49 protein-coding genes (1 of these 49 running past the window's edge) are annotated in these 57,671 nt (G+C 72.7%); 27 read left to right on the top strand and 22 right to left on the bottom strand.

What is annotated here, in order from left to right:
* From Sfr03f_RS29235 to Sfr03f_RS29245, 3 genes are all read right to left on the bottom strand, one after another.
* On the bottom strand, positions 1–968 hold a 968-nt coding region (locus Sfr03f_RS29235), incomplete at its 3' end, for a PP2C family protein-serine/threonine phosphatase (protein ID WP_159105757.1).
* A complete protein-coding gene (locus Sfr03f_RS29240; RefSeq protein WP_108957238.1) occupies positions 965–1,768 on the bottom strand; it encodes an alpha/beta fold hydrolase in 804 nt (267 codons plus the stop codon). The genes Sfr03f_RS29235 and Sfr03f_RS29240, both read right to left, overlap by 4 nt.
* A gap of 114 nt (positions 1,769–1,882) precedes the next feature.
* Positions 1,883–2,536, bottom strand: coding sequence for a LysE/ArgO family amino acid transporter (locus tag Sfr03f_RS29245; RefSeq protein WP_290429674.1), 654 nt, complete (start codon positions 2,534–2,536; stop codon positions 1,883–1,885).
* 40 nt (positions 2,537–2,576) lie between these two features.
* On the opposite strand from Sfr03f_RS29245, the gene Sfr03f_RS29250 reads away from it, so the two are divergent.
* Complete coding sequence (locus Sfr03f_RS29250) at positions 2,577–3,530, top strand: LysR family transcriptional regulator ArgP (RefSeq protein WP_108957240.1); 954 nt, start codon at positions 2,577–2,579, stop codon at positions 3,528–3,530.
* Here the strand turns inward: Sfr03f_RS29250 and Sfr03f_RS29255 are convergent.
* A complete protein-coding gene (locus Sfr03f_RS29255) occupies positions 3,509–4,021 on the bottom strand; it encodes a hypothetical protein (RefSeq protein ID WP_108957241.1) in 513 nt (170 codons plus the stop codon). The genes Sfr03f_RS29250 and Sfr03f_RS29255 overlap by 22 nt on opposite strands.
* A gap of 219 nt (positions 4,022–4,240) precedes the next feature.
* Entirely contained in the window at positions 4,241–4,879 is a 639-nt protein-coding gene (locus tag Sfr03f_RS29260; RefSeq protein WP_108957242.1) for a VanZ family protein, read from the bottom strand.
* A gap of 123 nt (positions 4,880–5,002) precedes the next feature.
* On the opposite strand from Sfr03f_RS29260, the gene Sfr03f_RS29265 reads away from it, so the two are divergent.
* The 5 genes from Sfr03f_RS29265 (at position 5,003) to Sfr03f_RS29285 (ending at position 11,096) form a co-directional block, all read left to right on the top strand.
* On the top strand, positions 5,003–6,202 hold the full coding sequence (locus Sfr03f_RS29265; RefSeq protein ID WP_245967832.1) for a sensor histidine kinase: 1,200 nt from the start codon (positions 5,003–5,005) through the stop codon (positions 6,200–6,202).
* Complete coding sequence (locus tag Sfr03f_RS29270; RefSeq protein WP_108957244.1) at positions 6,199–6,852, top strand: response regulator; 654 nt, start codon at positions 6,199–6,201, stop codon at positions 6,850–6,852. The genes Sfr03f_RS29265 and Sfr03f_RS29270 overlap by 4 nt, the downstream gene beginning before the upstream one ends.
* Before the next feature lie 121 nt (positions 6,853–6,973).
* On the top strand, positions 6,974–7,774 hold the full coding sequence (locus tag Sfr03f_RS29275; protein ID WP_108957245.1) for a hypothetical protein: 801 nt from the start codon (positions 6,974–6,976) through the stop codon (positions 7,772–7,774).
* A gap of 19 nt (positions 7,775–7,793) precedes the next feature.
* Complete coding sequence (locus Sfr03f_RS30850; protein ID WP_174721676.1) at positions 7,794–8,858, top strand: hypothetical protein; 1,065 nt, start codon at positions 7,794–7,796, stop codon at positions 8,856–8,858.
* A gap of 444 nt (positions 8,859–9,302) precedes the next feature.
* On the top strand, positions 9,303–11,096 hold the full coding sequence (locus tag Sfr03f_RS29285; protein ID WP_108957246.1) for a pectate lyase-like domain-containing protein: 1,794 nt from the start codon (positions 9,303–9,305) through the stop codon (positions 11,094–11,096).
* Positions 11,097–11,186: 90 nt separating this feature from the next.
* On the opposite strand, the gene Sfr03f_RS29290 is transcribed toward Sfr03f_RS29285, so the two are convergent.
* Complete coding sequence (locus Sfr03f_RS29290) at positions 11,187–12,788, bottom strand: amino acid permease (protein WP_108957247.1); 1,602 nt, start codon at positions 12,786–12,788, stop codon at positions 11,187–11,189.
* Positions 12,789–13,035: 247 nt separating this feature from the next.
* Between Sfr03f_RS29290 and Sfr03f_RS29295 the strand changes: the two genes are divergently transcribed.
* A complete protein-coding gene (locus tag Sfr03f_RS29295; protein ID WP_108957248.1) occupies positions 13,036–14,505 on the top strand; it encodes an NAD(P)/FAD-dependent oxidoreductase in 1,470 nt (489 codons plus the stop codon).
* A gap of 190 nt (positions 14,506–14,695) precedes the next feature.
* Here the strand turns inward: Sfr03f_RS29295 and Sfr03f_RS29300 are convergent, their stop codons facing one another.
* Entirely contained in the window at positions 14,696–16,171 is a 1,476-nt protein-coding gene (locus Sfr03f_RS29300) for a M23 family metallopeptidase (RefSeq protein WP_108957249.1), read from the bottom strand.
* A gap of 162 nt (positions 16,172–16,333) precedes the next feature.
* Positions 16,334–18,295, bottom strand: coding sequence for an acyl-CoA dehydrogenase family protein (locus tag Sfr03f_RS29305; protein WP_108957250.1), 1,962 nt, complete (start codon positions 18,293–18,295; stop codon positions 16,334–16,336).
* Between the two features lie 203 nt (positions 18,296–18,498).
* Between Sfr03f_RS29305 and Sfr03f_RS29310 the strand changes: the two genes are divergently transcribed.
* The 9 genes from Sfr03f_RS29310 (at position 18,499) to Sfr03f_RS29350 (ending at position 28,905) form a co-directional block, all read left to right on the top strand.
* Complete coding sequence (locus tag Sfr03f_RS29310; protein ID WP_108957251.1) at positions 18,499–18,933, top strand: contact-dependent growth inhibition system immunity protein; 435 nt, start codon at positions 18,499–18,501, stop codon at positions 18,931–18,933.
* A gap of 152 nt (positions 18,934–19,085) precedes the next feature.
* Positions 19,086–19,505, top strand: a complete 420-nt coding sequence (locus Sfr03f_RS29315) for an SseB family protein (RefSeq protein ID WP_108957252.1) — start codon at positions 19,086–19,088, stop codon at positions 19,503–19,505.
* Positions 19,495–20,151 carry a hypothetical protein gene (locus Sfr03f_RS29320; protein WP_108957253.1) on the top strand — a complete coding sequence of 219 codons (657 nt, stop codon included), beginning with the start codon at positions 19,495–19,497 and terminating at the stop codon, positions 20,149–20,151. The genes Sfr03f_RS29315 and Sfr03f_RS29320 overlap by 11 nt, the downstream gene beginning before the upstream one ends.
* A gap of 2 nt (positions 20,152–20,153) precedes the next feature.
* A complete protein-coding gene (locus tag Sfr03f_RS29325) occupies positions 20,154–24,863 on the top strand; it encodes a putative T7SS-secreted protein (protein ID WP_108957254.1) in 4,710 nt (1,569 codons plus the stop codon).
* 21 nt (positions 24,864–24,884) lie between these two features.
* A complete protein-coding gene (locus Sfr03f_RS29330; protein WP_108957255.1) occupies positions 24,885–25,304 on the top strand; it encodes a contact-dependent growth inhibition system immunity protein in 420 nt (139 codons plus the stop codon).
* Positions 25,305–25,440: 136 nt separating this feature from the next.
* A complete protein-coding gene (locus Sfr03f_RS29335; protein WP_245967833.1) occupies positions 25,441–26,205 on the top strand; it encodes a hypothetical protein in 765 nt (254 codons plus the stop codon).
* Positions 26,206–26,266: 61 nt separating this feature from the next.
* Positions 26,267–27,022: a hypothetical protein gene (locus Sfr03f_RS29340; protein WP_108957257.1), complete on the top strand. Its 756-nt coding sequence runs from the start codon at positions 26,267–26,269 to the stop codon at positions 27,020–27,022.
* A gap of 193 nt (positions 27,023–27,215) precedes the next feature.
* Positions 27,216–28,106, top strand: coding sequence for a glycoside hydrolase family 19 protein (locus Sfr03f_RS29345; protein WP_108957258.1), 891 nt, complete (start codon positions 27,216–27,218; stop codon positions 28,104–28,106).
* A gap of 148 nt (positions 28,107–28,254) precedes the next feature.
* Entirely contained in the window at positions 28,255–28,905 is a 651-nt protein-coding gene (locus Sfr03f_RS29350; protein WP_108957259.1) for an MOSC domain-containing protein, read from the top strand.
* A gap of 64 nt (positions 28,906–28,969) precedes the next feature.
* Here the strand turns inward: Sfr03f_RS29350 and Sfr03f_RS29355 are convergent, their stop codons facing one another.
* Positions 28,970–29,506 carry a hypothetical protein gene (locus tag Sfr03f_RS29355; protein WP_108957260.1) on the bottom strand — a complete coding sequence of 179 codons (537 nt, stop codon included), beginning with the start codon at positions 29,504–29,506 and terminating at the stop codon, positions 28,970–28,972.
* 407 nt (positions 29,507–29,913) lie between these two features.
* Here Sfr03f_RS29355 and Sfr03f_RS30735 point away from each other — a divergent pair, with 407 nt between their 5' ends.
* Genes Sfr03f_RS30735 through Sfr03f_RS29365 form a run of 3 tightly spaced genes read left to right on the top strand, consistent with a single transcriptional unit; the run spans position 29,914 to position 32,575 of the window.
* A complete protein-coding gene (locus tag Sfr03f_RS30735) occupies positions 29,914–30,753 on the top strand; it encodes a CPBP family intramembrane glutamic endopeptidase (RefSeq protein WP_170145185.1) in 840 nt (279 codons plus the stop codon).
* Positions 30,750–31,919: a sensor histidine kinase gene (locus Sfr03f_RS30740; RefSeq protein WP_170145186.1), complete on the top strand. Its 1,170-nt coding sequence runs from the start codon at positions 30,750–30,752 to the stop codon at positions 31,917–31,919. Before Sfr03f_RS30735 ends, Sfr03f_RS30740 begins: the two co-directional genes overlap by 4 nt.
* Complete coding sequence (locus tag Sfr03f_RS29365; protein WP_108957261.1) at positions 31,916–32,575, top strand: response regulator; 660 nt, start codon at positions 31,916–31,918, stop codon at positions 32,573–32,575. The genes Sfr03f_RS30740 and Sfr03f_RS29365 overlap by 4 nt, the downstream gene beginning before the upstream one ends.
* Positions 32,576–32,811: 236 nt before the next feature.
* On the opposite strand, the gene pntB is transcribed toward Sfr03f_RS29365, so the two are convergent.
* The 3 genes from pntB to Sfr03f_RS29380 form a co-directional block, all read right to left on the bottom strand.
* A complete protein-coding gene (pntB, locus tag Sfr03f_RS29370; protein WP_245967834.1) occupies positions 32,812–34,293 on the bottom strand; it encodes a Re/Si-specific NAD(P)(+) transhydrogenase subunit beta in 1,482 nt (493 codons plus the stop codon).
* Between the two features lie 6 nt (positions 34,294–34,299).
* On the bottom strand, positions 34,300–35,856 hold the full coding sequence (locus Sfr03f_RS29375) for a Re/Si-specific NAD(P)(+) transhydrogenase subunit alpha (protein ID WP_108957262.1): 1,557 nt from the start codon (positions 35,854–35,856) through the stop codon (positions 34,300–34,302).
* Positions 35,857–36,178: 322 nt separating this feature from the next.
* Complete coding sequence (locus Sfr03f_RS29380; RefSeq protein ID WP_108957289.1) at positions 36,179–36,985, bottom strand: endonuclease/exonuclease/phosphatase family protein; 807 nt, start codon at positions 36,983–36,985, stop codon at positions 36,179–36,181.
* A gap of 337 nt (positions 36,986–37,322) precedes the next feature.
* On the opposite strand from Sfr03f_RS29380, the gene Sfr03f_RS29385 reads away from it, so the two are divergent.
* The 3 genes from Sfr03f_RS29385 (at position 37,323) to Sfr03f_RS29395 (ending at position 40,361) form a co-directional block, all read left to right on the top strand.
* Positions 37,323–38,375 carry an ABC transporter permease gene (locus tag Sfr03f_RS29385; RefSeq protein ID WP_108957290.1) on the top strand — a complete coding sequence of 351 codons (1,053 nt, stop codon included), beginning with the start codon at positions 37,323–37,325 and terminating at the stop codon, positions 38,373–38,375.
* Between the two features lie 132 nt (positions 38,376–38,507).
* On the top strand, positions 38,508–39,605 hold the full coding sequence (locus Sfr03f_RS29390) for a GDSL-type esterase/lipase family protein (protein WP_108957263.1): 1,098 nt from the start codon (positions 38,508–38,510) through the stop codon (positions 39,603–39,605).
* A gap of 267 nt (positions 39,606–39,872) precedes the next feature.
* Positions 39,873–40,361 (top strand): nucleotide triphosphate diphosphatase NUDT15, encoded by a 489-nt coding sequence (locus tag Sfr03f_RS29395; RefSeq protein ID WP_159105758.1) that lies wholly within the window; start codon positions 39,873–39,875, stop codon positions 40,359–40,361.
* A gap of 156 nt (positions 40,362–40,517) precedes the next feature.
* Here the strand turns inward: Sfr03f_RS29395 and Sfr03f_RS29400 are convergent, their stop codons facing one another.
* From Sfr03f_RS29400 to Sfr03f_RS29430, 7 genes are all read right to left on the bottom strand, one after another.
* Positions 40,518–42,425 (bottom strand): TerD family protein, encoded by a 1,908-nt coding sequence (locus Sfr03f_RS29400; protein ID WP_108957265.1) that lies wholly within the window; start codon positions 42,423–42,425, stop codon positions 40,518–40,520.
* Positions 42,426–42,662: 237 nt separating this feature from the next.
* Positions 42,663–43,646 (bottom strand): ABC transporter substrate-binding protein, encoded by a 984-nt coding sequence (locus tag Sfr03f_RS29405; RefSeq protein ID WP_108957266.1) that lies wholly within the window; start codon positions 43,644–43,646, stop codon positions 42,663–42,665.
* Between the two features lie 42 nt (positions 43,647–43,688).
* Positions 43,689–44,462 carry an ABC transporter ATP-binding protein gene (locus Sfr03f_RS29410; protein WP_108957267.1) on the bottom strand — a complete coding sequence of 258 codons (774 nt, stop codon included), beginning with the start codon at positions 44,460–44,462 and terminating at the stop codon, positions 43,689–43,691.
* 1 nt (position 44,463) lies between these two features.
* Positions 44,464–45,468, bottom strand: a complete 1,005-nt coding sequence (locus tag Sfr03f_RS29415; RefSeq protein WP_372514400.1) for a FecCD family ABC transporter permease — start codon at positions 45,466–45,468, stop codon at positions 44,464–44,466.
* Between the two features lie 190 nt (positions 45,469–45,658).
* Positions 45,659–46,933 (bottom strand): MFS transporter, encoded by a 1,275-nt coding sequence (locus Sfr03f_RS29420; RefSeq protein WP_108957269.1) that lies wholly within the window; start codon positions 46,931–46,933, stop codon positions 45,659–45,661.
* Positions 46,930–47,775, bottom strand: a complete 846-nt coding sequence (locus Sfr03f_RS29425; protein WP_108957270.1) for a Rossmann-like domain-containing protein — start codon at positions 47,773–47,775, stop codon at positions 46,930–46,932. Before Sfr03f_RS29425 ends, Sfr03f_RS29420 begins: the two co-directional genes overlap by 4 nt.
* A 43-nt stretch (positions 47,776–47,818) precedes the next feature.
* On the bottom strand, positions 47,819–48,820 hold the full coding sequence (locus Sfr03f_RS29430) for a pyridoxal-phosphate dependent enzyme (protein ID WP_108957271.1): 1,002 nt from the start codon (positions 48,818–48,820) through the stop codon (positions 47,819–47,821).
* Between the two features lie 310 nt (positions 48,821–49,130).
* On the opposite strand from Sfr03f_RS29430, the gene Sfr03f_RS29440 reads away from it, so the two are divergent.
* Positions 49,131–50,300 carry a GHMP family kinase ATP-binding protein gene (locus Sfr03f_RS29440; RefSeq protein WP_308216775.1) on the top strand — a complete coding sequence of 390 codons (1,170 nt, stop codon included), beginning with the start codon at positions 49,131–49,133 and terminating at the stop codon, positions 50,298–50,300.
* Positions 50,301–50,313: 13 nt separating this feature from the next.
* Positions 50,314–51,495: an acyl-CoA dehydrogenase family protein gene (locus tag Sfr03f_RS29445; protein ID WP_108957273.1), complete on the top strand. Its 1,182-nt coding sequence runs from the start codon at positions 50,314–50,316 to the stop codon at positions 51,493–51,495.
* 111 nt (positions 51,496–51,606) lie between these two features.
* Here Sfr03f_RS29445 and Sfr03f_RS29450 read toward each other — a convergent pair whose 3' ends face one another.
* Together Sfr03f_RS29450 and Sfr03f_RS29455 are read right to left on the bottom strand one after the other, a co-directional pair.
* Positions 51,607–52,155, bottom strand: coding sequence for a hypothetical protein (locus Sfr03f_RS29450; protein ID WP_108957274.1), 549 nt, complete (start codon positions 52,153–52,155; stop codon positions 51,607–51,609).
* Between the two features lie 65 nt (positions 52,156–52,220).
* Positions 52,221–52,643, bottom strand: a complete 423-nt coding sequence (locus tag Sfr03f_RS29455; protein WP_108957275.1) for a YjbQ family protein — start codon at positions 52,641–52,643, stop codon at positions 52,221–52,223.
* Between the two features lie 80 nt (positions 52,644–52,723).
* Here Sfr03f_RS29455 and Sfr03f_RS29460 point away from each other — a divergent pair, with 80 nt between their 5' ends.
* Positions 52,724–53,809, top strand: coding sequence for an NAD(P)-binding domain-containing protein (locus Sfr03f_RS29460; protein WP_108957276.1), 1,086 nt, complete (start codon positions 52,724–52,726; stop codon positions 53,807–53,809).
* Positions 53,810–54,047: 238 nt separating this feature from the next.
* Positions 54,048–55,229 carry a M48 family metalloprotease gene (locus tag Sfr03f_RS29465; protein WP_159105759.1) on the top strand — a complete coding sequence of 394 codons (1,182 nt, stop codon included), beginning with the start codon at positions 54,048–54,050 and terminating at the stop codon, positions 55,227–55,229.
* A gap of 23 nt (positions 55,230–55,252) precedes the next feature.
* On the opposite strand, the gene Sfr03f_RS29470 is transcribed toward Sfr03f_RS29465, so the two are convergent.
* A complete protein-coding gene (locus Sfr03f_RS29470) occupies positions 55,253–57,055 on the bottom strand; it encodes an ABC transporter ATP-binding protein (RefSeq protein WP_108957278.1) in 1,803 nt (600 codons plus the stop codon).
* 196 nt (positions 57,056–57,251) lie between these two features.
* Between Sfr03f_RS29470 and Sfr03f_RS29475 the strand changes: the two genes are divergently transcribed.
* Positions 57,252–57,671 carry the 5' portion of a MarR family winged helix-turn-helix transcriptional regulator gene (locus tag Sfr03f_RS29475; RefSeq protein ID WP_108957279.1) on the top strand. 39 nt of this gene lie beyond the right edge of the window, so 420 of the gene's 459 nt are visible here — the first part of the coding sequence; it begins with the start codon at positions 57,252–57,254; its stop codon lies beyond the right edge, outside the window.

Below are 57,671 nucleotides of genomic sequence, written 5' to 3' on the forward strand. Positions count from 1 at the left end.
CGCAGGCTCCCGTCGCCGCCCGCGTTCCGCTCGCGCAGTGCCACGTTCAGCGACGTCAGGACGTCCAGCAGGTCACCGTCGTGGAGGAGCGCCGCCCGCAGGGTGTACCGGGTCAGCGAGGTGACCGCCGCGGCCTCGGGTCCGCTGCCGCTGACGTCACCGAGGAAGAAGGCCCACCGGCCGTCGCCGAGTTCGAGCACGTCGTAGAAGTCACCGCCGATGCGCTCCGGCGACTCGGCGCGGTAGTGGCAGGCCAGCTCCAGCCCGGGGACCTGGGGCAGCTCGGGCGGGAGGAGCGCCTCCTGGAGCACCCGGAAGGCCTCGTCGAGTCTCGCCCGGTCGGTGTCCGCCTGCCGGCGGGCGGCCTCGGCCTCCCGCTGCGCCTGCTCGGCCTCCCACTGCGCCTGCTCCGCGACCCGACGGGCCTGCTCGGCGGTCTCCTGGGCCACCTGTGCCCGTCCCCGTGCCGCCTCCGCGGCCTTGCGCTGGCGGAGCAGTTCCTCCTCGTAGGCCCGCCGGTCGGACGCCTCGAAGACGGTGGTGCGCACCAGCATGGGCACGCCCTCGGCGTCGTACTTGATGACGGAGGTCACCAGGACGGGCACCCGCGAGCCGTCGGCGGCCTTCAGCTCCAGCGCGATGCCGCTGATCTTGCCGTGCAGGCGCAGCAGCGGGGCGAAGTGGGTCTCGTGGTAGATGCGCCCGCCGATGGTGAGGAACTCGGTGAACCGCCTGCCCAGCGCCGCCTCCCGCTCCACGCCCACCCACCGCAGCAGGGTGGCGTTGACCCGGACGATGGTGCCGTCCATCAGCGTGGAGAGGTATCCGCAGGGCGCCGAGTCGTAGAAGTCCTCCGCGTCGTCCGCGGGTGGTTCTCCCCCGTGTGCTTCTCCCGCGGGTGCCTCTCCCGCGGCCGGTTCCGTCCCGGGAGGACCGGATGCGGCGTCGTCCTCGCTCCCCGGGTTCACCGCTCGTGGTCCAGGAAGTCGAGGATGGCGTCGGCGGTGGCGTCGGGGACGCTGAGCTGCGGGCAGTGGCCGCTGGCGTCCAGGGTGACCTGTCGCGACCCGGCGATGCTGGCGTGCACGAAGGCGCCGACCTGCGGTGGGGCGATCGCGTCGTTGGCGCAGTCCACCACCAGGGTGGGGAGGTCCACCTCGGCGAGGTCGTCGCGGTTGTCGGAGAGGAAGGTGGTCTGCGCGAAGACGCGCGCCATGGTCGGGTCGGTGGCGCAGAAGCTCGCGGTGAGCTCCTCGCCCAGTTCGGGCCGGTCCGGGTTGCCCATGATCACGGGCGCCATGGCGGACGACCAGCCGAGGTAGTTGGAGTCCAGGGACTGCAGCAGTTCGTCGATGTCCTCCGCGCTGAAACCGCCCCGGTACTCCCCCTTGTCGATGTAGCAGGGCGAGGGAGTGATCAGCACCAGCGAGCTGATCCGCCGCGGGGCCGCCCGGGCCGCCAGGACGCCGACCATCGAGCTGACGGAGTGGCCGACGAAGGCCACGTCCCGCAGGTCGAGCTCCTCGCAGATCTCCACCACGTCACGGGCGTACCCCTCGAGCGAGGAGTACCGCTCCTCGCTCCAGGCGGACAGGTCGGAACCGCCCGCGCCGACGTAGTCGAACAGCACCAGCCGGTACCGGGGCGCGAGACGGGGGACCACCAGCCGCCACATGTTCTGGTCACAGCCGAAGCCGTGGGCCAGCATGACGACCCTGCCGTCGGGGGCGCCGACGACATTCACCCTGTTTCTCTGCATGACGCCCATATCACCCATCCTGCGCCCAGGTGTCCGCTTCACCAAGCGCGCGCCCCGGATCCGCCCGCGCCGACCACCCGGCCGGCGCGGGCGCCGCGGCGCGCGGGCGTTGCAGCGCGGGCGTCACAGCGCGCGGGCGAGCAGCGCGCCTCCGATCGCCAGCATGGTGACCGCCACCAGGGCGTCGAGGAGCCGCCAGGCCCGGGGGCGGGAGAGGACCCCGCCGAGCAGCCGCCCGCCGTAACCGAGCCCGGCGAACCACACCAGGCTGGCCAGCATCGCGCCGGCGCCGAAGACCCAGCGCAGCGATCCCTGGTCGGAGGCGACGGAGCCGAGCAGCAGCACCGTGTCCAGGTAGACGTGCGGGTTGAGCCAGGTCAGGGCCAGGCAGGTGAGGACGGCGGTGCGCACCGAGCCGGTCGAGGTCCCCTGGATGCTCAGCGCCTCCCCCGCCGGCCGCAGGGCGCGGCGGGCGGCCAGCGCTCCGTAGCAGAGCAGGAAGACGCCGCCCGCGAGGCTGACGGCGGTCAGCGCGGCGGGCCACGCGGTGACCACGGCGCCCAGTCCGGCCACGCCGAGCGCGATGAGCACCGCGTCGGAGAGGACGCAGATGCCGACGACGGCGAGGACGGCCTGCCGCCGCGCCCCCTGCCGGAGGACGAAGGCGTTCTGGGCGCCGATGGCGACGATGAGGGAGAGACCTGTACCGAACCCGGCGAGAGCCGCCGGAAGAAAACCGTTGTTCACGTGGCCCGACGCTATGCCGTGCGGCGTCATCAGTACAGCTGAACTTTCTTAACTAACATTAGCCGGCGTGATGACCGATCTCCCGCACGACCAGGTGCGCACGCTGCTCGCCGTCGTCGACGAGGGCACCTTCGACGCCGCCGCGGCCGCCCTGCACGTCACCCCGTCCGCGGTGAGCCAGCGGATCAAGACGCTCGAGCAGCGCACCGGGCGGGTGCTGCTGACCCGCACCAAGCCGGTGCGGGCGACCGAGTCCGGGCAGGTGGTGGTGCGGTTCGCCCGCCAGCTGGCCGCCCTGGCACAGGACGCCGGCGCGGAACTGGGTCTCGAGGGGAGCGGGACGCCGGCCCGGGTCCCCATCGCGGTGAACGCGGACTCGCTGGCCACCTGGTTCCTTCCCGCGCTGAACCGGGTGCCGCAGGATCCGCCGGTCTCCTTCGAGCTGCGCCGCGAGGACGAGGGACACACCCCGGCCCTGCTGCGTGACGGGCGGGTGATGGCGGCGGTGACGTCCTCGGCGGAGCCGGTCGCGGGCTGCACGGCCCGTCCGCTGGGCCTGGCCCGGTACCTGCCGGTGGCGAGCCCGGAGTTCGCCGGGCGCCACCTGTCGGGCGGCCCCCTGGCGGACCTGTTGCCCCAGGCGCCGGTGATCGTGTTCGACCGGCGGGACGAGCTGCAGGACCGGTTCGTGCGCTCCCTCACCGGCGGCGACTCGGGTGCGGGGCCCATGAGGCACTACGTGCCCACCTCGGAGGGGTTCCGCGACGCGGTGTCCGCGGGCCTCGGCTGGGGCCTGGTGCCGGAGCCGCAGGCGAGCCCGCTGCTGCGCGCCGGCCGCCTCGTGGACCTGGCGCCGGACCGCCGGGTGGACGTCCCGCTCCACTGGCAGCAGTGGAAACTGGACGTCCCGGCCCTCGCCCGGGTGACGGAGGCCGTCCTGGCGGCCGCCGCCGAGGCGCTGCACCGCCCCGGCGGCGACGCCGCGCCGTCCGGCCGGGCGGGTCAGCAGCCGCCGCAGTTGTAGTACGTCACGTCCCAGTGGTTGCCCTCCAGGGCGTAGATGTTGCCGGACGCCGACTTGTACTGGGCGGCGCCGTCGCTGCGGTTGGCGATGCGCGAGAAGTTGCCGGTGATGTAGTTGCCCAGGCAGGTGGTCAGGCTGTAGTCGAGCTTGTAGCCGTTCCAGTGGCTGTACGTCCCGCTCGCGTGGCCGGTCTCGGTGCCGCCGGTGATGGTCATGGCGCAGCCGGACGCGTTCCGCAGGGTGACGGCGCCCTGCGCGGTGGCCAGGTTGAGCTGCTCGAACGAGGTACACGTGGAGACGTTGCGGTCGGAGCAGCCGCCGCTGGAGGTCCAGCCGATGCCGGCGTTGCGGAACATCGTCGTCGCGGTCGAGTGGCTGATCTTGGTGACCGCCGTGGCCGACGTGCCCTGCGCGACGGCCGTCCCCGGCGCCGAGGCCAGCCCCGCGGTCAGGACGAGCGTGCCGAGGATCGTGTACGCCTTCGTTCGCATGGTGTGCCCCTGTGTCCGGTGTCGAATGTCATGCACAGGCTAAGCGGGAGGCGATCCTCCGCGACAGGGCGCGGAGGAGCACTTCTTGGCCGGCGGCCCCGCGCGAGGCGCTCGGGAACCGCTCGAGGCCCACGCCCTGCGGAAGGCGAAGGGCCCGGTGGAGGCCACCGAACTCGACGAGATCCGGGCCGCGTCGGCGACCGTGCGGCCCGGGGCCCGTCAGGCGCGCCCCCGCGCCGCGGGACCGGGCTGGGGCGCGGGAGGAACCGTGCGGCCGGTCTCCGGCTGCGCGTGCGGCGTTCCGGGCAGTGCGAAGGACCGCACCAGGCGGGACGACGCGGAGGACCGCAGCGCCAGGCGCAGGAGCAGGAAGCCCAGCAGGCCTCCCACCGTGTTGGCGAGCAGGTCGTCCGCGTCCGCCGCCCGGCCGTTGCCGAAGAGCGCGTACATCAGCAGCTGGCTCACCTCGATCGCGGCGCTGAGCGCGAGGCAGCGCAGCGCCGTGCCCGCCGCCGAGAGCCTTCCGCGCGTCACCAGCGGGAGGAGGACGCCCAGCGGCACGAAGAGCAGCACGTTCAGCGCGACGCTCGGGTCCGCGGACAGGAAGCCGAGACCGGGGACCGGCTGGATCTGGTGGTACCAGGGGGTCAGGTTCTGGGCGCGGTCCACCACCACGGGGAAGTAGGTGAAGTGGGCGAGGCCCGCCGCCCAGACGGCAGCGAGCAGGCGGACGAGCGCGGCCCGTCCCGACCAGCCCGGAACCCCGCGCGCGGCCCGCCGGGCGAGCAGCAGCAGGAACCCGAGCAGGAGGGGCGCCACGACCTCCCAGGACTCGATACGGATGGTGAAGCCGCCCATGACATGCTCCTCGTTGTGTTCAGTTCCAGTACTCCGCCGGCGCGCACCACTCTTCCGGGCGACCCGGCCGGGGGGATCGGGCGAAAGGCAGATCCCCGGCGCCTCGCTACGACTTTCGGCCGAGTGTTCAGGCCTCTGCTGGTGGTGGCCCTGGGCGGGCTGCTCCTGCTGGACCACCGGACCGGCCTGATCGGCACGGAAGGCGTGGCGGCCGTCAAGCTGCTCGTCGCCGCCGCGGCCGTGGCGCTCGTCGCCGCGTCGCCCCGGCTCGGCCCCCGGGCCCTGCCGTCGGCGGCGGGTCTCGCGGGGGCGGCGTCGCTGGGCCTGTCGCTGTTCCTCACGCCGGCCGCGCGGAGCCTGACGGGGTCGACGGCCTCGGCCGACGCCTTCGGTTTCACCGAACCCGCCGCCCTGCTGACGCTGTTGCTCCTGGTCGCCCTGCGCGGCCACCGTCACGGGGCCCTGGTGTGCGTCCTGGTCCTGCAGCCGGCGATCGTGCTGCGGCCGCTGGCGGCGGGGGTGAGCGACACCGGCGTGTTCATGGCACTGTTCCTCGCGCTGGCGACCACCGCGGCGCTCGGGGCGGGGGTCGCCCGGAGGCTGGTCCTGGCGGACCGGCGGCACCGGGCGGCGGCCATCCGGCTGGAGCAGCGCGCCGAGTTCGCACGGGACCTGCACGACTTCGTCGCCCACCACGTCACCGGCATCGTGGTGCAGGCCCAGGGCGCGCTGGCGATCGCCGGGCGGCGGCCGGAGCTGGTGCCGCCTGCGCTGGAGCGGATCGAGCGGGCCGGGTCGGAGGCGCTGGTCTCCATGCGCAAGATGGTCGGCATGCTGCGCGGTGAGGGAGAGCTCCCGACGGCTCCGTCGGCGGGCGCCGCCGAACTGCGGTCGCTCGTCGAGCGGTTCTCCGCGGAAGGGGGCGCCCGGGCGGGCCTTGTCCTGGAGGGCGCCTTCGACGACCTGCCCGTGGAGGTGGGCACTACCGTGCACCGCGTCGTCATGGAGGCGCTGACCAACGTCCGCAGGCACGCCCGCGACTGCGCCGAGGTCCGGGTCCACGCGGTCCGCTCGGACGACCGCGTCACGGTTCGGGTCGTCGACGACGGACGGACGCCACAGCCGTCCGGCGGCGGCTTCGGCCTGCGCGGACTGGCCGAGCGGGCCGGACTGGTCGGCGGCCGTTTCCGGGCGGGGCCGGATGCGGGCGGCGGCTGGAGCGTCGAGGCCGTCCTGCCGGTGACCCCCGGCGCCTGTGCCGTGGCCCCCGCCGCCTCCTCCGCCGCCTCCTCCGCCGCGCCCTCCTCGGAGGTGGCCGCGTGACCATCCGAGTGCTGGTCGCGGACGACCAGGTCATGGTCCGTACCGGGTTCGCGATGATCCTCGCCGCCGAGGACGGCATCGAGGTCGTCGCCGAGGCGGGAGACGGTGTGCAGGCCGTGGAACTGGCCCGGCTCCACCGGCCCGACGTCGTACTGATGGACATCCGCATGCCCCGGCTCGACGGTCTCGAGGCGATGCGCCGCCTGACCCGCCCGGGGGTCGTCGACCCGCCGAAGGTCGTGGTGGTCACCACCTTCGACGACGACGAGTACGTGCACCGCGCCCTGTCGCAGGGCGCCTGCGGGTTCCTGCTGAAGGACTCCGGTCCCGCCCTGCTGGTCGAGGCGATCCGGGCGGCCGCCTCGGGCGAGGCGCTGGTCGGCCCCTCCATCACCATGCGGCTGCTGCGCCGCCTGAGCCCGTCGGCCGGGGCGCGCCGGGAACCCGCCGTGGCCCTGTCGGCCCGCGAGCTGGACCTGGTGCGGCTGGTCGCCCGGGGCCGCACCAACGCGGAGATCGCGGCGGAGCTGTCCATCTCCGTCGGCACGGTGAAGACCCACCTCGGCAACGTCCAGGCCAAGCTGCCCGCCCGCAACCGGGTGGAGATCGCTGCCTGGGCCTGGGAGACGGGCCTCGTCGCCGCCCGGTGAACCGTCCCGGGACGGGACGCGTCCCCGGTTCCGAGTGCGGCGGCCAGGTGCGGGAGCGGGCCGTGGAGGAGGCCGCCGACCGGTTGGCGCACGGGCGAAAGAGGCAGGGTGATCGGCCGCGATGACCGAACGACCGTCCGCGGGTGCGGGCGACCCGACGGCGGTGCTGGGTGCGGACGGCGCCCTGGCTCCGTCATGGCTGCGGGACAGGCAGCTGGCCCCCGTGCCGATGGGGAGCGCGGTCGACGCTCCCTCGGCGCGCCGCCTCGCGGCGGGCTGCCGTGCGGTGGGGGCGTCGCACCTCGTGCGGGTCGACCCGGCCACGGGGGCTGCCTTCCCGCTGGACGTCGGCGGTGCCGCGGGGCTGACCCCGCCCTGCCTGGTCCTCACGCCCGGTCGTGAGGGCGCGCTGCTCTTCCCGGGGCCGGGGCACGCGTTCGTGGCCGGCACCGCGCCCTTCATGGCGGCGGCCGTCGCCGAGGGGACGGACGCGGCCCGTGCGCGCTTCGCCCGCTACGCCCGCGCCCTCTCGGACCGGTGGCCCCGCCTGTCGGAGGTGGCGGCCGCCCATCCGCCCCGGCACCGGGCATGGGCCGGGCCGCAGGACGTCGATCCCGCGAGTGCGGTGGCGCGGATGCTTACGCTGATCCGCGGGTTCGCCCGAGGCGGGTGCCCTGCCGCGGAGTTCGCGGCCGGCTGGCGGGAGGCGCACCGCGCCGCCCGGCGTGACGGGGAGCGCACCGTGGAGCCGCTGACCGGACTGCTGGACCGGGTCTTCATGCTGCTGGAGGACTACGCCGACGCGCCCGGTCCGGTGGAACCCGGCGAACTCGACGACGCCGCGCTCCGGGCGGGCGTGGCCGAGGCGTGGCGGCACATCACGAGGGCTTCGGGTGCGGGCACGACGGGCGGACGGGGGTGACGTCGAGGTGGAACCCGGGGTGAGCTTCTCGCGGGACTGGCGGTGGGAGACGCTCACCACCCTGAGCCTCCCGCCCCAGCGGCTGGAGGGGTACCTCGCCGTCCTGTTGTGGGGCGGCCGGGAGGACCGGGGCCGCGTGCACGGGCTCCTGTACTGCGAGGTCGCCAACCAGGGCCACCTGTACGGCGCGGCCGCCGCCTGCGTCGACGCCGTCGCCTCGCACGCCCGGTCCGGGGCCCCGCTGACGCCCGAGGCGGTGAGCCTGCTGGAGGCCGTCCTCAGCGCCCGGAACCCCGGCGTCCGGGCCACCTCGGCGGAGGGCGACGTCGACGTGGCGGAGTACTGCCGTGCGGAGGTCCTGGGTGTCCTTCCCCGGGTGCTGAGGCAGGCCGACGCGGCGGCCGCCGACTTCTTCCGCGAGGTCTGCTTCCTGGTCCCCCAGCTGGCCGGCTCCTCGACCGCCGTGGCCCGGTTCCTCGTGCGGGCCGCGGCGCGCGGCGAAGGGGAGCGCAGGCGGTGGGCCCTGGAGGCGCTCGAGGATGTCAGGGAGGTGCTCAGGGACGGGCACCTGCTGCCGGGACCGGAGTCGGCCGTGGGCCACCGGCTGGAGAGGCTGGGCCGCTGCGGCCTCGAAGTCGTGGCGGGTCCGCCGCAGGACGGGCCGCCCGTGGAGGCCGCGCTCCACGCGGTCAACGGGGTCGAGGTCGAGCCGGCTGTCAGGGTTCCGGGCTCCGGCCCCCGCGCGCTCGGGCAGCTGGACCGGCAGTGGCACCAGCAGGCCGCGCGGGCGCGGCTGTACGCGGCGGACGGGGAGTTCCTGATCCTGCCGCCGGGCTCCGGCGGCAGCGCGGTCGGCTGGGTGCGGGTGCGGGACCGGGGCGGCGAGGACCTGCCGTCACGTGTCGGGAAGGTGTTCGGGGCGCCGGAGTTCGTCGCCGTCTCGGTGGACGGTCGCGTGCTGTGCGCGGCCGTGGTCGAGGACGACGGTCACTGGGTGGTCGTGCACGGGTTCCAGGACCCGCGGAAGCCCGGGCCTGGACCGCGAGGACCCGGCTGCGCCTGGGCGCCACGTTCGGGCGTCTGATCCGGCGGGTCGACGAGACGGTGCAGAGCGCGAACGCGCTCCCCGACAACGCGGCTGGTGCGGCGCTGGGGGGCGCCCTCGGCCTGTGAGAGCGGCACCGGCGGGTCACCGGCCGGCCGTGACGGGTGACGGTCCTTCGCGGAACGGTCGTGGGCCCGTGGAGGCCCGCCGTACCGCGCGGCGCGGGCAACCACCGCCGTTCTACGCCGGGGTCACGCCCGCGGCGCAGCTCCGCGGCATCCCGGGTCAGCCGACGGATCACCGGGCAACTCCGCGCACAGTGACGCCCGTTGACCCCGGCCAAGTCATTGACGCTACGGGCGGGGCAGTGATTCACTCCGGGGCTGAGAGCGCTCTCAGAAATGCGGTTGAGGACCAACCGCGATCCGACTTGCCCCACCACATGCAGGGAGAGCCGTGTCCGTGATTCCCTCTCGTCGTGCCATGCTCCGCGGGGTGGCGGCCGCCGCCGCCGCGGTGCCGTTGGGCGGCGCAGCCGCAGGATCGGCCTTCGCGTCGCCGGCCTCCGACCCGGGCGGCCGGGGCGCCGCGGGTCACGGGGCAGCCCAGCTGGGGCCGAACGTCCTCGTCTTCGACCCCTCCATGGGCGACGCCGCCATCCAGGAGCGGATCGACGCCGTCTTCAGGATCCAGGAGGCCAACCAGTTCGGCACCGAGCGGTTCGCCCTGGCGTTCCGGCCCGGCACCTACGAACTCGAGATCAACGTCGGCTTCTACACGCACGTCCTCGGCCTCGGCGACAGCCCCGACGACGTCGTGATCAAGGGCCATGTGACCGCCGACGCCCAGTGGTTCGAGGGCAACGCCACGCAGAACTTCTGGCGGGCCTGCGAGAACGTGACCATCGTGCCGCCGGACGGCCTCGACCGCTGGGCCGTCTCCCAGGCGGCGCCGATGCGCCGGTGCCACGTCAAGGGCGACATGATCCTGATGCCGAGCCCGCCCGGCAACGGATGGTCCAGCGGCGGCTTCCTGGCCGACAGCCTGGTGACCGGCACCATCAACGCCGGCTCGCAGCAGCAGTGGCTGTCCCGCAACGACACCGTCGGCCGCTGGAAGGACGCCCAGTGGAACATGGTCTTCCTCGGCGTCCGGGGCGCGCCGGAGACCAGCTACCCGGCCCCGCCCATCACCACCTTGGACCGTACCCCGGTGATCCGGGAGAAGCCGTTCCTGACCGTCGACCGCAGGGGCGCCTACCGGGTGTTCGTGCCCGCGCTGCGGCGCGACGCCGCGGGCACCAGCTGGGAGAACGGGCCCGCCGCCGGTCACCACATCCCCCTGACCAGGTTCCACGTGGCACGGCCGGGCGACTCCGTCACCCGGATCAACGCGGCGCTCGCCTCCGGCAAGCACCTGCTGCTCACGCCCGGTGTCTACCGGCTGTCGAAGCCGCTGCGGGTCACCCGCCCGGGCACCGTGGTCCTCGGCCTCGGGCTGGCCACCCTCCAGGCCGTCAACGGCAACTCGCTCGTCGAGGTCGCCGACGTCGGCGACGTCACCGTGGCCGGCCTGATGCTGGAGGCGGCCTCCGCCCACTCCCCGGTGCTGCTGCGGGTCGGCGACGGCCGCAGCCGGAAGAACCACGCGCACCGGCCCACCGTGCTCTCCGACGTCTTCGTGCGCATCGGCGGTTCCGTCCCCGGCGGCGCCGGGGTGTCGATCCTGATCGACAGCAACGACGTCATCACCGACCACATCTGGGCCTGGCGCGGCGACCACGGCCTCGACGGCACGGTCGGCTGGTCGGTCAACCCGGCCGGCGTCGGCGTCCTCGTCAACGGCGACCGGGTCACCGCCTACGGCCTCTTCGTCGAGCACTACCAGGACCACGAGGTCGTCTGGAAGGGCGAGAAGGGCCGCACCTACTTCTTCCAGAACGAGCACCCGTACGACGTCCCGACCCAGTCGGCCTGGCGACGCGGCTCCACCAACGGCTACGCCGCGTACAAGGTCGCCGACGACGTCAGGGACCACAAGGCCTGGGGCCTGGGCAGCTACGCCTTCTTCAACCTCGAGGCCGACATCTACACCGACCGAGCCTTCGAGGTCCCCGACACCCCGGGCGTCGTCCTGACCTCGCTGGTGACGGCCTGCCTCAACGGCCCGGGCGGCGGCGGCATCCTGCACACCGTCAACAAGGCGGGCGACCCCGTCACGAACGGGTTCGCGCTGCACTGGATGAAGTCCTACTCCAACGGCGTGGCCACCTACTGACCGGCAGCCCGGTCCGGCGAGAGGCCGGCGAGCCCTCCGTTCCCCCGCCACGGGAGCGGAGGGCTCCTTGCCCTCGGGACGGGGCGCGGTTCACACCGCCTCGCGCGGCGGCGTCGTCGCGTCGCCGCCCTCCCCCGGGTCCCCCGCCCGCGTCCGCGGGCCCTCCGGACCCTCGGCCCCGGCACGGCCGGCGCCATCACCGTCCGCCCCGGCCGCGCGGGTGCGGGCGGACTCCAGGAACCAGTGCCGGGCCGAGACGAGCCACCAGGCGCCGCAGAAGGCGAGGACCACGCCGACCGCCACGGGGGCGTAGTTGAAGGTGCTCGCGGTGACCGGCGAGCTCTGCGGCAGCATGAACAGCACCGTGATCACCAGCACCCAGGCCACGGCGACCGTGCCCACCGCGCCGGACCAGCGGCCCAGGTGCCAGGGCCCCCGCTCGAACCGCTCCCCCTGCCGCAGCCGCAGGTAGGTGGGGAGGACGTAGGCGATGTACAGGCCGATGGTGGCGATCGAGGTGACCGCCGCGTAGGCGGTGGTGTTCCACAGGTACGGCAGACCGAGCACGAACGCGCCTCCGGCGGCCAGCCACACCGCGTTGGCCGGGGTGCGGGTCCTTGGGGCGAGCCGGTGCCACACCCGGGAGAACGGCAGCGCCCCGTCCCTCGAGAAGGCGTAGATCATGCGGGAGTTGGCGGTCACGGACGCCATGCCGCAGAAGAACTGGGCGACGATCACGACCAGCAGCAGCCAGGTTCCCGCCGTCTCCCCCAGCGCGTCCATGAGGATCTGTGCCGGGGGCACCCCGGTGCTCGAGGCGAGGGCCCCGTCGTAGGACCGGATGGCGAAGGTGAAGCCGAGGAGCAGCACGAAGCCGGCGGCGAGGGAGACCAGGATGGAACGGACGATGCCCCGCGGGCCGGCGACGGAGGCGCCCACCGTCTCCTCGGTCATGTGGGCGGAGGCGTCGTAACCGGTGAAGGTGTACTGCGCCATCAGCAGGCCGATGAGCACCACGTAGACGCTGCTCGAGAAACCCGTGTTGTTGACGAACTCGCCGAAGACGAAGCCCGCCGACCGGTGCTGGTCGGGGACGAGGACCAGGGCTCCGCAGACGACGGCCACGCCGAGGATGTGCCACCAGATCGACACCTCGTTGAGGAAGGCGACGATGCGGACGCCGAAGGTGTTCAGCAGCCCGTGCAGCACGAGGATGATCCCGAACAGGGTGATGGTGTGGCCGGGCGTGGCCTCGAAGCCGAGGCGCAGGTCGAGCCAGGCGTTGAGGAAGGTGGCGGCGCCGAAGTCGACGCCCGCGGTGACCGCGATCTGGCCCAGCGTGTTGAACCAGCCGGTGAACCAGGCCCAGGCCGCCGCCGAGCGGGCGGGAGCCATGCGGTGCGCCCAGAAGTACAGGCCGGCGCTGGTCGGGTAGGCGGAGCAGACCTCGGCCATCGACAGCCCCACGAACAGCGTCATGAGGCCGACGAACAGCCAGCCCCACATGATCACCGCCGGGCCGCCGGTGTTCATGCCGTAGCCGTACAGGGTCATGCATCCGGACAGGATCGAGATGATCGTGAAGCTGACGCCGAAGTTCGCGCGGCTCGACATCGAGCGCGCGAGCGTCTGCCGGTAACCGAGCTGTTCGAGGCGCTCCTCGTCGGAGACGGGGGATTCGTCGTGAGCCATGGGGACGCGTCCTTCGCACATCGGGGGGTGGTTTCCGCGGGAACAACACCTGTGCACCTGTGCCCGGCCACAGTAGGCCCGCGGAACCGGAGGGCGAAGGGTGCGTTCACCTCGACACGCGTGAGTGGGCCGCGTGAGCCGCGAGTGAGCAAGGAACGGTCAACAGTGAGCACCGACCGGACTGGTGACTGAGCAGCGGCCGGCGACACCGTGGCCTCCGACGGACAGACGTACGAGGAGGCTCGGGATGACGGAACAGGACGTGATCGTGATCGGCGCGGGACCGGCCGGGCTGGCGACGGCGATGTCGCTGGCCGGGCAGGGACTGCGCGTCACCGTGCTGGAGCGGGACGGCGCCGGCCTCGGCGACGTGCCCGGCGGCACGAGGGCGGACGCCGGCGACGGTGCGGGAGAGGGTGCCGCCGAGCGGGCGTGGGCGCACTGGCACCGGCCCGGTGTCTCCCAGTTCCGCCAGCCGCACATCCTGCTGCCCGCCGGTTCCGCGCTGCTGCGCACCCGGCTGCCGCAGGTCGTCGACGCACTGGAGGAGGCGGGGCCGCTGCGGCTCAACATAGCGGGGGCGGCACGGGAGTTGCCGGGCATGGACGGTGCCCGGCCCGGGGACGAACGCTACGACACCCTCACCGCGCGCCGCCCCGTGCTGGACGCGGCCTTCGCCGCGGCCGCCGCGGCCACCCCGGGGGTGACCGTACGCCGGGGCGCCGCCGTGACCGGGCTGCTCACCGGCCCGGCGCGGGTCGAGGGACGCCCGCACGTGACCGGCGTGGTGACCGGGCAGGGTGAGGAGCTGCACGCCGCCCTCGTGGTGGACGCCGGCGGCCGCAACTCCCCCGTCCACGCCCTGGCAGCCGGGCTCGGCGGGCCGCCGCCCGCCGAGGAACGCGCCGAGGCCGGCTTCGTCTACTACGCACGCACCTACCGCGCCCCGGGCGGCGCTCCGGCCCACCCGGTGTGGCCGCTCGTCCACCACGAGGGCGTGTCCACCATCGTGATCCCGGCCGACCACGAGACGTGGTCCGTCGTCCTGGTGGTCTCCAGCCGCGACCACGCACTCAAGGCCCTGCGCGATCCGGCCGCCTGGGAGCGGGCGGCGCGGCTGTTCCCCGAGCTGGAGGGCCGCACCGACGGCGAGCCGATCACCGCGCCCCAGGCCATGGCGGGCCTGCACAGCCGCATCCGCCGGACGGTGGTGGACGGGCTGCCGGTGGTGACCGGGCTGGTGCACGTCGGCGACGCCTGGGCGGCCACCGACCCGCAGTTCGGGCTCGGTCTGTCGATGGGCCTGACCCACGCCGTCGCGCTCGCCGACACGGTCGCCAAGACCGGCCTGCCGGACGCGGTGGAGCTGGCGCTGCGCTTCGACGAGGTCACCGGGGCCACGCTCACGCCCGTCCACGCCCGGCTGCGGGAGTGGGACCGGCACCGGATCGCCGAGATCGACGCCGCGATCGACGGCCTGGCCTACGAGACCGACGACCCCGGCTGGCACCTCACCAACGCCCTCGACGGCGTCAAGCTCGCCGACCCGGACGTCCTGCGGGCGATGACCGAGGTCGCCTGCATGCTCGACTCCCCGGAGAACGCCTTCGCCGCCCCGGGCCTGGTGGAACGCGCGCTCACCCTGAACGGCGGCCCCGCGTGGACCTGGCCGGGCCCGTCCCGTGCCGAGGTGCTGGCCGCGGCGCTGGCCGAATGACCTCAGCCACCCCGCCGTGGTCGACGCGCCGGTGGTGACCGGCCGGCACTCCGACCCGGCGGACGCCGTACCGCTCACCCGGTGACTGCTGGGGCCGCCGTCCGCCCCCGGTGAGGGCGCGGGCGGCAGCCCGGTTCGCGTCGGTGTGCGGCGTCTGCGCGCGGCGACGGTGCCGGCTTCGGCGGGGAGGTCAGGCGGGGTCCACACCGTGGCTGATCAGCCAGGCCAGCGGGTCGACGGCTCCGCCGCCGCCCGGGTGCACCTCGAGGTGGAGGTGCGGACCGCTGGAGTTGCCCGAGTCGCCGGAGTATGCGATGGTGTCGCCGGCCTTGACCACCGCTCCGGGGCTCAGCTTGTAGCTGGCGAGGTGGCAGTACCAGGTCTGCGTGCCGTCCTTGGCGGTCACGATCACCATGTTCCCGAGCGCGCCGTTCACCTTGTGGCTCACCACCCCGTCGGTGACCGAGAACACCGGGGTGCCGTAGGAGACGGGGAAGTCGATGCCGGTGTGGCTGCGGGCCCATCTGGCCCCCGCCGCCCCGTAGTAGGCGCTCAGCCCCCGCTGGTTGACCGGGCTGACGAACTTCGGCCGCAACCGCTCCTTCTCGGCGGCCTCCTTCGCCGCCCTCTTCATCTCCGCCTCACGGCGGTCCGCGAGGTCCACTCGCTCCTGCTCGCGGCTGGCACGGTCCCCGAAGTCGTTGGCCGCGGCCGTGATGCCGCCGAGCTGGGCGGCGAAGTCGTCCTCGTAGGACGGCTTCACCGGTCTGGGGTCCGACCCGGACGCCGCCGAGGCGTCGGTGGACTCGTCCGTGGACACGACGGCCACCGCGGCCGCGGTCACGCCCACCACGCACGCCGAAGGGACGGCCACCCGCAGCAGCGCGGTCCGGCGCACCGGTGCGCGGCGGCGACGCCGGGACGCCCCGGCGCGGGCCGCGGTCAGGGGTGAGGCGGCGGGCGCGTCCGGGGAGTCGTGGTCCCCGGTCCGCTGCGCGGGAACGGTAGCGGTGGAGGAGTCGTCCGTGTCCGGGACGGCGGCGTCGGGCGCCCCGGTCTCCCACGAGCCGGTGTCCCACGACCCGGTGCTCGCGGAACCGGTGTCCCAGGATTGGGTGTCCCAGGACCGGGTGTCCAGCGCACCGGTGTCCCAGGAACCCGTGTCGAACGAGCCCGCCTCCACGGAACCGGTACCGAACGGTCCCGTGTCTACAGCACCCGTGTCGAACGAGCCCACGAGGACGGAACCGGTACCGAGCGAGCCCGTGTCGTAGGCGTCCGTGCCGAACGTACCGCTGTCGTACCGGCCGGTGTCGTACGCACCTGTGTCGTACGCCCCCGTCGCCGCGAACGTTCCGGTCCCGTGTGCCCCGGTGTCGTACGCGCCCGTGTCGTACGCTCCGACGGCGAACGCCCCCGTGTCGTACGCGCCGGTGTCCTGGCCGGAGGACCGGCCCTCGGTCTCGGCGTAGTACTGGGCGGCGTACCCGTCGTACCCGTCGTGCGCGGCGTACGGGTCGGCGGTGTCCCACCCGCCGTCCCCGTGCCAGGGGGCAGACACGACGTACGCGTCGTCGGGCGCCTGCCGGGCAGCGTCCGTCCAGGGCTCCCCCGCCGCGCCGTTCGCCCGCAGGGTCGATTCTCCCGACGAATGATGCTCGTCCACCGGTCCTCTTCCGCTCGACGCCAGGGCCTGCCGGAGCAGTGCGGCGAGTGTACCGACATCTCCGACAGGCCCCTACGGCGCCGCGCGCAACTCACGCCGCGCACAACGCAGTTGACCGAGCGTCACCGCTGGTCGACCGGCGGCGGCACTCCGGCGCCGCCCTCACCCCACCAGATCGGGCGCGCGCAGCATCTCGGGCGGGACGCCCCACGCGTCGACGAGGTCGACCGCGAGCGGCCGGACCTTGCGGCACAGGGCGTTCACCTCCCGGCTGATGGCCTTGGACCGCTGGACCGTCAGCCGGCCGTGCTCCATGAACCAGGCCCGGTCCCCCTCTATCGTCGACAGGGCGAACAGGTCGCACAGCAGGTTCAGCGCGGTCTTGTTGCCGCCCTCCGGCAGCGCCTTGACCTTGTCGACGAACGCCTCCAGCACCAGCCGCTCGACGTGCGCGCGGGCGACGGCGATGACGTGGTCCTGCACCCGCGAGAAGACGACGCCGGCGTTGCGCTTCTGGGCGATCCCCCGCTTCAGCCGGCGGGCCAGGCCCGCGAGCATGTGTTCCTCGCGGAAGCGGAGCATGGCGAGCTGGTACTCCGGGTCCAGCAGGCCGGCCTCCCGGTCCCAGTCGTCGCCCCCGGGCACCAGGTCGCGGACCCGTTCGAGCAGCTTGTGGGCCGACGTCTTCTCGATCACCGTCTCCACCGCGAAACCGGCCACGTAGCGGACCATGCCGAGCTGGTCCAGGTCCTCGAACTCGCTGGCGTAGTGGGTGAGCAGGCCCTTGGCCACCAGCTGCAGCAGGACGTGGTTGTCGCCCTCGAAGGTGGTGAAGATGTCGCTGTCGGCCTTCAGGGCGGCGAACCGGTTGACCGAGAGGTACCCGGCGCCGCCGCACGCCTCGCGGCACTCCTGGACGACCCGGGTGGCGTGCCAGGTGCCGAGCGCCTTGGTGCCGGCGGCCCGCGCCTCCAGCAGGCGCCGCGCCTGCGGGTCGTCCTCGATGCCGGAGAACACGTCGTGCAGCTGCTTCCGCAGGACGTCCTGCGCGAAGTGCAGCGCGTACGTCCGCGCGACCAGCGGCAGCAGACGACGCTGGTGCAGCCCGTAGTCGAGGAGCAGCTGCTCCTGCGTGTCCGACTCCGCCTCGAACTGCCGCCGCCGTACGGAGTACTTGACGGCGATCGCGAGGGCGACCTTGGCCACGTTGATCCCCGCGCCGGCGACGCTGACCCGGCCCTGCACGAGGGTGCCGAGCATGGTGAAGAAGCGCCGGTGGGGGTTCTCGATCGAGCTCTCGTAGACACCCTCGGGCGTGACGTCGGCGAACCGGTTGAGCAGCGCCTCACGCGGCACCCGGACGCCGTCGAACCTGATGCGGCCGTTGTCCACGCCGTTGAGGCCCATCTTGCGGCCGTCGTCCTCGATGGAGACGCCGGGCGCGGGCTCGCCGCCGACCCGGATCGGCACGACGAACGCGTGCACGCCCTCGAACCGGCCGCCGACCTCGAGCTGGGCGAAGACGACCGCCAGTTCGCCGTGGCGGGCCGCGTTGCCGATGTAGTCCTTGCGCGCCTCGTCACCGGGGGTGGTGATGACGAACTCCTCGGCGTCCGGGTCGTACCTGGCGACGGTGCCGAGTGCCTGGACGTTGGATCCGTGCCCCGTCTCCGTCATCGCGAAGCAGCCCATCAGCCGCCCGCTGACGAGGTCGGGCAGGTACCTCTCGTGGTGCCGCTCGGTGCCCAGGTGCAGGATCGCACCACCGAACAGCCCGAACTGCACGCCGACCTTCACCAGCACGGACAGGTCGCCGAAGGCGAGCGTCTCGAACGCCGCGATGGAGGCGCCGACGTCGCCGCCTCCGCCGTACTCGCGGGGGAAGCCCATGCCGGTCTGGCCGGTGGCGGCCATCTCGACCACCAGCTCGCGCACGCGCTCACGGAAGGCGTCGACGCCGAGTGCGTCGGCCTCCTCCAGGACAGAGGCGTACCTCACCAGGTTGGTGCGGACGAGGTCGCGGATCTCGGAGTACCCGCCGTCGAGCACCTCGGTCAGTGCCGGGACGTCGATCTCGGGCTGCGTCCAACCGCTCTCGGATGTCTGGGTCGCGTCGGTGGCCATGCCCCTTCGCTACCCCGGTCCGGGCTGGTCAAGCGGTCGGCCATGGCACTTGGGGCCGTTCGGAGGACGTCCGGCCGGTCCCGTTCCGTGGCCGAGAACCCATCCGTGCCGCGAACCGTCCCCTCCGGTGGTGCGTCCTGACTCACGGCGCCGGGACGTGGGGCATCCGGCGCCCGGAACGACACCGTGGGAAGGTACTGGGCATGGGTGAGAACTTGTCCGACGGCGTGGACACGGCGCGCTCCCTCGAGGAGCTGGAAGGCGACCGCTGGCCGGATCCGCCGTCAGGCTCCACCTCTCTGGTCCACGCCGTGCACACCTTGCGGAAGCGGCCCTTGCGCGCGCTGTCGACGGAGGACATGGGCCGCCTGATCGCCCAGGGCGTCGGGCTGCGCCATCTCCTGCCGCGGGCCCTGGACCACCTTCGCGCGATGGCTCCCCGTGAGCCGGGGCAGCTCTGGCTCGACGACGACCTCCTGTTCGCTGTCCTCACGCGCGGGGGCGAGCTGTGGCAGGACGAGCCGGAGTGGGCCCGCCACCTCGACGAGACCCTCCGCCTGCTCCCGGAGCCGGTTCCGTCCCTGCGGCGGGAGGTGGACGCGTTCCGCTCCGCGGTCGCAGGCCTGCTTGGACGGTGACGTCCGCGGGCACGACCGGACCGTCCACCTGGAAGGGCGCGTGCGTAATCTCCCCGTCAGCGACATGGCTCACAACCACGAACCGTCTCTCCCGAACGTGCGTCCTGTTCTACGGTGCAGGAAGTGACCCAGGACGCGGGAGGGCAAGGACCGTGGAGCAGGCGAGGACGGCGCTCGCCGAGCGCATCGCGGAGCGCAGAGCGGGAGTCGGGGATCCGCGGGCGTTGGTCGGTGAGATGCGGCGGTCGGTTCTTCTCGTGCCGTCCGACGGCGGTGGCGGCCTGTGGTCCGCACACTCAGGTGGCGTTCGGTGGATCTGCGCGTTCACCGACGAGGAGGCGCTGGCCCGGTTCGGGCGGGAACGCGGGTTGGGTGAGCGCCCGTTGGAGTATGCGGCGTTGCTGGGTGCGCGGATCGTGGATGAGATCGTGCCGTCTCTGGGTGAGCCGGCAGGTCTCGCGGTGGACATCGCGACGGAGGACGGGTCGATGTTCTTCCCGCCGGTGACCGGGATCGTCCCGGACGCTGCTGCGGTGGACGTCGAGGTGGAGGAGGCCGGTCGTGGGCGGTGACGGGATGGACCTCAACTTCGACAAGGCGTCGGTGGCCAAGTTCACGCAGGGTGTGGGCGCGACCATCGACCAGCTCGGGGATCTGGGCGGGGCCACCGGTTCGGTGATGGGCAAGGGCTTCTCCTCGCTGGCGATGACCGGCATGGAGGCGGGTCATCACGGCCTGTCCGTCGACTTCGAGGACTTCTGCGAGCGGTGGGAGTGGGGCGTGCGGGCCCTGGTGAGCGATGCGAGCGCGATCGCCAACCGCCTCGGCCTGGCCGCCGGCACCCAGTGGGAGCACGACCAGTACGTCGAGGGCACCCTCAAGGTGGGCGTGAACGCGCTGGCGGGCGGCAACCCGCACGCCAGTGAGGAGGAGATCGCCCAGCAGGACTGGGGCGAGGTCTTCAAGCCCGACTACCTGGACCCGGACTGGAGCCCTGAATCGTTCCAGCAGGCGGGCGAGGACATCGAGCAGACCTGGAAGGACACCGGTCGCACGGTGATGACCGAGGGTCAGGGCGGGCGTCAGGCGGACATGCTCAACCAGGCGCTCGGCATCAGCGACGACCAGTGGAACCAGGCTCTGGACGACACGTTCGGGCCGTCGCCGGAGGAACGCGCCCAGCAGCAGCAACAGAGCGGTGAGCACGGGGGGAACTGAGCATGGGTATCGGCGACATCATCAGCGACATCACGCCGGACTCGGTCGAGGACGTCGTCGAGGACGGCGTCGAGTGGGTCGGCAACAAGGTCGAGGACGCGGGGAACTGGACCGCCGACCGGCTCGACGACGTCGGCTGGGAGTCCGGCGCGGACTGGGTGCGTGAGCAGTCGCGTTCGGTGGCCAACCGGATGGGCGCCGAGGTCGACGAGATGGACCTCGGACAGACCGAGGACAAGACCAAGCTCATCTACGGCAGCGCCGACAAGATCCGCTCCACCGCCGAGAAACTCCGCGGCTTCCAGACCGCGTTCGACAACGCCGGTGAGGGCCTGCGCGGCCTGGACTCCTCCAAGCTGAAGGGCGAGGCCGCCGAGGCGCTGCGCAAGGCGGTGAGCACGCAGCCGCCGAAGTGGTTCACCGGCGCGGACGCCTGCGAGAAGGCCGCCGCCGCGCTCGAGGCGTTCGCCGGCACCGTCACCTGGGCCCAGGGGCAGGCGCAGACGGCGATCGACAAATGGAAGGAAGGCGTCAAAGCCTCCGAAGAAGCGGCGGACGCGCACCGCAAGAAGATCGACGACTTCAACGCGGCCGTCGACCGTCACAACGCCGACCCGGAGAAGTATCCGGCCGGCGGCCTGCCGCCGCGCCCGTCGCCGACGTTCACGGATCCGGGCAAGAAGCTGATGCAGGACGCGCAGGACATCCTCGCCGACGCCCGCAAACAGCGGAACACCGCCGCCGAGACAGCGCGTTCGGCGGTGCGCGCGGCCCGGGACACCGCGCCGGAGAAGCCGTCCTACGCGGAGCAGGCGCTCAGTGGTCTGCAGGAGATGCAGATCATGGGCGACCACGTCGGCGGCGGCATCATCAAGGGCACCGCCGGGCTGGTGAACTTCGTGCGCGGCATCAACCCGCTCGACCCGTACAACATCACCCACCCGGCCGAGTACACGACCAACCTCAACAACCTCGCCGCAGGCCTGGTCCTGGCCGCCAACGACCCCGTCGGCACCGGCAAGCAGATGATCAGCGACTTCATGAAAGACCCCGCGGAGGGCTTCGGCCGGCTCATACCCGACCTGGCGCTCACCGCGGCGACCGGCGGCGCGGGCGCCGGAGTCAAGGGCGCCCGGCTCGCCGCGGACGCGGCGAAGGCCGCCCGGCTGCGCAAGCTGCTCGACGATGCCCCCGACGGCACCCACAACCGCCCCGACCACGCACGCACCACCGACGGCACCGACCCCGTCGACCTCGCCTCGGGCCGGATGTTCCTCCCGCAGACCGACGTCGAACTCCCCGGCATCCTGCCCCTGGTCTTCACCCGCCGCACCGAGTCCGGCAACGCCACCGGCCGCTTCCTCGGCCCCTCCTGGACCTCCACCGTCGACGAACACCTGCAGATCGACGCGATCGGCGTCGTCCACGTCACTGCCGACGGCCTGCTGATCACCTACCCGCACCCGATCCCCGGCTCCCCCACCCGCCCGGAGTCGGGCACCGCCCGCACCCTGCTGGAACGTCACGGCGACGGCGACTACACGCTCACCGACCCCGACACCGGCCTGGTCCGCCGCTTCACCGCCCCGCACGATGCCGAGCCCGGCGAGGACGGCACCGCCTGGCTTGCGTCCCTCACCGACCGCAACGGCCACACCGTCACCGTCGACCGCACCGACGACGGCCTTCCCCTCGGCCTCGTCCACTCCGGCGGTTACCACATCAAGCTCGCCCTGGCGGACGGCCGCATCACCGCCCTCACCCTCGCCGGTGCCGGAGAGGGCGGCGCCGACCTACCGCTGATGTCCTACGGCTACGACCAGGACGGCAATCTCACCGCCGTCACCAAGCCCTCCGGCGCCACCACCACCTTCCTCTACGACGACCGCCGCCGGGTGACCGCCTGGATCGACTCCAACAACAGCCGCTACGACTACACCTACGACGACCAGGACCGCGTCGTCTCGGCGGGCGGTGAAGCGGGCCACTTCCGGCTGAGTCTGGCCTACTCCCAGCCCGATCCGGACACCGGTGACCGCACCACCACTCTGACCACCGCGGAGGGTCACGCGACCCGCCACCTGATCGACAGCCGCTGCCAGGTCGTCGCGACCACCGACCCGCTGGGCCGTACGACCCGCTACGTCCGCGACGGGCAGGGCAGCCTGCGGACGCTCACCGACCCGCTGGGCCGCACCACCGCCTACACCCACGACGAGCAGGGGCGCACGACGGGTGTCCTTTATCCGGACGGTTCGGAAGTGCGGCTGGTGCTCGACCGGTCGGGGATGCCCACGGAGGTGCGCGGCCCGGACGGCGCCCACTGGCTTCAGACGTACGACGCCCGGGGCAACCTGCTCGAGGTCGCCGACCCGGCGGGTTACACGGTGCGCTACGAGTACGACGCGCAGGGCCGGCCCACGACACTGACGGACGAACTCGGCGCCGTGACCGAGGTGAGGTGCAACGACGCGGGGCTACCCGTCCAGGTGACCGACCCCATGGGTGCCCGCACGGTGATGGAACGGGACGCCATGGGGCGCGTGGTGCGCATCACCGATCCGGTGGGCGCCGTCACCCTGCTGGAATGGACGCCGAACGGCGAACTGGCGCGTCGCGTGGCACCGGACGGCTCCGTGGAGTCCTGGACCTACGACGGCGAGGGCAACCGGCTCACGCACACCGACCAGGTGGGAGCGGTGACCCGCTTCGAGTACACGCACTTCGACCTGCTCGCTGCCCGCACCCACCCGGACGGCACGCGTCACGAGTTCACCCACGACGGCATCCTGCGCCTCGTCCAGGTCGCCGACCCCATGGGGCGGCGTTGGACGTACGAGTACGACGCGGCGGGAAGACTCGTCTCCGAGACGGACTTCGACGGTCGCACCGTCACGCGTCGCCACGATGCGGCAGGGCAACTCATCGCCCGTACGGACGCGCTCGGCAACACCGTCGAGTACTCCTACGACGTGATGGGGCAGATGAGCGCCAAAACCGTCTCGGGACGGGTCACTCGGTACGAGTACGACCGGGCCGGCCGACTGATCCGCGCCGCCGCTCCCGACAGCGAACTGATACGCCGTTACGACCGTCGTGGACTGCTGAGGACCGAGGTGGTGGACGGACGTGCCGTCGACCACAGCTACGACGCAGCGGGCCGGCGGACCCGACGTGTCACACCCTCCGGGCAGGTGACCACGTACCGCTATGACGCAGCGGGGCGGCCGGTGCGGCTGACCGCGGGCGCCCACGACATCGCCTTCAGCCACGACCTGGCGGGGCGTGAGGTCGAGCGTGCCTTCGGTGCGGCCCTGACGGTCAGCTCCGTCTGGGACGAGGTCGGCAGGCTGCGCGGCCAGCACGTCACCGTCTCCGGGCGCATCCTCAACAGCCGGGCCTACTCCTACCGCCCCGACGGGCATCTCACGGCGGTGCACGACCGATTGGCAGGTGCTCGCACCTTCGATCTCGATGTCGCCGGCCGTGTGACGCGAGTGAGTGCGGAGGGCTGGGACGAGAAGTACGCCTACGACGAGGCCGGCAATCAGGCGGCTGCCTCCTGGCCGGCCTCCCATCCCGGCCAGGAGGCCACCGGCCCGCGTGAGTACACGGGCACCCGCATCACCCGGGCCGGGTCGGTCCATTACGAGCACGACGGCCTCGGACGTGTCACGCTACGTCGTCGGACCCGCCTGTCCCGCAAACCCGACAACTGGCGCTACGTCTGGGATGCCGAGAACCGGCTCACGTCGCTGACGACGCCGGACGGCAGCCGCTGGCGTTACACCTACGATCCTCTGGGTCGCCGCACCGCCAAGCAACTCCTGGCGTCCGACGGTGAGTCCGTGGTGGAGCAGATCACTTTCGTCTGGGACGGCCTGACGCTGTGCGAGCAGCAGGCCACCTCTCCGCAACTGCCGCATCCTGTCGTCCTGACGTGGGACCACCACGGCAGTCAGCCCGTCGCCCAGACGGAGCGCAGGGTGGCCGCCGGTTCGCAGCGTGAGATCGACAGGCGCTTCTTCGCGATGGTCACCGACATCGTCGGCGCCCCCAGCGAGCTGGTGGACGAACAGGGGCGGATCGCTTGGCGCACCCGCAGCAGCCTGTGGGGTACCACCGCCTGGTCGGCGAACGGCTCCACCTACACGCCGCTCCGGTTCCCGGGCCAGTACTTCGATCCGGAGTCGGGGCTGCACTACAACCTCTTCCGGTACTACGAACCGGAGGTGGGTCGCTATCTCACCCCCGACCCCCTGGGGCTCGGTCCGGGACCCAATCCCCTGACTTATGTGAAGAATCCTCTTCGCTGGATCGACCCGCTGGGCCTGTCTCCGCTGTCCTGTCGCGAGCTGGGCCTGAGCGAGAGTGCCCAGCGAGCGATCGAAAAGTTCGAGAACATTCGACGTGACCCGGTCGGATCCATCAACTCGCAGCCCAACCACAATCACTACGACGCGGCGAGAAGGGAGGCCAACGGGGAGGTCGTTGCGAGAAAGGCAGATGGAACCCCGTTCGACCACATCCAGGACCTGACGCAGGCGCGCAACGGTCTTGATAACATCCGGCGGGCGCTTGAGCGTGAAATGGAAAATCCCGCCGAGTCGATGACCGAGCGAGGTCTGGACGTGCTGATCGACAAGCGCAAACAAGTGATCACCGAGTTGGATCGGCTCAACGGCTTCCTGCATTCCATCGGGCATCGTTGAGCGTCCCGAAGGGCTGGGGAGATGTTGTCCGACACCGTGGACAAGGCGCGCTCGATCGAAGAACTGGAGGGCGTCCGCTGGCCGGATCCGCCCTCGGACAGCACCTCTCTCGTTCGTTCGGTGCACACGTTGCGGAAGAGGCCCTTGGGCGCACTGTCCACGGAGGACATGGGCCGGCTGATCGGGCAGGACGTCGGGCTTCGCTGGCTGCTGCCGCTGGCCCTGGACCACCTTCGTACGGCCGCGGCCCAGGACGCGGACGTCGTCTGGCTCGACGACGACCTGCTGACCGCGGTCGTCACCCGCAAGGCCGAGGTGTGGCGGGACCGGCCGGAGCTGGCCCGCCACCTCGACGAGACCATCCGCATCCTGCCGGAGCTGTCTCCGTACCTGCGGCCGGACGTGGAGGCGTTCCGCTCCGCGGCCACGGGTCTGCTTTGAGACCCGGTGACCGTCGAGGTGTTCACCAAAGGCGCAGCCAGTCCTGTCGGTGGACGGCGCCTGCGCCACGCCCGTGATGCGGGCGTGGCGGAACCGGCCGGATCATGAGCCTGACGGAGCGTGTGCAATCGCTGAGGTGACGACCTGGATGAAGATCACCGTCGACGGGTGGACGGCGACGGTCGCGGGCGACCCGCTGACCGTCCTCCCGCGTTTCGACTTCCGCGAGTTCCACGTCCGCGTCGCCGCGTACGCGAGCGTCCAGGAGCGACAGCGGTTCCTCGCGGACACCTTCGGCAGCGACGGCTGGTTGTGGGATACCCCTGACGAGCTGCGGTTCGACCGGGTCAGCCGGCAGCTGGTGGGCGCCGAATTCCAGATCCCCGGGATGCTCGTCGATCCCGGCGACGACGCCCGCCTGCCCTCCGCGCCACCGGTCAGGGCAGGCGGGCTGCGCGCGGACGAGGTCCGTGACTTCCGCCTCGAGGTGACCACGGAGTTCCTCCGTGACCCCGAGGACACCTCGCTCACCTGCCTGCGCGACCTCGACGTGCTCGACGAACCGTTGGAGGGCCGTATCGGGATCGCCCCCGATCTGGCTCTCCTGGTGCAGCACGGCACGATCGTCGGCTGGAGCCTCACCGACCCCGCCCGGTACCTGACCACCGCGTTCACCGCCCCCGATCCCGCTCCGCCCTCGCCCGCCGTTCGCCGGCTGCTCACCGAGTGCTTGGACCTGATCACCACTCCGCTGCTCGACGCGGTCAGGGACCGGGTACCGGCGGCCCTCGACCGGCTCGGGGAACTGGACAACGCCCTGCGGAGTCTGGACGAGGACCGGCACCGCGCCGATGCCCTCCTGGCGTTCGTCGGCGAGCTGATGGAGGACTACGCACGGTGATCCGCCACGCCCGCCCGAACCGGCGCACGGGCCGGCAGGCGCCGAGTGAAGCCGGGCGCACATGCGACTGACCTTCGGTGACGACTGGCACGCGACGGTGACGGACGAGCCGTTGCGCGCCACGCCCCGCTTCACCGGCGACTCCCTCGCCCTCGGCCCTTGGAGGGACCGCGGTGAGCACGTCCGGTTCCTCACCGGCACCTTCGGCAGCGAGGCACACCTGTGGGACGACCCGGACGTCCTCCGCTTCGCCGCGGACACCGGGGACCTGGCGGGTGCCGAGTTCCAGCTGCCGCAGGTGACGGTCCCGGCCGCGCAGGCCGCCCGCGTCCCCCTCGCCCCCGGAGTCCGCCGGGGCGGGCTCCGGGCCGAGGAAGTCCGGGACTTCCGCCACCCCATGTGCACGGTGCTCTGCCGCGCCCCCGGTGACACCGTGCTGACCTGCCTGCGCGACCTCGCCGTCCTCGACGACCCGTTGGACGCCCGCATCGGCATCGCCCCGGACGTGGCCCTCCTCGTCCAGCACGGTGGCGTCGTCGGCTGGAGCCTGACCGACCCGGTCCGCCACGTGACCGCGGGATACGCGGCTCCCTCTTTCGTACCGCCCTCCCCCGCCACCCGCCGCCTGTTCTCGGAGTGCCTCGACCTGATCACCGTCCCCGCCCTGGTCGACGACCTGGTGGACGGCGAGCCGGCTGCCCTCGCCCGCCTCCGGGCCGCCGACGACGCCCTGCGCACCCAGCGCGAGGACCGCCACCGTGCCGACGCACTGCGGGAGATGATCGCCACCTACGTGACGGATTACGCAGGGCCGTGACAAGTGCCGCGCCGTCGCGCGGAGTTGACGCACCGAGCATCTTGACTGGTACAGACCAATGCGGTTGAGTGTGGGCTCCACACCCCCCACCACGGCCGTCCCCCACACAACGGCCGGCCCGGACGCGTGCGCCGGTACGCGGTCCGCCCCGGTCGTCACGGCGGTACGGCCCCTTCCGCAGGGAGTTGCCCTCGTGTCGAAACGCCGTCTGTCCGCCGCCGTCGCCACCCTCGCCCTGGCTGCCGCCACGCCCGTGCTCCTGCCGGCGGCCGAGGCCTCCGCGGCCGCCTGCTCGAGCTATCCCAACTGGGTCGCCGGGAAGTCCTACGCCGCCGGCGCCATCGTGCGCTACACGGACGGCAAGGCCTACATCGCCGAGCACGCCAACCCCGGCTACGACCCGACCATCAGCACCTGGTACTGGGACCCCTACGCCTGCGACAGCGGCTCGGGCACGCCGGTGGGCACGTTCGTGGTCAGCCAGACGCAGTTCAACCAGATGTTCCCGAACCGCAGTTCCTTCTACACGTACAGCGGCCTGACCGCCGCGCTCAGCGCCTTCCCGGGCTTCGCCACCACCGGGGACGACGTCACCAAGAAGCGCGAGGCCGCCGCGTTCCTGGCCAACGTGAGTCACGAGACCGGGGGCCTGGTCCACGTCGTCGAGCAGAACACCGCCAACTACCCGCACTACTGCGACACCAGCCAGTGGTACGGCTGTCCTGCGGGCCAGGCCGCCTACTACGGCCGCGGCCCCATCCAGCTGAGCTGGAACTTCAACTACAAGGCGGCCGGCGACGCACTCGGCATCAACCTGCTGAACGACCCCTGGCTCGTGGAGCGGGACGCCGCCGTCGCCTGGAAGACGGGCCTGTGGTACTGGAACACCCAGACCGGCCCGGGCACCATGACGCCGCACAACGCCATGGTCAACGGCGCCGGGTTCGGCCAGACCATCCGCTCCATCAACGGCTCGCTGGAGTGCGACGGCAGGAACCCGGCCCAGGTGCAGAGCCGGGTCAGCACCTACCAGCGCTTCGCGCAGATCCTCGGCGTCGACCCGGGCGGCAACCTGTACTGCTGAGCCCGCTCCGGCCGCCGTCCTCACCTCGCCCCCGGGGTGGGGACGGCGGCGCTCACCACCCGCGGCGTCACCCGGCCCGGTGATCGAGGCCGAGGGACGGCGGGGAAATGGGTCGCCCCGGCGTGCGGAGGTCCGTACCCTCGCGCGCATGCAGCTGCTCTCCGTCAATGTCGGCAAGCCCCGGCCCAACCCCTGGAAGGGCCTCGGCGCGACAGGCATCGACAAGCGGCCGGTCGACGGCCCGGTCGCCGTCGTCGCCCCCGGCCCCAAGGGAACCGGCGAGGTCGGCCTCGCGGGCGACCGCGTCCACGACGTGAAGCACCACGGCGGTTCCGATCAGGCCGTCTACGCCTACGCCCGTGAGGATCTCGACGGGTGGGAGGCCGAGCTGGGGCGGCCGCTTGCCGACGGCGTCTTCGGGGAGAACCTCACGACTCTCGGCCTCGATGTCAACGGCGCCTTGATAGGCGAGCGTTGGCGCATCGGACGGGACGTCGTCCTGGAGGTGTCGTGCGCCAGGATCCCCTGTGCGACGTTCCAGGGTTGGCTGGAGCGAGAGGGCTGGATCAAGCGGTTCACCCAGGCCGCGGTTCCGGGGGCCTATCTGCGCGTGATCGAGCCGGGAGACATCCGGGCCTCGGACCCGGTCGAGATCGTGCACCGGCCCGACCACGCGGTGACCGTCGCCCTCGTCTTCCGCGCGATGACACTCGAGCCGGACCTGCTGCCGCGGCTCCTGGTCGCCGACGCGCTGCCCGAGGAGGCAAGGGAGCTGGCCCGCAGGCGCTCGACCGCGTAACCGGACGATGCGAGCAATGCGCGGTTCCAGCTCCGAGGCCCGGTGGTGGCGCGTGATCGATCATCTAGTGGATCAGGGCGTTCACGGCGATGATCAGCAGGCCGATCAGCATGTCCATCCCCCCGGCCCGCAACGAGGGCGGCCAGCGACGGCCGGCGGAGCGCGCGGCCGAGACCCCGACGCCGAACAGGGCGACGGTGTTGAACAGCAGGGCCACGTCCACCGCCGTGGCCTCGGCCCACCACCCCGCCAGCGCGGCCAGGAGCAGGACCACCGTGGGCAGCACGGCCACGACCAACGGCCACTCGGCGGCCACCGCCCGCCGCCTGGTCGTGCCCGGTCCCCCGTGGGCGTACGCGCGATGGGCGATGACGTGCGCGTACCCGTGGGCGGCGGCCGACGCGACCGCGGTGAGCACCACCCAGAACGCGTCCGAACCGGGATCGGCCGTCTCGCCCGTCCCGTCCAGTGCGGAGATCATGGCGCTGGCGAGCACCAGTCCGTACGTCCCGCTGAACAGCCACTGCTCGGGCATGCGGCGCCGCGGTGCTTCTCCGGGCGCTCCGCCCTCGCGGGGGACGTCGTCGGCGCGGTCGGGCATGGCATCGCCTCGGTGGGGGACGGGGCTGGGCCCGCACATGGTCGCGCGCCCGGTCCGGGGAAGGCGACGCCACGCGGGCGGGTCCGACGGTTCCGCCCCGAAGGGAGCACCGCCGCCGGCCGCGCCCGGCGTCACCGCGCGCCCGGCTCCCGCGGGCGCCCCGACCACTGGGCTCCCGCAGGCGCCCGAGCCGCCCGGCTGCCGCAGGCGCGCGCCCGCCGCCGGCTCCCGCGGGTGTCCAGGCCGCGGCCTGTCCCCCGTGCGAGCTACGCGGAGGTGTCCACCGCCGGGTGACGACGGGGGTACCGCCGGCTTCGTAGCGTCGGGGGCATGCCGCGGCGCCCCTGCCGCGGACCGCCGAGGCCACGGTCGCCGGAGCGCGGGCGTGACCGGAGAAGGAAGACGACATGAGACTGGTTCGGCAGCTGGTGGCCGTCGCGGTGGTCACCGCGATCGGCGGGCGGACGGTCGCCGCGGTGCAGGAGGGCAGCCCGTGGCTCACCCTCGTTCTCGGCGTCACGACGTCCGTGCTCGCGCTGCTCGTGTACCGATGGGTGGTGCGGCGGACCGAGCACCGGGCCGTGACGGAGGTGGGGAGGAAGGGAGCGGCAGCCGGGCTCGGCCTGGGAACGCTGCTCGGGCTCGGGCTGTTCGGGGCGGTCATCGCGAACATCGCCTTCCTCGGCTACTACGAGGTCACCGGCCGGGGTTCGTTGTCGGGGGCCGCGGGCCTTCTCGGCCTCATGGCGGCGGCCGCGGTGACGGAGGAACTCCTCTTCCGCGGCGTGCTGTTCCGGGTGCTGGAGGAGCGCATGGGCACCTGGACGGCGATGGCGCTGTCCGGTGTGCTGTTCGGCGCGTTCCACCTGGCCAACCCGGACGCGGACCTGTACGGCGCCCTCGCCATCGCGGTGGAGGCCGGCGGCATGCTGACCGCCGCGTACGTCGCCACCCGCAGGCTGTGGGTGCCGATCGGCGTGCACTTCGGCTGGAACTTCGCGGCCTCGGGCCTCTTCAGCACCGAGGTCTCCGGCAACGGTTCCACGCACGGTCTGCTGGAGTCCGTGACGTCGGGTCCGGCGTTCGTCACCGGTGGCGCGTTCGGTCCGGAGGGGAGCCCGTACGCGCTGCTGTTCTGTGCGCTGACGGCGGTCGTGTTCCTCCTGGTGGCCCGCCGCCGTGGCCGCCTGGTGCCCCGCCGCGGGCGCACGGAGCGGGTGGCGGCCGTCGCTACACTCTCCCGGTGACGAATCGTCGGCGGATCCCGGAACTGTGGCGGAGGTCGAGCGTCACGGTCCGGGATCTGCCGCTCGCGCTGCTGGTCTTCGGAGCGTCGTTCGTTCCGGCCCTGTACAACCTGGGGACGCAGCTCGGCGGCATGCCGCCCCGTGCCTTCGACGTCTGGGCCGTGGTGGCGGCGGCCCTCCAGGGCCTCTCGCTCACCGTGCGCCGAAGGGCCCCGGCCGTGTGCCTGGCCCTGGTGTCGCTGGGCTTCGCCCTCGACCAGCTCCGCGGCTACCACCTGGTCGCCGGTACGGCGCTGCCGATCGCCCTGCTGAGCGCGGGGTCTCACCTGGAACGGCACCGGCGCTCCACCGCGCTGACCCTCTCCACCGCGTACGTGCTGCTCTCGCTCACCCTCCACCGGCTCGGCGGTGACGAGGCGGCGGAGGGATACGTGCTGTTCTACCTCACGCTGGTCCTCGCCTGCGGCGCCGGCGTGTGGCTGCGCTCGACACGGGCCGCGGAGGCCGAGCGCCGCCGCCGCGTCGCCGAGGACACGCTCGCCGCCGAACGCGCCCGCATCGCGCGCGAGTTGCACGACGTCGTGACCCACCACGTGACGGCGATGGTGGTGCAGTGCGAGGCGGCACGGTATCTGACCGCCGCGCCCGAGCGCCTCGACGAGACCCTCGCCGCCGTCAGTGACACCGGCCGGCGGGCCATCACCGACCTGCGGCACCTGCTCGACCTGCTCGACCCCGGCCACGACGCCGGCGGCGGTGCCCCGGGGGACAGGACACCGACCGTCGGCGAGCTCCGCACACTGGTGGAGCAGACGCGTGAGGCGGGGCAGCCGGTGGAGTTCACCGAGGAGGGCGCATCGGCCACCTCGACCGGCAGCGCCGGCCTGGTGGCCTACCGCGTGGTGCAGGAGGCCCTGACGAACGCCCTCAAGTACGCGCACGGCAGCCGCACCCGCGTCCGGGTGCGCTACGCGGCGAGGGAGATCACCGTGGAGGTCAGCACGGAGGGGACCGGCTCGCCCACCGCGTCACCCGGTGGGAGCGGGCGCGGTTTGGACGGTCTGCGCCGGCGGGTCGACGTGCTGGGCGGCGACTTCAGCGCGGGCCCGCGAACGGACGGCGGTTTCACCGTGCTGGCGCGCATACCCGCCGGGAGCCCGTCGTGACCGCGCCGATCCGGGTCCTGATCTGCGACGACCAGGTGCTGGTCCGCACCGGCCTGGTGACGATCGTCGACGCCCAGCCCGACCTGGAGGTGGCCGGGGAGTGCGGGGACGGGCGGGCCGCGGTCGAGCTGGCCGGCCGGCTCCGGCCGGACGTGGTGGTGATGGACATCCGCATGCCGCTGCTCGACGGCATCGAGGCCACCCGTCTGCTCGCCGGCGACCAGGTGCAGCATCCCGTCAAGGTGCTCGTGGTGACCACGTTCAACCTGGACGAGTACGTGTACGAGGCCCTGCGCGCGGGGGCGAGCGGGTTCCTCCTGAAGGACGCACCGCCCGCCCAGCTGCTGCACGGCATACGGACCGTGGCCTCGGGCGCGGCACTGCTGGACCCCGAGGTGACCCGCCAACTCGTGGGCAGGTACGCGGCCCGGATCCGGCCGGCCGGAGGCACCCCGCCGAAGACGCCGCTGACCCCCCGCGAACTGGAGGTGCTGCGCCTGGTCGCGAACGGCCTGTCCAACAGTGAGATCGCCGAGGCCCTGGTGATCAGCCCCGAGACCGTCAAGACCTTCGTGTCGCGCATCCTGACCAAGCTCCAGCTGCGCGACCGCGTCCAGGCGGTGGTCCACGCCTACCGCACCGGGTTGGTGACCTGACGCCCCTGTCCGGCGGCGGGCCACCGGCCCCGCGGGGCCGGTGGCTCCAGAGCCCCTCCGGGTCCTCCGCCGCTGTCACCCGCGGAGGACCCGCGTGGCCGGTGCGCGCGCCTGGCGCACGGGCCCGCGTGGCCGGTGCGCGCGCCCAGGCCCTGTCCGGCGGATCATGCACCTGGGTCGCGGGGAGGTGACAAGGGCACCCGGCAGCAAGAACGGCAAGATCCGCCGGACAGGCCCTATCGCACCACCGCCAGCCCCCCGTCGGTTCCCGCCGCGCGGCCGCCGGCGGCCCGGTCGGGGCCGTCGGGGCCGAGCGCGCGCAGGATCTCCTCCACGCTCTGCTTGGCGTCGCCGAAGAGCATGCCGCTGTTCTCGCGGAAGAAGAGCGGGTTCTGCACGCCCGCGTAGCCGGAGGCCATGGACCGCTTGAAGACGACCACCTGCTCCGCCTCCCAGACCCGCAGCACCGGCATGCCGGCGATGGGGCTTGACGGGTCCTCCTCCGCCGCCGGGTTGACGGTGTCGTTGGCGCCGATGACCAGCACCACCGAGGTGGCGGCGAAGTCGTCGTTGATCTCGTCCATCTCGAGGACGATGTCGTAGGGCACCTTGGCCTCCGCCAGCAGCACGTTCATGTGCCCGGGCAGGCGTCCGGCGACGGGGTGGACGCCGAAGCGGACCTCGACGCCGCGCTCCCGCAGGCGCCGGGTCAGCTCGGCGACCGGGTGCTGCGCCTGGGCGACGGCCATGCCGTAGCCGGGGGTGATCACCACCGAGCGGGCCTGGGCCAGCGTCTCGGCCACCTCGGCGGCGCGCACCTCGCGGTGCTCGCCCTGTTCCTCGGAACCGCCGGCCGGCGCCTCGATGCCGAAGCCGCCGGCGATCACCGAGAGGAAGGACCGGTTCATGGCCTTGCACATGATGAAGGACAGGTAGGCGCCGGAGGAGCCGACCAGCGCGCCGGTGACGATGAGCAGGTTGTTGTCGAGCAGGAAGCCGGCCGCCGCCGCGGCCCAGCCCGAGTAGCTGTTCAGCATGGAGACGACGACGGGCATGTCGCCGCCGCCGATCGAGGCGACGAGGTGCCAGCCGAGGGCCAGCGCCAGCACGGTGACGACGATCATCAGCGGCAGGCTCGGGGAGATGACGAACCAGACCGTCAGCACCACGAAGGCGCCCAGCGCGCCGAGGTTCAGCGCGTTCTTGCCCGGAAGCATCAGCGGGCGGGACTTGATCCGCGCCGAGAGCTTCAGGTAGGCGACGATCGAGCCGGTGAAGGTGACCGCGCCGATGAAGATGCCGATGAACACCTCGGCGTGATGGATGCCCAGCAGACCGGCGTCCGTCAGGGCCCGGCGGGCCTCGTCGTTCGACTCGGCCTCGAGGTAGCTGTTCCAGCCGACGAACACGGCGGCCAGGCCGACGAAGCTGTGCAGCACCGCGATCAGTTCGGGCATCTGCGTCATCTCGACGCGCCGCGCCTGCCACAGGCCGAGTACCGCGCCGAGTGCCATGGCCAGCGCGATCAGCCCGACCGTGCCCGCCGTGCCGGCTCTCGCCGCCACCACGACCGTGGCGGCGAGTGCGAGCGCCATGCCCGCGATGCCGTACGCGACGCCGGCCCGGGACGTGCGGTGCTGGGAGAGGCCGGCGAGGCTGAGGATGAACAACAGGGCGGCGACCAGGTCCGCCGCGTGGGATGCCGTCAGGGAAGTCATCTCGGCTCAGCCTTTCGAGAACATGGACAGCATGCGGCGGGTGACGGCGAATCCACCGAAGACATTGATGCTCGTCAGCAGGATCGCCGTGAAGGACAGGACGGTGACGATCCGGCTCTCGTGGCCGAGCTGGAGCAGGGCGCCGACCACGATGATTCCGGAGATGGCGTTGGTCACCGACATCAGCGGTGTGTGCAGCGCGTGGTGCACCTTGCCGATGACGTAGTACCCGATCACCACGGCGAGCGTGAACACCGTGAAGTTCTGCGCCAGCTGGGCGGGGGCGAAGGCCACCAGCAGGAACATCGCCAGCAGCCCCAGGCCGATCAGGCCGAAGCGGACGGCGGGTGTCGTCCGCGGCTTCTTCGGCGCCGCCTCGGCGGGGGCGCTCTCGGGCTGTGCGGCGGGCGCGGCCGACACCGCGACGGGCGGGGGCGGCCAGGTGACGTCGCCGTCGCGGACCACGGTGACGGCCCGCTGCACGACGTCGTCGAAGTCGATCGCCAGCCGGCCGTCCTTGCCGGGCGTGAGCAGCTTGACCAGGTTGAGCAGGTTGGTGCCGAACAGCTGCGAGGCCTGCGCCGGGAGCCGGGAGGCGAGGTCGGTGTAGCCGATGAGGGTGACGCCGTTCCCGGTGACCACCGTGCGTCCCGGCACGGTGCCCTCGACGTTGCCGCCCTGGGCGGCCGCCATGTCGACGACGACGCTGCCCGGTTTCATGACGGCGACGTCCTCGGCCGTCAGCAGGCGCGGCGCTGGACGCCCCGGGATCAGCGCGGTGGTGATCACGATGTCGACGTCGGCGGCCTGCTGGTGGTAGAGCTCGGCGGCGGCGCGGTCGTAGTCGGCCGAGGTGGCCTTGGCGTAGCCGTCGGTGCTCGCCTCCTGCTCCACGTGCACCGGAAGGTACTCGCCGCCCAGGGACTTCACCTGGTCGGCGACCTCCGGGCGCGGGTCGGTGGCCCGCACGATCGCGCCGAGGCTGGAGGCCGCCCCGATGGCCGCGAGTCCGGCCACGCCCGCACCGGCGACCAGCACCTTCGCCGGCGGCACCTTGCCCGCCGCGGTGACCTGGCCGGTGAAGAAGCGTCCGAAGGTGTGCGCGGCCTCCACGACCGCGCGGTATCCCGCGATGTTCGCCATGGAGGAGAGCACGTCCATCGACTGGGCGCGGGAGATGCGCGGCACCGCGTCGAGGGCGAGGGCCGTCACCCCGGCGTCGGACAGCGTCCGCAGCAGTTCGGGCTTCTGCGCCGGGGCGAGCAGGCCCACCAGGGTGGCGCCCGCTCTCAGCCGGGCGATCTCCGCCTCCGAGGGGGCGTTGACCTTGAGGACGACGTCGGCGTCCCAGGCCTCGCCCGTCCCGGCGCCCGCTTCGGCGTACGCCTGGTCGGTGAAGCCGGACAGCTCACCGGCCCCGGGTTCGACCACGACCTCGTAGCCGAGCTTCAGCAGTTGCCGCACCGTCGCGGGGGTCGCCGCGACGCGGGTCTCGCCGGGGGCGGACTCGGCCACCACGCCGATGCGCTGCGGAGGGTTGTGCGTGGGTTCTTGGGCAGACATGACCGGTATCTCTCGTCAGAGGATCGTCGGAGGAGGGTGCGAGGGGTATCTGCGTTCGAGGGAAGTCGTACAACGTCCTTCCCATTGATCGCTGGAAACTACCGGCCGAGCGGGTGCACGCCAACGCGGACGCACGGTGATGTGCTTCACCTGGCGGCGGAAGGGCGGCGTGGGGTACGGCGGGCCGCGCCGCGGCAGCTGCCGCCCGGGGCCGGTCGACGCCGGGCGGTGGTAAGGCGGCCCCAACTCATCTATCGCTGAGGCGACTTGGCGCTTCGGCCGGTGGCCCTGGTTGCCGCATCCGTCCGCTCGGACGGGTCGCTCAGTGGGACAGGTCGAGGTCCGCGTACAGCAGGTCGTGGTCCGAGTGGGCAGTGGGCTGCACCCGCTGGCCGAGCGCGGTGACGCCCCGCAGGAAGACGTAGTCGAACCTGGCGAGCCAGTCCGTCGTCGTCGGACAGCCGGCGAGCGACGACGGCCGGCAGCGGGAGTCCGCGTCGGCGGCCACGGACCACACGGGGGCCAGTTCGGGGGCGGCGGGACGGGCGTTGAAGTCGCCGAGCACGACGGCGCGGTCGTATCTGGCGATCTCGGCGGCGAGGACGTCGGCCTGTCGCGCGCGGACGCTCTTCTGGCGCCGTTGGGCGAGGTGGGTGGTGAGGACCCGGACGGACCGGCCGTCCACCGTCGTGGTGACCGCCAGGTACCCGCGGTCCTCCGATCCGCCCTCCGGGTACTCCACGGCCACCCGGTCCGTCATCGGCGCCGCCGACAGGACGGCCTGGCCGAAGCCGCCCGGGTTCCACGGCGTTCCCCCGCACCGCCCGCGGTGGTGCAGGACCGGCCCGTAGGCGGCGTGGTAGACCAGACCGTAGTAACGCCGCAGGTAGTCGCGGATCCTCTCGACGTCGCTCACGCACGCCTCCTGCAGCCCCACGACCTGCGGGGCGTACAGGGCGATCTCCCGCGCCCGGTCGACGTCCGGTGCGCCGCAGGGGTTGCAGAGGTTCCACGTCATGACCCGGTGGGGCACCACGGCACGGGCGGCGTCGGCGGGCAGCGGCCGGGCGAAGAGATCGCCTCCGGGCGCGGACGGGCCGAGCAGCAGCAGGACGGCCAGGGTCAGCATGCCCCGGAGCAGCCACCGGTGTCTCCCGGCCACGTCGGCCCCCTCCACGTCGGTCCCTCCGGCCCCCTGTGCCGTCCCCGGGGCCGGGCCGGGCGCCGAGGACCGGCTGCCGGCCGCCGTCGACGGCCGGAACGCGTGCGCGGTGCCGGCCCTCCCGTCCCGCGCCGGCGACCGGCTGTTCCGGGCAGGCGCTTCCGGCGCAACCTTACGCGCGGCCCCGGTCCGGTACGGCCCACGGAGCGCCGTCCGCACTCCGGGCGGGTGGGGCACCCTCCCGGGAGCGACGCCTTCGATGCCGTTTCGCCCCTTTTGTGGAAGGGTCCTGGTCATGGCCGACATGTCCCATGGTGCCCACGCCCAGCCCTCGCGCCGTCGCCAGCGGTGGACCGAGTTCCGGCAGTCGCCGCTGTGGCCGGCCACCGTGCTGGCGTTCATCCTGGCGGCCTCGGCCGGCCTCTTCGCCGGTTCGTACACCTACTCGATGGCCGACCCGACGCCTCGCTCGATCCCCACCGCCGTCGTCGGCTCGTACGAACAGGCCCGCGGGCAGGCCTTCCTGGGCGGCCTGGAGGAGGCGCTGAACGCGTCCGTGAAGCTGCACGCGTACGACAGCGTCACCGAGGCCCGCCAGGCCATGGACGACCAGAAGGTCTTCGCGATCTTCGACGTCCGCGACGGCGGGGGGACCGCGATCCTGGACCTCTCCGGCGCCTCCGGCGCGTCCGTCGCCGAGGTGCTGGCCGGCACGGCGCCGGCCGTGGGGGCGCGGACCGGCGTCAAGGTCACCGTCCGGGACCTCAATCCGCTCCAGGAGGGCGACCCGCGCGGCCTGGCGATCTTCTACATCTCGCTGGCCGCCGTGATCATCGGCTTCCTCGGGGCGATCCAGCTGAGCGTGCACGCACGGGCCCTCACACCCCTCGAACGCATCCTGTTCACCCTCGCCTACGCGCTGCTCGGCGGTTTCGCCATCGCGGCGACCGTGGACTGGCTGCTCGGCGCGCTCGACCTGCCGTTCGTGGAGTCGTGGTTCATCCTCACGCTCACCCTGTTCACCGGCGGCATGGTGTTCACCATGTTCAACACCCTGGTCGGACGCTGGGCGATCCTGCCGACGTGGGGGCTGATGGTCCTGCTGGGCAACCCCTCCTCCGGCGGGGCGGTGTCCTGGCCGCTGCTGCCCTCCCCGCTGGGCACGATCGGCAAGTGGCTGCCGCCCGGCGCGTCGGTCAACGCGCAGCACACGGCGGTGTACTTCCAGGGACACCAGCACGCGTTCCCGTTCCTCGTGCTGGGCGGATGGGCCCTCTTGTCGTGCGCGGTCTTCTGGATCTGGCGGCACAGGCACCCCGGAGGCCGCGAGCGCCGTCCGGCACAGACCGAGGAGTGACGGCGCCGCCCCGCCCACCCGCGACCTCCTCGTCCCCACGCCCCCACGCCCCCACACGACACCCTTGACGCGCATACGACAACGATGGCTACATGGGATGGGAGCGCTCCCAGTCCGACGGAAGGACCTCCCATGCGCACCCCTGGCTTACGCCTGCCGCTCCTCCCGCTCCTCGGCCTCCTGGCCTCCCTGCTCCTGTCCCTCGCAGGACTCGCCCCGCACGCCGCGGCCGCGCCGGCGGCGAAGGCGGCGGACCCGGTGCGCGTCATGCCGTTGGGCGACTCCATCACGGGCTCCCCGGGCTGCTGGCGAGCGGTGCTCTGGAACCAGCTGCGGACGGCCGGCTACACCGACGTCGATTTCGTCGGCACGCTCGGCCCCCAGGGCTGCGGCCAGGAGTACGACGGCGACAACGAGGGGCACGGCGGCGAACTGGTGACCAACGTGGCCGACCAGAACCTGCTGCCGGCGCGCCTGAGGGCCACCCTGCCCGATGTCGTCGTCATGCACTTCGGCACGAACGACGTGTGGAGCAACATCTCCCCGGACCGCATCCTCGCCGCGTACACCAAGCTCGTGGAGCAGATGCGGGCCGGCAATCCGGACATGCGGATCCTCGTCGCGCAGATCATCCCCATGAACCCCGGCACGTGCGCCGCGTGCGCCCAGCGCGTCGTCGACCTCAACGCGCGGATCCCGGGCTGGGCCCGGTCGACGAGCACCGAGCGCTCCCCGGTCACCGTCGTCGACCAGTGGACGGGCTTCAGCACGGCTGCCGACACCTACGACGGAGTGCACCCCAACGCGTCGGGTGACCGGAAGATCGCCGCCCGCTGGTACCCGGCCCTGACCGCCGTCCTCGACGCGGGAGTGCCGGGAGACCCGGGCGACCCGGGCAGCGGTGGCTCCGGTTGCACCGCGACCTTCCGGGCCGTCTCCACCTGGCAGGGCGGGTACCAGGGCGAGGTGACGGTGACCAACACGTCCTCCTCCCCCGTCTCCGGCTGGACCGTCACCCTCGCCCCGTCCGGCGGGGCGCGGATCACCCAGGTCTGGAACGGCGGCCTCGGCACGGCGGCGGACGGCACCGCCTCGGTCTCCAACGCGGCGTGGAACGGCACCCTGGCCGCGGGAGCGAGCGCCGCCTTCGGCTTCGTCGCCACCGCCCCCGCCACCGCGGGGGCCCCTGCGGTGACCGTCGGCTGCACGGCACGCGCCGCCGGTTCCTGAGCCGGGCCCATGCCTCGGACGTCGGCGGGGGCAGGACGGGTCGCCCCCGCCGGGGTCACGACGTTGCCCGGGCATGACGGCGCGGCGAAGCCCGGGCCGGGGTAGGGCCGTCACCCCGGCCCACGGTGCCGTCGGTGGCCGTCGGTGACCATCGGGTGCGACCGGCACGGGCTACCGCGTGCGGCTGGTCCGTGGCATCGTGGCGACGGCGACGATCAGCGAGCGCGACGCCGCCGCCTCGGCGTTGCGCGATCCGGAGGTCCACTGGTGACTCCTCCCCCAATACCGGCCCGCCCGCCCGTGGTGGGCGTCGGCGCGGTGCTGCTGCGGCCGGACGGCCGGCTCCTCATCGGGCGCCGGACGAAGCGGGGCGAACCCGTCTCGTGGTGCCTGCCCGGCGGCCACCTGGAACCGGGTGAGAGCTGTGAGGCGGCCGCCGTGCGGGAGATCGTCGAGGAGAGCGGCATCCAGGAGGTACGGGACGCGCGGGTCTTCGCGTTCGCCCTGGAGACCACCGCGGACCGCACCCACCTGACCGCCGGTGTGGTGGTGCGCACCGTGTCGGACGCCCCGGTGGCGTCCGTCACCGAACCGGACGTCTTCGAACGGTGGACCTGGACCACGCCGGCCGAACTGCCGGCCCCGCTGTTCCCCGCGAGCGCGGCGCTCACCGCGGCGTGGCTGGGCCGCCCGGCACCCGCCGGCTGGACGTTGTACCCGGCCGCCGCGGCGGCCGCCGGCCCGGGACGTGGCTGACGCCCCGTCTGCTCAGAGTCGGCACGATTGGGCGCGCCGCCATGCCTCGGCACGAATGGGCGCGCCGCCACGACACGACGACGAGCCCGGCGGTCCCGTGAACCGTCCTGCCCTTGGTTGAGCGGATCGTTCCGGGAGCAGCCGACGCCCCTTCCGTCATTCGGCGACGTCGACGCCGTACTGCCGGGCGAGATCCGCGAGAGTGTGGTCGTAGCCCTGTCCGACTGCCCGCAGTCGCCAGCCGTCGCCCCGGCGATAGAGCTCGGCGAGGATCATGGTGCGCTCGGTGGTCGCGGCGTCAAGGGTGGCCCGGGCGGTGGGTGCCTCGCCGACCCCGCAGGTGGCGAGCATCTCCACCGCTCCGACGTCGGAGAACGTCGCGTCGCCGTCGATCGCCGCCGCGACCACCACCCTGCTCACTTCCAGGGGCAGCCGCCCCAGGTCGACGTCGACGGCCTGCTCGGTCGGACCTCCGACGGCGAGCCGGACCGTGCCGTCGGGGTGTTCGGGCGCACCGTAGAAGACGAAGTCCTCGTCTCCCGCGACCTGCTCCCGCGCGTCCACCACGAAGGCGACGATGTCGACCTCGCACGTGCTGAGCTGCTCCCAGGTAGCCGCCACCGTCCACTCCCCGGTGCCGGGCAGGTCGATGACTGCGCCTCGCACCAGGACCTCCGCCGTGTCGCGCGGGTCTGCGGCCGCCGGGCCCTGCGGCAGGGGCCGTCGTGCCGAGGCGGGAACCTGAGCAGGTGCAGCAAGCCACTTCGCGTCGTGGACGGGCAGAGCGAGCGAGTTGACGCGGCTCATCCGGCGGTCCGACTCCCCACCGGGGAGCACCACGATGTCGGTGACCGACGCCGAGAGGTTGACCGCCGCGGAGGCGCCGAGTTCGACGGCCCGGGCGCGCGCCGCCCCGGCCTCCTCGTGCGTGCCGCCCAGAACCAGCACACGGCGCCCGGTGAGCGGGAGGTCCTCCTCGGCCGGAGCGGACCGTGCGACGGATGTGGTGATGCGTTGAGCGGGCAGCTGGGGGGTGGGCGTGTCGGTCACGGACGCCCCGTTCGCCGGCGTCGACGGCAGGGGTGTCGGGTGCGAGGTCGGTGTCGCTGCGGCACGGGGCCGGTCAGGGACGTCGGCTCGGGCGGCGCCCTTGGCCTGGCCGATTCGCACGCCGTCGAGCAGGCGCAGGTACGTCCGCTCGTCCACCAGGGGCACGCCTTCGGCGATCGCCCGACGCAGTTTGGCGGTCCTTTCGGAAGGATCGTTGGTGACCAGCAAGCTGGTCTGTCCACTGACCGTGGTCATCATGTTGAGGCCCGCCGCGACCGAGCGGGCGATCAGCTCCTCGCGAGCCGTTTGGGTCTCCCCGGTGACGGCGACCTTCATCCCCTGTACCAGGGACCCGCCTTCTTGGAACCGGCCGGGGTTCCGGTACGCACATGGAGTCTTCGGCACGTAGGGCTTGAAGTCCTGGCGCGGTGGGCAGGCCAGGAGCGGAAGGCTCAGACCCAGGCGTTCGGCGGCGTTCAGTGAGCCACGCAGAATGCCCGTGAGGACGCGGACGTCGTCCTGCGCGTCATGGGCTCGCTCCTGACGCACGCCGTAGTGCGCGGCGAGCGTCTCCAGCTTGAGGTTCGGAGTCGCCGGCGCGACCAGCCGGTTGAGAGCCAGGGTGCACAAACGTCTGCTCACAGGCACCCACGAGCGGACGCGGGCGAATTCATGGGCCAGGAAGTCGTAGTCGAACTGCGCGTTGTGGGCGACCAGGACGCGGCTGCTCAGCAGCGCGCCGACCTGGGGGGCGATCTCCTCGAAGGTGGGTGCGCCCCTCAGGCGCGCGCGGGTGAGTCCGTGGACGTGCACCGGACCCGGGTCGCAGCCGGGGTCGAGGAGGGTGGAGAACTCGCCCGTCCGCCGGCCGTTCCCGTCCAGCGTGACGACCGCAAGGGACAGGACCCGGTCCCGGCCGGGCCTCAGTCCGGAGGTCTCCACGTCCACCAGCGCCCAGTCGTGGAAGTACTCGGGCAGCGTGGGCCACTCCGGGCTCACTGACAGCAGGGCCATCTCGGGCTCCCCTCCCGGTGTGCAAGTGGCACGCAGCCGTCTCGCGCTCATGGTCGACCAGGGGGATCTTCCCACGGCCGGATCGCTCCCGCCGTGCATCTCGCTCGAGGCACATAGCGACATGGGCCATCGCTGATGACTCCCCGCGGCTGCATCACCGGTGTCGTCCGGGACGGAACCGATCGCCGAGGCCGGCCGGGGCGGCGGCTCTCCGCGCGGCCCCGGCCGTCTGCCCGCTCAGCTCTCGAGATCCCGCAGGTAGTGCGCGAACTTCTCCAGGCCGTCGATGTTGCGCGGCCCGCTGATCCCCTCGTTGTAGTCCAGGACGAAGAAGCGGTCGTTCCTGACCGCGGGGAGGTCCTTGGTGTGCGGGGACTTCTTCAGGAAGGCGATCTTCTCCTGGGCGGGCTGGTCGCCGTAGTCGAGGATGATGATCACCTCGGGTCGGCCCTCGGCGACGGCCTCCCAGCCGACCTGCGTCCATCGCTGGTCCAGGCCGTCGAAGATGTTGCGGGCGCCCGCGCTCTTGATGATGTCGTTGGGCGGCACCTGGTTGCCCGCGGTGAAGGGCTGGTCCGTGCCGGAGTCGTAGAGGAAGACCGGCAGCGGGTCGTCCTTCGGCGCGGCCTCCTCGACGGCGGCGACCCGCTGCCTGAGTCCGGCGACGACCTCGGCCGCCTTCTTCTCCACGCGGAAGATCCGACCGAGCCGATCCAGGTCGGTGTAGAGGGCCTCGAACGGGGTGGCCTTCTCCGGAAAGCCCGGGTAGTTGTAGCAGCTCTCGGTGTGCATGAAGCTCTGGATGCCGAGCTTGTCGAGGATCTCGGGGGTGATGCCCCGCTCGTCCTTGAACCCGGAGTTCCAGCCGGCGACCACGAAGTCTGACCTGGCCTCCACGACGAGTTCCTTGTTGAGGAGGTCGTCGCTGAGCATCTCGACCCGGGCGTAGTCGGCCGCCCACGGCGACTCGCTCACCGGCGGGTTGGCCGACGGCATCACGTACCCGAGGACACGGTCCGTCAGACCGAGGCTGAAGAGCTTGTCGGCGCTGCCGCCCTCGTAGGCGACGGCGCGCCGGGGAACCGTGTACTCGACCGGTTCCCCGCAGCGCTTCACGGTGACCTTCCCGGACGCCTTGGCCTCGGACTCGACCTCGGCGCCACAGCCGGTGACCAGCACGGTCGTGGCGAGGGCGGCGACGAGGGGGACTCTGGTGCGCATGATGGTGGACTGCCTTTCGGGCGAAGGTGTTCGCAACGGTGTTCATCGGGAGGGGTCGAGCGAGTACAGCAACTGCGGGTCGCCCGTGAGGGGGTGGGGCACGACGGTGGCCCGGACCCCGAAGACGTCGGCGACCAGATCGGTGGTGAGGACCTGCTCCGGCGTCCCCGCGGTCACCAGGCGCCCCTGGGAGAGCACGCCGATCCGGTCGCAGGCCGCGGCGGCGAGGTTGAGGTCGTGCAGGACCACCAGGACGGCCGGCCCCGCGCCGCGCAGCAGCCGGAGCAGTTCGATCTGGTGGCGGACGTCGAGGTGGTTGGTCGGCTCGTCGAGTACCAGGACCTTCGGTTCCTGCACCAACGCCCGTGCCAGCAGCACTCTTTGGCGTTCCCCGCCGGAGAGGGTGAGGATGCCGCGCCGGGCGAGGTGGTGGATGCCGAGCCGCTCCATCGTCTCGCGGCACAGGTCGCGTTCCGCGCGCCCGAGGGCCTGGTTGCCGCGCAGGTGGGGGGCGCGCCCGAGGGCGACGACCTCCTCCACCGTGAAGTCGAGGTCGACCGAGCCGTCCTGGGTCATCGCCGCGACGAGCCGGGCGCTGCGGCGGGGGGTCAGCCGGGTGAGGTCGTCGTCGTTCACGCGGACCGTGCCGCGGGTGGGCCGCAGGGCGCGGTAGACGCAGCGCAGGGCGGTGGACTTGCCGCTGCCGTTGGGGCCGACCAGGCCGACGACCTGTCCCTCCGCTACCTCGAGGGACAGCTCGTGCACCAGGCTCCGGCCGTCGGTGACCACGGTGAGCCGGTCGAGTCGGAGGTCCATCTCAGCGGCCCCCGAACATGTAGGCCCTGCGGCGCAGCAGGGTGATGAAGACGGGGACGCCCACGAGCGCGGTGATCGCGCCGAGCGGAAGTTCCCGGGGGGCGACCAGGGTCCGGGAGGCGAGGTCCGCCCACACCATGAAGACGGCTCCGACGAGCGGTGCCACGGCCAGGACCCGGGCGTGGGTGGCGCCGACGAGCATGCGCACCAGGTGCGGCATGACCAGTCCGACGAAGGCGATGGCGCCGCTCACGGCGACCATCACCCCGGTCAGCAGGGAGACGAGGACCAGCAGGGCCTTGCGTCGCCGGTCCGGGTCGACGCCGAGGCTGGCGGCGGTCTCGTCCCCGAGGGACAGCAGGTCCAGGGCCCGTCCCTGCCGGTGCAGGAGCACCAGGCCGGCCAGGACGACCGCCGTGACCACCGGCAGGGCGCCCCAGGACGCGGCGCCGAAGCCACCCATCGTCCAGTACAGGACCATGCCGGTCGCATCGGTGTCCGACGCATAGTAGATGATCACGCTCATCACGGCCTGGAATCCCAGCGACAGGGCGACGCCGGTGAGCACCAGACGCAGCGGCGAGAGCGCGCCCCTGGTGGCGGAGGCCGCGTACACCAGGACCGAGGCGGCGAGCGCACCGGCGAAGGCGCCGGCGGACACCGCGTGGACGCCCAGCGCCGCCAGTCCTCCGGTGACGGTGACGCCGACGGCGCCGACCGAGGCACCCGAGGAGACGCCGAGGACGAACGGGTCGGCGAGCGCGTTGCGCACCAGCGCCTGGATCGCCACGCCGACGGCACTCAGTCCGGCGCCGACCAGTGCCGCCAGCAGGACGCGCGGGGTCCGGATCTCCCAGACGATCTGGTACGCGGTGGCCTCCGCCGCGTCGACGGAGCCGCCGGTGAGGGCGGCCCACAGGTAGCGGGTCGTCGCGTCCGGGGTGATGACGGCGGGTCCCAGCCCGATGGCCACGACGACCGAGAGCAGCAGCACGGCGGCCGACACGGTGCACAGCAGGGAGAGTCCCGGACGGGCGGGAGGCTTCGGGGCCCCGCCGGCCGGCGCGCGGGGGGCGGCCCCGTCGGCCTGCCCGGGCGGTCCGGCGGGGGCCTCGGGCGCCGGGACACGGGGTGGCGAGGGGTGCGGAGACATGGCTGGGGCCTTTCTCGGGTCACGTGGCGGTGCGGTGCGGCGGTCACGCCGGGCCGGGTGGTGCGTGCTTCGCCCGGTCGTCCGTTCGGGGCACCAGGACGGCGGCTCCGAGGGCGACGACGACCAGAGCGCCGAAGGCCACCGCCATGCCGGGGTATCCGGCGAGGCCGAGGCCGGCTCCGCCGAGCGCCGCGCCCGCGAAGACGCCGAGGCTCTGCCCGGCCGCGTTGAGGCTGAGCGCCGACCCACGCAGCGGCCCGCACCTGCGGACCAGGAGGCTCACGGCGCACGCCGCGACGAGGGCGTGGGCGGCGGCGTGCAGGGCGGTCATCAGCAGCGCCAGCGGCAGCCAGTGGGTGAAGTAGAAGCCGACCACGGACACCAGGGCGGCCACCAGCCCGGCCACCAGCAGCCGCTCCGTGCCGAACCTGGGGTGCTCGACGTTGGTGATCCTCCCGGTGAGGAGGTTGCTGACGAAGAACGAGGCGCCGCTGAGCGTCCACACGAGGGAGAACAGGCCGGGGTCGAGCCCGAAGCGGTCGTCGTAGTAGGCGGCCAGGTAGGACAGGTACCCCATGAAGACCGCGGTGCGCAGCACGGAGACGCACAGCAGCGGCATCACACCACGGCGCTGGGCCAGTGCCGTGAACGAGGCCAGGTAGCGAAGTCGTTGGCCTTCCCCGGCCGGCGGCACCGGCTTGTCGCGGCCCTGCCGTCGGAAGACGAACGCCAGCAGGGCGCAGAGCGCGGTGACGGCGAGGAGGTCGCCCTCCCACCCCCACAGGAGCGCGGGCACCGCGATGACGGGGGCGGCGAGCATGGCGGTCATCGACTGGGTGGCGGTGACCAGGGTCGCCGCCCGCCCGGCCGCCCGGTCGTTGCTGAAGCGGTCGGCGGCCGCCGCGGTGAGGGCCGGGTTCAGGACCGAGGTGCCGGCGCCGACCAGCAGACAGAACGCGGCGAGCAGGAGGAAGTCGCCGCTCGCGCCGAGGGCGGAGGACAGGCCCAGCACGGCGAGGCCGCCTGCCGCCGCCCATTCCTTGCGCACCCGGTCGATGAAGGGGGCGAGGGCCGTGCCGACCACGAGGGCCGCGACGCCGCCCAGCCCGCGCAGACCGCCCATGGCCGCCACACCGGTGCCCGCCTCGTCGGCGATCGGCACCAGGTAGGTGCTGAAGACCGTGAAGGGCAGCAGACCGACCATGGAGGCCAGCAGGACCGGCCACAGGGTCCGGACCATCCGCAGATCGCCCGGCAGCGCTTCCTCCCCGCCCGACGCGCCGTCACGCAGGGTGGAGTTCCTGGCATCCGTGCTCATGCCCGTCCCCCGCCGGTGCCCGCTTCCCCGGCGGCGCGGTAGCGGTACATGGGAGTCGGATCGGCGCTGAACTGCGAGAAGGGGAACGGTTCGGCATTGAGGGCGGTGACGCCCGTGCCGAGGAAGGCGCGGGCCACGGCGCTCGCGGACTGCGCGTACACGACCAGCGGGACGCCCTTGCCCCGGCAGTGCTGGAGGATGAGGTCGAAGGTGCCGTTGCTCAGGGTCATCCCGGTGGCGACGACGGCGTCGGCCTCCTCGAGGACCTCGGTCATGTCGTCCGTGACGGGATCGCCCCACTGGGTGGTGCGCAGGTTCAGGTCGCAGGGCAGGCAGACGCCGCCCCGGTCGCGGATGGCGGCGACCAGCGGGTTGACGACGCCGATGAGGGCCACCTTGGTGCCGGGCGCGATGTCCAGGAGCTCCGCGATCGCCGCGTCGCGGGCGCGGGCCCTGACCTCGGGGGTGCCGAGGGGCAGCGTCACCTGCTCGGCCTCGCCGGCCTCCCGGTGCGGTCGTACGCGGGAGAGGTAGGCGTCGAGTGCGGCGACCCGGACGGGGGTCGACTCGTGGCGCAGGAGGGTGTCCAGGCCGTGGCCGGAGGCGCTCTCGCAGAACTCGGGCCCGAGTTCACCGGCCTCGAAGGAACAGGCTCCGAAGGAGTCCCCGACCCGGAGCACCAGGTAGTGGTTGTGGTAGGTGACCTCGCCGCCGGCCAGACGGGTGGTGTGGTAGAGCCAGAACGCGCTGGTGACGGTCAGGTCGCGCGGGTGGGGGCCGTGGGCCCCTGTCAGGACGGCGTCGGTCAGGCTCGCGACGGTCTGCGGCTGGGGATCGTGCATCTCTGTCTCCTTGGTACGGGCGTCGGGTGGCAAGGGCGGTCGTTCAGACCTGGGGCGTGCACAGGTCCGGCCAGGAGCCGGTCGACCAGGGGTGCGCCAACTCCTCCAGCGAGGTGATCTCGTGGGGCTTCAGCAGGTCGACGTCCTGGGCGAGCGCGTGCTGCGCGAAGGCGCTCTCGACATAGCGGTGTCCGGTGTCGGCGGCGATGAAGAGATGGGTGCGGGAGGGGTCGCGTCGGCGCTCCCACCGGGCGGCCAGATGGGCGGCGCCGGCCGACAGGCCCGCGAAGATGCCGGTGCCGCGCAGCAGTTCGACGGCGCCGGAACGGGCGTGGTCGAAGTTGACCCAGTGGATCCGGTCGTAGAGGTCGTGCCGGACGTTGCGGAAGTCGATGGCGCTGCCGATGCCCGCGATGATCATGTCCGGGTCCGCGACGTGTGCGGAGCCGAAGGTGACGCTGCCGAAGGGCTGTACGCCGACGAGCGTCACGTCCCTGCCGGCCTCCCGCAGGTACGTGGTGAGCGCGCCGGTGGAGGCGCCGGATCCCACCCCGCCCACCAGGGTGAGCGGCCCGTCCGGCACCTCGCGGTCGATGGCTGCGGCGACGTCGCGGTAGCCGTGGTAGTGGATGCTGTCGTGGTACTGCCGCATCCAGTGGTAGGAGGGGTTCTCCGCGAGGATCTCGGCGATGCGGCGCACCCTCGACTCCTGGTCGAGGCGCAGGTCCTTCGACGGCCGTACCTGTTCCAGCGTGACGCCGAGGATCTCCAGCTGCACCCGCAGCGTCCGGTCCACGGTGGTGGAGCCGACGATGTGGCACTTCATCCCGTACCGGTGGCAGGCGAGTGCCAGCGCGTGCGCGTAGATGCCGCTCGAGCTGTCGACCAGCGTGTCGCCGGGCTGGACCTGTCCGGTCTCCAGGAGGTGGCGGACCGCCCCGAGGGCCGAGTAGACCTTCATCGTCTCGAATCTGAGGCAGACCAGGCCCGGTTGCAGGTCCACCAGGTCCGGCTTCTTGATCGCCTCTGCTATGTGTGCGTGCACGTCCGTCTCTCCGTCAGGTCGGCCTGAGCGCATGGCAAGTGACTGGGCCGTTGGGCGATGGCGATGCCGTACGCCTCCCGCGCGCTCCCCGCGGCCCCTTCCGCCCAGGCCGGTCGACCGGAGGGCGGTCGACTGGAGGGCGGTCGGCTGGCGGGCGGTCGGCCGGAGGGCGGACCGGCGGCCCGGGCCGCGAGCATCACACCGAATGAAAATGATTGTCAAGTCAGATAGTGTGGCGGACAGCCGTCGCGCGGCCCTCCCACCGCGGCGCCGCCACGGCCTCAACACCCCTGCCCTGGAGGAGATTTACGTGACGCGACTCGACACGACGACCGAGCGAGGAGTCGCTTCGCCCCAGCCGGGCGACCGCCCTGCCGGAACCGGCACCGCCTTCGGAACCTTCGGTGAACTGCTCCAGGGCGCACTGCCCGAGAGGGACGGGGACTTCCTGGTGACCCTCCCCGTGGCCCGCTGGAGCATGGCCACGTTCCGGCCGTTGCCGGGCGCCACCGACGTCACCGTCCACCCCGCCGGAAAGGCGAAGTCCCTCCGGCTGGCCCGGATGATCCTGGAGGAGTCACCTCGGCCCACCGGCGGACTGCTGACCCTGCACAGCCAGATACCCGAGGGCAAAGGCCTGGCCAGCTCTTCCGCGGACCTGGTGGCCACGGCGCGGGCGGTGGGCCGGGCCGTGGCCACCCCCATGCCGCCGGCCCGGATCGAGCGCCTGCTGGCGCGCATCGAACCGACCGACGGGGTGCTCTACCCGGCGATCGTCGCCTTCCACCACCGCACGGTCCGCCTGCGGCACACCCTCGGATCGCTGCCCGCCATGGGCGTGGTCGGCATCGACGAGGGCGGATCCGTCGACACCGTCGCCTTCAACCGGCTGCCGAAACCCTTCTCCCTGGCCGACCGGCACCGGTACGCACACCTCCTGTCCCGCCTCACCTCGGCCGTCCGCCGCCACGACCTGGCAGAGGTCGGCAGGGTGGCCACGCGGAGCGCCCTGATGAATCAGGCCCTGCACCCCAAGAGGTCGCTGCAGCCCCTGCGGGAGATCTGCCGCGAGATCGGCGGCCTGGGGGTGGCGGTGGGGCACAGCGGCACGACGCTGGGGATCCTGCTGGACGCGACGGACCCCGCGTACCCCCACCGCGCCGCGGCGGCGGCGCGCGCCTGCGCCGACCTGGGACACGCGGCGACGGTGCACCGGACCCTCAGCTTCCCCGCCGCCCGGCGCTCACGGCCCTCCGGCCAGGGCCGCCCGAACGAGATGGCCACCGGTCCCTCGTTGCCGCTGGGTCCGTCAACCTTCCTGTCCGGGCCCGAGGCCCGGCGGCTGCGAACCCCCTTCACCACTCTTCCGCAGACGGCGGACCACCCGCGTGAGACGATCGCGCCTGGCGGCCACACTTCGACCCTGGGCGAGCAACCCCCGTTCGCAGCAACTGATATGACGTCACGTCAGCACCGGTGAGGGGACCTACGGCATGACAGGCACGGCTCGACTGCACCTCAGCCCGGAACTGCCCGCACTGCTGGACCGGATCGACGCGCTGGGCGGGTCGCTCGACGCGGGCGCGGATGCCGCGGAGGACCTCGGCAGGCTTCCCGAGCACACCGCACGGGCCCTGCTGGACACGGGGATCGTCGCAGCGGAGTTGCCGAGGAGCCTCGGTGGGCACGAATTCGCGCCCCTGCAGCTGATCGAGACGGTCGAGCGGCTCAGCTACCACGACGCGGCGGCGGGCTGGACGATGTTCGCACTGCAACTGGTGACCGGCTCCACCGCGGCCTTCATCGGCGACGCGGCGGCGGCCGACCTGTTTCCCGACGTCGCCGGCGGGGAGTACGCGCTGGTCGCCGGGCACGGCACCCGGCCCGGCCGCGCCGTCCCGGAGAAGGACGGCTACCGGGTGAGCGGGAACTGGCAGTTCGCCTCCGGAATGGCGCACGCCACGCACGTCCACAGCCTGATCCAGGTCGAGGGCACCGGGGAGATGCGGATCCTCACCATGCCGAAGTCGCAGGTGGTGCTCGACGGCAACTGGGACGTGCTCGGACTGCGCGCGACGCACAGCATCGACTACCACTGCCACGACGTGTACGTCCCGCACGAATACACCTACCTCGCCACCACGACCACTCCGGTCAACGGCGATGCCGTCTACCGGCTCGGTCTGGTCAACATGGCCGCGATCGGACACACCGGCTGGGCGCTCGGCGTCGGACGGCGGCTGCTCGACGAGCTCCGGAAGGTCGCCGGGGCCCGCACCGGCACGCGCGGCGCCGCTGTCGACACCTCCCAGTTCCACGCGGAGTACGCGACCGCGGAAGCCCGGCTCCGGTCCGCCCGGGCCTGGGTGACCGAGGCGTGGCGCGACTTCGAAGCCACCCTCGACGCGGGCGACCTGCTCAGCACGGAACAGGACACCCTGCTGCGCCTCGTGCTCAACCACGCCACGTCGACCGCGCGGGAGGTGGGCGGCACGGTCCACCGCTGGGCGGGCTCGGCGGCGATCCGGCGCGGCCCGATCGACCGCTTCCTGCGCGACCTCCACACGGGGACCCAGCACATCACCTCGAGCCCGCTGGTGCTGCAGCACTGTGGCAGGTGGCTCAGCGGCCCCCGGCCCGAGGCGCGGTGGAACTTCCTCGACCTGACCGGGTGACGCCCCACCGCGTCGGCGGCGTCTCGCGCGGAGGACGACCGGCACAGCGCCATCGGGGTTCCGGCCGGACGAACCCGGAACCCCGACGAGGCCGACCGCGTCCGGCGGACCCTATGCGGTCCCGGTCCTCAGTGAGACCTCGCAGTCGAGTGTCTGCGTGAACTGCCTGTCGTCCTGCTGGTACGCGAACCGGCATTGACGTGCGTTGCCCCGAGGAGGCGCGACGATCTTCATCTTGGCGACGAAGAAGATGTCGCTGGACGTATCTGCGCCGACTTTCACCGGATCGTCGATGTAATTCTTCAGCTGCGCGAAGTCCGGCATGTCCGCTTCGCCCTCGCGGGCCAGCAGGGGGAGCCCTTCTGTGTCGTTGAGGTCGAAGGCGCCGTATCCGAGGATCTCGATGCCGTCCGGAACGTGCAGCACGGACACATCGGTGATCTCGATCGGCTCACGGCTGGTGTTCTCCGGAACCGGGAGGGCGAACCACCAGGTCTCACCCACCTTGGCGTGGTCGTGCCCGACGACGCCGCTGGACTGGGCGCCGTCCGTGCTCAGCGCGGTGCCGGCGCTCGCCTGTCCGTGCGAGGGGGAGCTGGCGCTGAGCAGGGCGGCGGCGAGCAGCAGCGCGAGCGGTGCCCTGGTGCGGGTGGAAGACACCAGGCTTCCCCGAGACCCAGACCGAGACCGAATCATTCTTTCCCCAGATGTCGTGCCGGTCCTGGTCAGCCGAGGAAGCTGAGACGGACCTGGCGGTCGGCGTTGTCGACGTTGGTGTCGACCAGGCACACCGACTGCCAGGTGCCCAGTTCCAGGCGGCCGCCGATGACCGGGAGGGTGGCGTGGGGCGGGACGAAGGCGGGGAGGACGTGGTCGCGGCCGTGGCCGGGGGTGCCGTGGCGGTGCTGCCAGCGGTCGTCGGCCGGGAGGAGGTCGCGGAGGGCGGCGAGCAAGTCGTCGTCGCTGCCGGCGCCGGTCTCGATGACCGCGATGCCCGCGGTCGCGTGGGGGACGAAGACGTTGAGGAGGCCGTCACGGCCGGCGGCCGCCTCGCGGAGGAAGTCCTCGCAGTCGCGGGTGATGTCGGCGACGCGCTCGGAGGAGCCGGTGGTGATGTGCAGGACGCGGGAGCTGAAACGGTCTGGCATGGGGCCATCCTGACGCATCCGCCCCGCGGGGGAAGAGAGGCGGTCCCCCGGTCGTTCGCAGGGATGTGGAAGAGCAAGGGATGCGCGGGACCGAGGTCGTGGTGGTGGGCGCCGGGCAGGCGGGGCTGTCGGCGGCGTACCACCTGCGGCGCGCCGGGTTGACGCCCGGGCCGGGCTTCGTGGTGTTGGACCACGCGCCGGGGCCTGGCGGTGCCTGGCAGTTCCGGTGGCCGTCGCTGACGTACGGCAAGGTGCACGGGATGCACTCGCTGCCGGGCATGGAGCTGACCGGGGCGGATCGGGCGCGCCCGTCGTCCGAGGTGATCGCCCGGTACTTCGAGGAGTACGAGCGGGCCTTCGGGCTCGAGGTGCTGCGGCCGGTCGAGGTGCGGGCGGTGCGGGAGGGCGAGGGCGGGCGGCTGCGGGTGGAGACCTCGGCCGGGGTGTGGTCCGCGCGTGCCCTGATCAACGCCACGGGCACCTGGGACCGGCCGTTCGTGCCGCGCGTACCGGGCCAGGAGACGTTCCGCGGGCGGCAGTTGCACACCGTGGGTTACCGCGGGCCCGAGGAGTTCGCGGGTCTGCGGGTGGTGGTGGTCGGTGGGGGCGCCTCGGGGACGCAGCACCTGCTGGAGCTCGCTCCGTACGCGGCGGCGACGGCCTGGGTGACGCGGCGGCCGCCGGTCTTCCGTGAGGGCCCGTTCGACGAGGACGCGGGGCGGGCGGCCGTGGCCATGGTGGAGGAGCGGGTCCGGGAGGGGCTGCCGCCGCGGAGCGTGGTGTCGGTGACGGGGCTGCCGCTGAACGACGCGATCCGCGAGGGCTTGCGCAGCGGGGTGCTGGACCGGCTGCCGATGTTCGACCGGATGACGCCGGAGGGCGTGGCGTGGGCGGACGGGCGGGCCTTCCCGGCGGACGTGGTGCTGTGGGCGACGGGGTTCCGGCCGAGCGTGGGCCATCTGGCGCCGTTGCGGCTGCGGGAGCCGGGGGGCGGGATACGCCTGGTGGGCACGCGCGCGGCGGCGGACCCTCGGGTGCACCTCGTGGGGTACGGCCCGTCGGCCAGCACGATCGGGGCGAACCGCGCGGGGCGGGCGGCGGTGCGGGAAGTCCGGCGGCTGCTGGAGGGCGGCCCCGGGAGCCTGGACACGGCGGAGGCGGCCTGACCTCGACGACGGCGGACGGCGAGGGGAGGCAGGCGCGGGGTGTCACGGCGGCCACGGTCGTATCAGGGGGGACCACGAGCGGCTCCCCCGGGCGGGCGGCCCGTGCCGAGACGGGGAACCTCAAATCCAGCCCCGTATCCGAACCTGGACCTTGTCCTCGTCCGGCATCGCTGATCAGATCAACGCCTGGTCACGCCAGATAACGCCACCACAGACGCGTGCCACCATGGGGGGAAAGATGACGATCGACCACTATGTGCGAACGGCAGGCGACGCGCGTGTCAGGTCCGCGACAGTAGCCGCGTACGCGGTCGCGGGCGTCTTCCATGTCGTCACGGCAGGGTTGTTCGCCGCCGGTCTGTCGCTGACCGTGCTCGGCTTCAGCACCGTGGTGCAGCCCATGATCGGACTGCTCCTGCTGGCACTGACTCTCACGCTCCGCCCGCGTCCGCAGCGCCTCGACACGGATCTGCCCACGCTACGGGAGGCCGACGCGCCGGCTCTGTTCGCGCTGCTGCACCGGGTGGCGGACAGCACCGGAGTGCGACGTGTCGAAGCGGTCCAGCTCACCGCCGGCTTCTCCGCGCGCGTCGTCCACCACGGGTTCCGCCGCAGGCGGTGTCTGGCCCTGGGCCTCCCCCTCTGGGTCGGCTGTCCTCCCCAGCAGCGGATCGCCGCCGTGGCGCAGGCGTTGGTGGAGAGCGGCCCCCGCAACGTGCGGCGCGGCGTGTTCGTGGGCTCGGCCCTCGGGGCGTTGCGGGGCGGGGTGCGGGCCATGGGAGCGGGTGGGTCCCAGGCCTCGGCGCGCATCGACGTCCATGCGTACCGTGCGGACGAGATGGCGGCGGGGGTCGCCGTCGTCCAGGCGCGCAGCCGGGCGACGGAGCGTGTGCTGTGGCTTCCGCGGATCGCCGCGGCAGCGTGCGCCCGCCTGCTGCTGAGGCTCACGCGGCCGTCCGTGAGGCAGGCGCGGCTCGCCTCGGACGAGGCCGCGGCAAGGACGGCGTCCACCCGGGCCACGCTCGCCGCACTGCGTGACCGGCAGCTGGCACGCGCGATCGACGTGGAGATGCACCGGCTGACCGTCGAGAGGAAGAGCTACGCGAAGACTCGCGGCGCGGCCTCCGGGCGGGACGAGTTCTGGGACGGCGTCGCCCGGCATGCGGAGCGTCTGCGGGAGCGGCCGGACGCCGCCGAGGCCGGCCCGCCGTCGGAGGCGGAGAGCGGGCGCCGCCGGTTCCGGCCCGCTGTCGAGGACACCGACGCGTGGCGCAGGGCCCGGCTGGCCCTCGGCCCGCAGCACCCGGCGACGATCACGCTCGACGAGGCCGACCGCGTCCGCATCGAGGACGAACTCCGCCCGTCCGCCCGAGTGGTGGAGCGGCTGGTGCTGCGCGACGGCGTCACCCGGACTGCGTAGGACGCAGCGCCCGGCGGCCCCGGTCACCCCCCGGCGGTCTCCAGCTGCGTGTCGCGGCGGACCAGCGCGGCGTAGCGGCCGTCCATGCGGAGGAGCTCCTCGTGGGTGCCCCGTTCGACCACGCGGCCGCGGTCGAGGACGACGATCTGGTCGGCGCCGCGGACCGTGGACAGCCGGTGGGCGATGGTGATCGTCGTGCGGTTGGCGGAGAGCGCGTCGATCGCCTCCTGCACCGCGCGTTCCGTGCGGGTGTCCAGGGCGCTGGTGGCCTCGTCGAGGAGGAGGACCGGCGGGTCGCGGAGGATGGTGCGGGCGATGGCCAGCCGCTGCTTCTCCCCGCCGGAGAACCGGTGGCCCCGCTCGCCGACGACCGTGTCGTAGCCGTCGGCCAGCTGGACGATGTGGTCGTGGATCTGCGCGGCGCGCGCTGCCGCGTGGAGTTCCTCGTCCGAGGCGTCCGGCTTGGCGAAGCGGAGGTTGTCGGCGACGGAGGCGTGGAAGAGGTAGGTCTCCTGGGAGACGACGCCCACCGCGCGGGCCAGGGTGTCGAAGTCGAGGTCCCGGACGTCCACGCCGTCCAGCGTGACCCGGCCGCCGGTGACGTCGTAGAGCCGGGGCACCAGGTGGCCCAGGGTGGACTTGCCGGCGCCGGTGGTGCCGACCACGGCCAGGCTGGCGCCCGCCGGGACGTCGATGTCGATGCCGGACAGCACCGGCTCGCCGTGTTCGTCGTAGCGGAACTCGACGTCCTCCAGCCGCACCTCGCCCTTGACCCGGTCGAGGCGGACCGGGTCGGGGCGCTCGGTGATGTCGACGGGGAGGTCGAGGTACTCGAAGATGCGCTGGAAGAGGGCGAGCGAGGTCTGGATCTGCACGCCGGTGGACAGCAGGCTGACCGTGGGGCGGAACAGCCCCTGCTGGAGCGAGGTGAAGGCGACCAGCGTGCCCAGGGAGACGGCGGGGCCGCCGAGGTGGAGGGCGAGGCCGGCCGTCCAGTAGATCAGGGCGGGCATGGCGGACATGACGATGCCGATGACGGCCATCCGCCACCGGCCGGCCATGTTGGACCTGACCTCGAGGTCGACGAGCTTCTCGGACTCGTCGGCGAAGGAGCGGGTCAGGGAGTCGGCGCGGCCCATGGTGCGGCCCAGCAGGATGCCGCTGACCGACAGGGACTCGGTGACGGTGGCGGCCATCACGGCCATCTGCTTCTGCCGCTTGGTGGTGATCTTCTTGCGTTCGTCGCCGACCCGGCGGCTGATCCAGACGAAGACCGGCAGCAGGAGGAGCGAGACGACGGTGAGCCGCCAGTCCAGCGCGAGCATGGCGACGACGGTGGCGATGACGCCGGTGAGGTTGGAGACCAGCGACGTCACGGTCGAGGTGACGGTGGCCTGCATGCCGCCGATGTCGTTGGCGATGCGGGACTGGACCTCGCCGGTGCGGGTGCGCGTGAAGAAGGCCAGGGACATGCGCTGCAGCCGGCCGTAGACGGAGGTCCGCAGGTCGTGCATCACGCGCTGGCCCACGGTGGTGGAGATCAGGGTCTGCAGCACGCCGAAGACGCCGCCGAGCACGGCGCTGACGATCATGCCGAGGACCAGCAGGCTCAGCAGGCCCGTGCGCTGCTGCGGCAGGGCGACGTCGAGGATCTCGCGGAGGAGGAAGGGACTGGCCACCGACACCAGCGAGGAGGCTCCGACCAGCACGGCGACGACCGCCAGGCGCCCCCGGTAGGGGCGGAACAGCCGCAGGATGCGGCGTACCTGCCGCGGACGGTCGGGGTCGGCGGGCGGTGGGGTCCAGTCGATGCGTTCGGGGCGCATGGGCTCCTCAGGGCGGACGGGGGCCCGGTGGCAGGGCCGGGGAGTGCTGACGCGGGAGGGCGGACGCGGAGGAGTGACGAAGGGGGCTGAAGCACGCGTTCCGGGGCATGGAGACCCAGGACCGCCAGGATCGTCACAGAGCTTAGCTCATTGTTACCCATACTCACAATGAACACCGTCCTGATATCGTTCCGCCATGACGCTTCCCGACTCCGACGGGCTTCTCGCCGAGCAGCTGCTGCGCCTGACCCGCCGTGTCCACCGCATCCAGAAGCGCCACCTGGCGCAGCAGGGCATGGCCATCACCCCGGCCCAGTCCCGTCTGCTGCGCGCCCTCGCGCCCTATGCCACGCCGCCGCGGATGGCCGATCTGGCGGAGCGGCTGGAGGTGGTCCCCCGGGCGGTGACGACCCTGGTGGACGGGCTGGAGGCGAGCGGGCGGGTGCGCCGCGTCGCGGATCCCGGCAACCGCCGGGTCACGCGGATCGAGCTGACCGACGAGGGCCGGGCGGCGCTGCGGGAGCTGCGGGCGGCCCGGCGGGCGGCCGCGGAGGAGATCCTGGAGCCGCTCACGCGTGAGCAGCGGGAGACGCTCGGCGGCCTGCTGGACACGCTG

Origin of the sequence: Streptomyces fragilis, from assembly GCF_003112515.1 — a bacterium.
In the GTDB taxonomy this organism is placed as follows: Bacteria; Actinomycetota; Actinomycetes; order Streptomycetales; family Streptomycetaceae; genus Streptomyces; species Streptomyces fragilis.

Excerpts from the sequence above, each read along its gene's own strand:
- Sfr03f_RS29240 (WP_108957238.1), bottom strand. The coding sequence starts at position 1,768 with ATGGGCGTCATGCAGAGAAACAGGGTGAATGTCGTCGGCGCCCCCGAC.
- Sfr03f_RS29245 (WP_290429674.1), bottom strand. The coding sequence starts at position 2,536 with ATGACGCCGCACGGCATAGCGTCGGGCCACGTGAACAACGGTTTTCTT.
- Sfr03f_RS29250 (WP_108957240.1), top strand. The coding sequence starts at position 2,577 with ATGACCGATCTCCCGCACGACCAGGTGCGCACGCTGCTCGCCGTCGTC.
- Sfr03f_RS29255 (WP_108957241.1), bottom strand. The coding sequence starts at position 4,021 with ATGCGAACGAAGGCGTACACGATCCTCGGCACGCTCGTCCTGACCGCG.
- Sfr03f_RS29260 (WP_108957242.1), bottom strand. The coding sequence starts at position 4,879 with ATGGGCGGCTTCACCATCCGTATCGAGTCCTGGGAGGTCGTGGCGCCC.
- Sfr03f_RS29275 (WP_108957245.1), top strand. The coding sequence starts at position 6,974 with ATGACCGAACGACCGTCCGCGGGTGCGGGCGACCCGACGGCGGTGCTG.
- Sfr03f_RS29285 (WP_108957246.1), top strand. The coding sequence starts at position 9,303 with ATGCTCCGCGGGGTGGCGGCCGCCGCCGCCGCGGTGCCGTTGGGCGGC.
- Sfr03f_RS29290 (WP_108957247.1), bottom strand. The coding sequence starts at position 12,788 with ATGGCTCACGACGAATCCCCCGTCTCCGACGAGGAGCGCCTCGAACAG.
- Sfr03f_RS29295 (WP_108957248.1), top strand. The coding sequence starts at position 13,036 with ATGACGGAACAGGACGTGATCGTGATCGGCGCGGGACCGGCCGGGCTG.
- Sfr03f_RS29305 (WP_108957250.1), bottom strand. The coding sequence starts at position 18,295 with ATGGCCACCGACGCGACCCAGACATCCGAGAGCGGTTGGACGCAGCCC.
- Sfr03f_RS29310 (WP_108957251.1), top strand. The coding sequence starts at position 18,499 with ATGGGTGAGAACTTGTCCGACGGCGTGGACACGGCGCGCTCCCTCGAG.
- Sfr03f_RS29325 (WP_108957254.1), top strand. The coding sequence starts at position 20,154 with ATGGGTATCGGCGACATCATCAGCGACATCACGCCGGACTCGGTCGAG.
- Sfr03f_RS29330 (WP_108957255.1), top strand. The coding sequence starts at position 24,885 with ATGTTGTCCGACACCGTGGACAAGGCGCGCTCGATCGAAGAACTGGAG.
- Sfr03f_RS29340 (WP_108957257.1), top strand. The coding sequence starts at position 26,267 with ATGCGACTGACCTTCGGTGACGACTGGCACGCGACGGTGACGGACGAG.
- Sfr03f_RS29350 (WP_108957259.1), top strand. The coding sequence starts at position 28,255 with ATGCAGCTGCTCTCCGTCAATGTCGGCAAGCCCCGGCCCAACCCCTGG.
- Sfr03f_RS29355 (WP_108957260.1), bottom strand. The coding sequence starts at position 29,506 with ATGCCCGACCGCGCCGACGACGTCCCCCGCGAGGGCGGAGCGCCCGGA.
- Sfr03f_RS30735 (WP_170145185.1), top strand. The coding sequence starts at position 29,914 with ATGAGACTGGTTCGGCAGCTGGTGGCCGTCGCGGTGGTCACCGCGATC.
- pntB (WP_245967834.1), bottom strand. The coding sequence starts at position 34,293 with ATGACTTCCCTGACGGCATCCCACGCGGCGGACCTGGTCGCCGCCCTG.
- Sfr03f_RS29375 (WP_108957262.1), bottom strand. The coding sequence starts at position 35,856 with ATGTCTGCCCAAGAACCCACGCACAACCCTCCGCAGCGCATCGGCGTG.
- Sfr03f_RS29380 (WP_108957289.1), bottom strand. The coding sequence starts at position 36,985 with ATGCTGACCCTGGCCGTCCTGCTGCTGCTCGGCCCGTCCGCGCCCGGA.
- Sfr03f_RS29385 (WP_108957290.1), top strand. The coding sequence starts at position 37,323 with ATGTCCCATGGTGCCCACGCCCAGCCCTCGCGCCGTCGCCAGCGGTGG.
- Sfr03f_RS29390 (WP_108957263.1), top strand. The coding sequence starts at position 38,508 with ATGCGCACCCCTGGCTTACGCCTGCCGCTCCTCCCGCTCCTCGGCCTC.
- Sfr03f_RS29400 (WP_108957265.1), bottom strand. The coding sequence starts at position 42,425 with ATGGCCCTGCTGTCAGTGAGCCCGGAGTGGCCCACGCTGCCCGAGTAC.
- Sfr03f_RS29405 (WP_108957266.1), bottom strand. The coding sequence starts at position 43,646 with ATGCGCACCAGAGTCCCCCTCGTCGCCGCCCTCGCCACGACCGTGCTG.
- Sfr03f_RS29410 (WP_108957267.1), bottom strand. The coding sequence starts at position 44,462 with ATGGACCTCCGACTCGACCGGCTCACCGTGGTCACCGACGGCCGGAGC.
- Sfr03f_RS29420 (WP_108957269.1), bottom strand. The coding sequence starts at position 46,933 with ATGAGCACGGATGCCAGGAACTCCACCCTGCGTGACGGCGCGTCGGGC.
- Sfr03f_RS29425 (WP_108957270.1), bottom strand. The coding sequence starts at position 47,775 with ATGCACGATCCCCAGCCGCAGACCGTCGCGAGCCTGACCGACGCCGTC.
- Sfr03f_RS29445 (WP_108957273.1), top strand. The coding sequence starts at position 50,314 with ATGACAGGCACGGCTCGACTGCACCTCAGCCCGGAACTGCCCGCACTG.
- Sfr03f_RS29455 (WP_108957275.1), bottom strand. The coding sequence starts at position 52,643 with ATGCCAGACCGTTTCAGCTCCCGCGTCCTGCACATCACCACCGGCTCC.
- Sfr03f_RS29460 (WP_108957276.1), top strand. The coding sequence starts at position 52,724 with ATGCGCGGGACCGAGGTCGTGGTGGTGGGCGCCGGGCAGGCGGGGCTG.
- Sfr03f_RS29465 (WP_159105759.1), top strand. The coding sequence starts at position 54,048 with ATGACGATCGACCACTATGTGCGAACGGCAGGCGACGCGCGTGTCAGG.
- Sfr03f_RS29470 (WP_108957278.1), bottom strand. The coding sequence starts at position 57,055 with ATGCGCCCCGAACGCATCGACTGGACCCCACCGCCCGCCGACCCCGAC.